50 protein-coding genes (2 of these 50 only partly in view) are annotated in these 56,015 nt (G+C 66.2%); 32 read left to right on the forward strand and 18 right to left on the reverse strand.

Going from position 1 to position 56,015, the window contains the following annotated elements; translation table 11 throughout:
* A protein-coding gene (locus QZ471_RS04495) for an NAD(P)-binding domain-containing protein (protein ID WP_295461231.1) crosses the window boundary here: on the forward strand, positions 1-834 show its 3' portion. Its footprint begins 36 nt before the window's first position; only the last 834 of its 870 coding nucleotides appear in the window; the start codon falls outside the window, past its left edge; it ends in the stop codon at positions 832-834.
* Between the two features lie 68 nt (positions 835-902).
* Here QZ471_RS04495 and QZ471_RS04500 read toward each other — a convergent pair whose 3' ends face one another.
* Together QZ471_RS04500 and hutC are read right to left on the reverse strand one after the other, a co-directional pair.
* A complete protein-coding gene (locus QZ471_RS04500; protein WP_295461232.1) occupies positions 903-1,487 on the reverse strand; it encodes a HutD family protein in 585 nt (194 codons plus the stop codon).
* A complete protein-coding gene (gene hutC / locus QZ471_RS04505) occupies positions 1,484-2,224 on the reverse strand; it encodes a histidine utilization repressor (protein WP_295461234.1) in 741 nt (246 codons plus the stop codon). The genes QZ471_RS04500 and hutC overlap by 4 nt, the downstream gene beginning before the upstream one ends.
* A gap of 94 nt (positions 2,225-2,318) precedes the next feature.
* On the opposite strand from hutC, the gene QZ471_RS04510 reads away from it, so the two are divergent.
* A complete protein-coding gene (locus QZ471_RS04510) occupies positions 2,319-3,677 on the forward strand; it encodes a formimidoylglutamate deiminase (protein WP_295461236.1) in 1,359 nt (452 codons plus the stop codon).
* 40 nt (positions 3,678-3,717) lie between these two features.
* Here QZ471_RS04510 and hutG read toward each other — a convergent pair whose 3' ends face one another.
* The 6 genes from hutG to QZ471_RS04540 all read right to left on the reverse strand — a co-directional run bounded on the left by hutG (position 3,718) and on the right by QZ471_RS04540 (position 11,783).
* Entirely contained in the window at positions 3,718-4,521 is an 804-nt protein-coding gene (gene hutG, locus QZ471_RS04515) for an N-formylglutamate deformylase (RefSeq protein ID WP_295461237.1), read from the reverse strand.
* Positions 4,514-5,719, reverse strand: coding sequence for an imidazolonepropionase (gene hutI / locus QZ471_RS04520; RefSeq protein ID WP_295461238.1), 1,206 nt, complete (start codon positions 5,717-5,719; stop codon positions 4,514-4,516). The genes hutG and hutI overlap by 8 nt, the downstream gene beginning before the upstream one ends.
* A 38-nt stretch (positions 5,720-5,757) precedes the next feature.
* Complete coding sequence (gene hutU, locus QZ471_RS04525; protein WP_295461239.1) at positions 5,758-7,440, reverse strand: urocanate hydratase; 1,683 nt, start codon at positions 7,438-7,440, stop codon at positions 5,758-5,760.
* Between the two features lie 321 nt (positions 7,441-7,761).
* A complete protein-coding gene (locus tag QZ471_RS04530) occupies positions 7,762-8,934 on the reverse strand; it encodes an MFS transporter (protein WP_295461241.1) in 1,173 nt (390 codons plus the stop codon).
* A 400-nt stretch (positions 8,935-9,334) separates the two neighbouring features.
* A complete protein-coding gene (locus QZ471_RS04535; RefSeq protein WP_295461464.1) occupies positions 9,335-10,543 on the reverse strand; it encodes a serine hydrolase in 1,209 nt (402 codons plus the stop codon).
* A 352-nt stretch (positions 10,544-10,895) separates the two neighbouring features.
* Positions 10,896-11,783: a LysR family transcriptional regulator gene (locus QZ471_RS04540; RefSeq protein WP_295461243.1), complete on the reverse strand. Its 888-nt coding sequence runs from the start codon at positions 11,781-11,783 to the stop codon at positions 10,896-10,898.
* A gap of 203 nt (positions 11,784-11,986) precedes the next feature.
* Here QZ471_RS04540 and QZ471_RS04545 point away from each other — a divergent pair, with 203 nt between their 5' ends.
* The 4 genes from QZ471_RS04545 to QZ471_RS04560 are packed head-to-tail and all read left to right on the forward strand — an operon-like array spanning position 11,987 to position 16,999.
* Positions 11,987-13,369, forward strand: a complete 1,383-nt coding sequence (locus QZ471_RS04545; RefSeq protein ID WP_295461245.1) for a glutamine synthetase family protein — start codon at positions 11,987-11,989, stop codon at positions 13,367-13,369.
* 11 nt (positions 13,370-13,380) lie between these two features.
* Entirely contained in the window at positions 13,381-14,874 is a 1,494-nt protein-coding gene (locus tag QZ471_RS04550; protein WP_295461246.1) for an aldehyde dehydrogenase, read from the forward strand.
* 55 nt (positions 14,875-14,929) lie between these two features.
* Positions 14,930-16,207: an FAD-binding oxidoreductase gene (locus tag QZ471_RS04555; RefSeq protein ID WP_295461248.1), complete on the forward strand. Its 1,278-nt coding sequence runs from the start codon at positions 14,930-14,932 to the stop codon at positions 16,205-16,207.
* A 45-nt stretch (positions 16,208-16,252) separates the two neighbouring features.
* Entirely contained in the window at positions 16,253-16,999 is a 747-nt protein-coding gene (locus QZ471_RS04560; protein ID WP_295461250.1) for a gamma-glutamyl-gamma-aminobutyrate hydrolase family protein, read from the forward strand.
* A 179-nt stretch (positions 17,000-17,178) separates the two neighbouring features.
* Here QZ471_RS04560 and QZ471_RS04565 read toward each other — a convergent pair whose 3' ends face one another.
* Positions 17,179-18,324, reverse strand: a complete 1,146-nt coding sequence (locus tag QZ471_RS04565) for an MFS transporter (RefSeq protein WP_295461466.1) — start codon at positions 18,322-18,324, stop codon at positions 17,179-17,181.
* Positions 18,325-18,497: 173 nt separating this feature from the next.
* Between QZ471_RS04565 and QZ471_RS04570 the strand changes: the two genes are divergently transcribed.
* Positions 18,498-19,127: a TetR/AcrR family transcriptional regulator gene (locus QZ471_RS04570; RefSeq protein ID WP_295461251.1), complete on the forward strand. Its 630-nt coding sequence runs from the start codon at positions 18,498-18,500 to the stop codon at positions 19,125-19,127.
* A 34-nt stretch (positions 19,128-19,161) separates the two neighbouring features.
* Here the strand turns inward: QZ471_RS04570 and QZ471_RS04575 are convergent, their stop codons facing one another.
* Entirely contained in the window at positions 19,162-19,701 is a 540-nt protein-coding gene (locus tag QZ471_RS04575) for a nuclear transport factor 2 family protein (RefSeq protein ID WP_295461253.1), read from the reverse strand.
* 205 nt (positions 19,702-19,906) lie between these two features.
* A complete protein-coding gene (locus QZ471_RS04580) occupies positions 19,907-21,613 on the reverse strand; it encodes an amidase (RefSeq protein WP_295461254.1) in 1,707 nt (568 codons plus the stop codon).
* A 219-nt stretch (positions 21,614-21,832) separates the two neighbouring features.
* Here QZ471_RS04580 and QZ471_RS04585 point away from each other — a divergent pair, with 219 nt between their 5' ends.
* Entirely contained in the window at positions 21,833-22,771 is a 939-nt protein-coding gene (locus QZ471_RS04585; protein WP_295461256.1) for a cation transporter, read from the forward strand.
* Between the two features lie 7 nt (positions 22,772-22,778).
* Here QZ471_RS04585 and QZ471_RS04590 read toward each other — a convergent pair whose 3' ends face one another.
* Positions 22,779-24,035, reverse strand: a complete 1,257-nt coding sequence (locus tag QZ471_RS04590; protein ID WP_295461258.1) for a DUF2254 domain-containing protein — start codon at positions 24,033-24,035, stop codon at positions 22,779-22,781.
* A gap of 6 nt (positions 24,036-24,041) precedes the next feature.
* A complete protein-coding gene (locus QZ471_RS04595) occupies positions 24,042-24,674 on the reverse strand; it encodes a cyclodeaminase/cyclohydrolase family protein (RefSeq protein ID WP_295461259.1) in 633 nt (210 codons plus the stop codon).
* Between the two features lie 314 nt (positions 24,675-24,988).
* On the opposite strand from QZ471_RS04595, the gene QZ471_RS04600 reads away from it, so the two are divergent.
* Positions 24,989-25,708, forward strand: a complete 720-nt coding sequence (locus QZ471_RS04600; RefSeq protein ID WP_295461260.1) for a chromate transporter — start codon at positions 24,989-24,991, stop codon at positions 25,706-25,708.
* Positions 25,705-26,229 carry a chromate transporter gene (locus tag QZ471_RS04605; RefSeq protein ID WP_295461262.1) on the forward strand — a complete coding sequence of 175 codons (525 nt, stop codon included), beginning with the start codon at positions 25,705-25,707 and terminating at the stop codon, positions 26,227-26,229. The genes QZ471_RS04600 and QZ471_RS04605 overlap by 4 nt, the downstream gene beginning before the upstream one ends.
* Here the strand turns inward: QZ471_RS04605 and QZ471_RS04610 are convergent.
* Positions 26,226-27,149, reverse strand: coding sequence for a LysR family transcriptional regulator (locus tag QZ471_RS04610; protein ID WP_295461263.1), 924 nt, complete (start codon positions 27,147-27,149; stop codon positions 26,226-26,228). The genes QZ471_RS04605 and QZ471_RS04610 overlap by 4 nt on opposite strands.
* Before the next feature lie 171 nt (positions 27,150-27,320).
* Between QZ471_RS04610 and QZ471_RS04615 the strand changes: the two genes are divergently transcribed.
* From QZ471_RS04615 to QZ471_RS04665, 11 genes are all read left to right on the forward strand, one after another.
* On the forward strand, positions 27,321-28,841 hold the full coding sequence (locus QZ471_RS04615) for an ABC transporter substrate-binding protein (RefSeq protein WP_295461265.1): 1,521 nt from the start codon (positions 27,321-27,323) through the stop codon (positions 28,839-28,841).
* 47 nt (positions 28,842-28,888) lie between these two features.
* Complete coding sequence (locus QZ471_RS04620) at positions 28,889-29,806, forward strand: ABC transporter permease (protein WP_295461266.1); 918 nt, start codon at positions 28,889-28,891, stop codon at positions 29,804-29,806.
* A gap of 8 nt (positions 29,807-29,814) precedes the next feature.
* Positions 29,815-30,717 carry an ABC transporter permease gene (locus tag QZ471_RS04625; protein WP_295461268.1) on the forward strand — a complete coding sequence of 301 codons (903 nt, stop codon included), beginning with the start codon at positions 29,815-29,817 and terminating at the stop codon, positions 30,715-30,717.
* Between the two features lie 13 nt (positions 30,718-30,730).
* The gene (locus QZ471_RS04630) at positions 30,731-31,726 is read left to right on the forward strand and encodes an ABC transporter ATP-binding protein (RefSeq protein WP_295461270.1); all 996 of its coding nucleotides are present in this window, start codon (positions 30,731-30,733) and stop codon (positions 31,724-31,726) included.
* Entirely contained in the window at positions 31,723-32,685 is a 963-nt protein-coding gene (locus QZ471_RS04635) for an oligopeptide/dipeptide ABC transporter ATP-binding protein (protein ID WP_295461272.1), read from the forward strand. The genes QZ471_RS04630 and QZ471_RS04635 overlap by 4 nt, the downstream gene beginning before the upstream one ends.
* Positions 32,686-32,738: 53 nt before the next feature.
* The gene (locus QZ471_RS04640; protein ID WP_295461274.1) at positions 32,739-34,133 is read left to right on the forward strand and encodes a M20 family metallopeptidase; all 1,395 of its coding nucleotides are present in this window, start codon (positions 32,739-32,741) and stop codon (positions 34,131-34,133) included.
* Positions 34,133-35,287 carry a M20 family metallopeptidase gene (locus QZ471_RS04645; protein WP_295461276.1) on the forward strand — a complete coding sequence of 385 codons (1,155 nt, stop codon included), beginning with the start codon at positions 34,133-34,135 and terminating at the stop codon, positions 35,285-35,287. Before QZ471_RS04640 ends, QZ471_RS04645 begins: the two co-directional genes overlap by 1 nt.
* A 195-nt stretch (positions 35,288-35,482) precedes the next feature.
* Positions 35,483-36,214, forward strand: a complete 732-nt coding sequence (locus tag QZ471_RS04650) for a GntR family transcriptional regulator (protein ID WP_295461277.1) — start codon at positions 35,483-35,485, stop codon at positions 36,212-36,214.
* Positions 36,215-36,347: 133 nt separating this feature from the next.
* Positions 36,348-37,637 (forward strand): MFS transporter, encoded by a 1,290-nt coding sequence (locus QZ471_RS04655; protein WP_295461279.1) that lies wholly within the window; start codon positions 36,348-36,350, stop codon positions 37,635-37,637.
* A 27-nt stretch (positions 37,638-37,664) separates the two neighbouring features.
* Positions 37,665-38,495, forward strand: a complete 831-nt coding sequence (locus tag QZ471_RS04660; protein WP_295461281.1) for an amidohydrolase family protein — start codon at positions 37,665-37,667, stop codon at positions 38,493-38,495.
* Positions 38,496-38,758: 263 nt separating this feature from the next.
* Positions 38,759-40,135 carry a gluconate:H+ symporter gene (locus QZ471_RS04665; protein WP_295461284.1) on the forward strand — a complete coding sequence of 459 codons (1,377 nt, stop codon included), beginning with the start codon at positions 38,759-38,761 and terminating at the stop codon, positions 40,133-40,135.
* 280 nt (positions 40,136-40,415) lie between these two features.
* On the opposite strand, the gene QZ471_RS04670 is transcribed toward QZ471_RS04665, so the two are convergent.
* Positions 40,416-40,886, reverse strand: a complete 471-nt coding sequence (locus QZ471_RS04670; RefSeq protein ID WP_295461286.1) for an Lrp/AsnC family transcriptional regulator — start codon at positions 40,884-40,886, stop codon at positions 40,416-40,418.
* A 159-nt stretch (positions 40,887-41,045) separates the two neighbouring features.
* On the opposite strand from QZ471_RS04670, the gene QZ471_RS04675 reads away from it, so the two are divergent.
* Both QZ471_RS04675 and QZ471_RS04680 read left to right on the forward strand, forming a co-directional pair.
* Positions 41,046-42,059: a 1-aminocyclopropane-1-carboxylate deaminase gene (locus QZ471_RS04675; protein WP_295461287.1), complete on the forward strand. Its 1,014-nt coding sequence runs from the start codon at positions 41,046-41,048 to the stop codon at positions 42,057-42,059.
* 34 nt (positions 42,060-42,093) lie between these two features.
* Complete coding sequence (locus tag QZ471_RS04680; RefSeq protein WP_295461289.1) at positions 42,094-42,498, forward strand: hypothetical protein; 405 nt, start codon at positions 42,094-42,096, stop codon at positions 42,496-42,498.
* 333 nt (positions 42,499-42,831) lie between these two features.
* Here QZ471_RS04680 and QZ471_RS04685 read toward each other — a convergent pair whose 3' ends face one another.
* Positions 42,832-43,035: a DUF1272 domain-containing protein gene (locus QZ471_RS04685; protein ID WP_295461290.1), complete on the reverse strand. Its 204-nt coding sequence runs from the start codon at positions 43,033-43,035 to the stop codon at positions 42,832-42,834.
* Between the two features lie 17 nt (positions 43,036-43,052).
* Positions 43,053-44,039, reverse strand: coding sequence for a DJ-1/PfpI family protein (locus tag QZ471_RS04690; RefSeq protein WP_295461291.1), 987 nt, complete (start codon positions 44,037-44,039; stop codon positions 43,053-43,055).
* Between the two features lie 130 nt (positions 44,040-44,169).
* On the opposite strand from QZ471_RS04690, the gene scpB reads away from it, so the two are divergent.
* Positions 44,170-44,913 (forward strand): SMC-Scp complex subunit ScpB, encoded by a 744-nt coding sequence (gene scpB, locus QZ471_RS04695; RefSeq protein WP_295461292.1) that lies wholly within the window; start codon positions 44,170-44,172, stop codon positions 44,911-44,913.
* 442 nt (positions 44,914-45,355) lie between these two features.
* On the opposite strand, the gene gap is transcribed toward scpB, so the two are convergent.
* A complete protein-coding gene (gap, locus tag QZ471_RS04700) occupies positions 45,356-46,360 on the reverse strand; it encodes a type I glyceraldehyde-3-phosphate dehydrogenase (protein ID WP_295461294.1) in 1,005 nt (334 codons plus the stop codon).
* A 136-nt stretch (positions 46,361-46,496) separates the two neighbouring features.
* Here gap and edd point away from each other — a divergent pair, with 136 nt between their 5' ends.
* The 8 genes from edd to ugpC all read left to right on the forward strand — a co-directional run.
* The gene (edd, locus tag QZ471_RS04705; RefSeq protein WP_295461296.1) at positions 46,497-48,326 is read left to right on the forward strand and encodes a phosphogluconate dehydratase; all 1,830 of its coding nucleotides are present in this window, start codon (positions 46,497-46,499) and stop codon (positions 48,324-48,326) included.
* Positions 48,323-49,300, forward strand: a complete 978-nt coding sequence (locus QZ471_RS04710) for a glucokinase (RefSeq protein WP_059229980.1) — start codon at positions 48,323-48,325, stop codon at positions 49,298-49,300. The genes edd and QZ471_RS04710 overlap by 4 nt, the downstream gene beginning before the upstream one ends.
* Before the next feature lie 249 nt (positions 49,301-49,549).
* Positions 49,550-50,290 carry a response regulator transcription factor gene (locus QZ471_RS04715; protein ID WP_295461299.1) on the forward strand — a complete coding sequence of 247 codons (741 nt, stop codon included), beginning with the start codon at positions 49,550-49,552 and terminating at the stop codon, positions 50,288-50,290.
* On the forward strand, positions 50,280-51,728 hold the full coding sequence (locus QZ471_RS04720; RefSeq protein WP_295461300.1) for an ATP-binding protein: 1,449 nt from the start codon (positions 50,280-50,282) through the stop codon (positions 51,726-51,728). The genes QZ471_RS04715 and QZ471_RS04720 overlap by 11 nt, the downstream gene beginning before the upstream one ends.
* 123 nt (positions 51,729-51,851) lie before the next feature.
* A complete protein-coding gene (locus QZ471_RS04725; RefSeq protein ID WP_295461302.1) occupies positions 51,852-53,114 on the forward strand; it encodes an ABC transporter substrate-binding protein in 1,263 nt (420 codons plus the stop codon).
* A gap of 133 nt (positions 53,115-53,247) precedes the next feature.
* The gene (locus QZ471_RS04730) at positions 53,248-54,165 is read left to right on the forward strand and encodes a sugar ABC transporter permease (protein ID WP_058792075.1); all 918 of its coding nucleotides are present in this window, start codon (positions 53,248-53,250) and stop codon (positions 54,163-54,165) included.
* Complete coding sequence (locus QZ471_RS04735) at positions 54,158-54,988, forward strand: carbohydrate ABC transporter permease (protein ID WP_295461304.1); 831 nt, start codon at positions 54,158-54,160, stop codon at positions 54,986-54,988. Before QZ471_RS04730 ends, QZ471_RS04735 begins: the two co-directional genes overlap by 8 nt.
* Positions 54,989-54,999: 11 nt before the next feature.
* Positions 55,000-56,015: the 5' portion of a sn-glycerol-3-phosphate ABC transporter ATP-binding protein UgpC gene (ugpC, locus tag QZ471_RS04740; protein ID WP_295461305.1), read on the forward strand. It continues 85 nt past the right edge of the window; only the first 1,016 of its 1,101 coding nucleotides appear in the window; its start codon is at positions 55,000-55,002; the stop codon falls past the right edge of the window.

Here is a 56,015-nt window from a genome sequence, read left to right on the forward strand (position 1 = left end):
CTCACCTATGCCGGGCCCTGGATCGCGGCCGGCCATACCCTGGTCCTCTGCGACCTGAAACCCTCGCCGCGTGCCCAGGGCTTCGCCGCGGAGCACGGCCTGGAGCTGGTCACGGCCATCGACACGGCCGTGGCGGACTGCGAGGTGGTCGTCTCCTGCGTGTTCGGTACGGTGTCGCTGGCCGTTGCCGAGCAGGCGCTGGCCGGGATGCGCGCGGGGGCACTGTTCATCGACATGACGACGGCGGACCCGGAGCAGATCCGCCAGGCAGCGCGCCTGGCCGCGGAGCGGGCTATCGCCTACGTCGATGTGGCCATTCTCGGCGCCATCGCCCTGACCCAGGAGAAGACCAACCTGCTGGGCGCCGGAGAGGGGATGGATCGTGCGCTGGCCCTGTTCGTTGCCGCGGGCGCGCCATTGAAACCAGTGGAGGGCGGCGCCGCGGGCGATGCCGCGGCCTTGAAGATCCTCCGCAGCGTCTTCACCAAGGGCCTCGAAGCCCTGACCATCGAGTGTTTCATGGCCGCCGAACAGCAGGGTGTCACGGCCAAGCTCCACGACGCCTTGAGCGATATCGACCAGGCCAGCCTGCGGGACTTTCTCGGCGCCCTGATCCGTACCCATGTGGTCCATGCACCGCGTCGCCTGAAGGAGGTGGAGGAGGCTGAACGCCAACTGCGCGCGGCGGACCTGCCGGTCGCCGTGCTGCCCGGGGTCAAGGCGCTCTTCGCCCGCACCTCCGGGCAACTGGCCAGCGAGCCGCTGGACACGGACACGCCGTCCCTCGACCAGGCGTTCGACTGGCTGTTCAGGGTGAATGGCGTGGCCCGCTGAGAGGGCTGCCCGGGAGGTCGGCCGCCTCGCTCGTCAGGCGGCCTGCGTACGGCGGAGTGGCTTCAGGGCTACAGTGCCAGGGCGTGCAAGCGGATCACGCCAAGCCGGGCCTTGCCTTGTATAGTCAACTCGGTAGGCGCCGGCCCTGGCTGGACGTGCAGGGCATCCAGCTGTTCGAGCCCGAGGATGGCGCCTTCATGGCAGACCTCCAGCGACCCTTCGGCGCAAAACAGCAGCAGCGCCCGCGAATCATCCAGCGCCCAGGGGCCGTCAATCGATACCCAGTCGAGTTCGGCGGCATAACGATCTGGGTGATAGATCAGGTTGAAGTCCCGGATAGGGCCAGCGAGCAGCTCGCACTCGACCTGGGCATCACCGGAGAAAACGAATGCCTGCCAGCAGCCCAGGGGCGGGGTAATCTCGCCGTCGACGTGCAGCCGCATCCCCATCCCCTCGATCACGCTGATGATCCGCGTCATGCCGGCGAAAGGGGAAAAGGCCCCGGATTGCGTCACGTCGGCCAGGGATGCGCGCCAGCCGAAGTCGGTAGCCGTGGCGGTGGTATCCCGAGCGATTTCGAGGGTGCTGCCCAGGCCGTTGCGCCAGGGCATGCGCCGGTGCCCGGTTGCGGGGAGGCGAGTGAGCTTGCTCATGAACCGAAATGCCCCTCCAGCCGATAGCGACTGCCGGGATACAACAGCCTGGCGCTGGTGACGGCGCGGCGGCCCGACCAGGTGCGCCGCCGAATCATCAGGCATGGCTCCGTGGCAGGAATGCGCAGCAACTGCTGCTCTTCGGTGGAGGCGAGCACGGCTTCGACCACATGTTCGCCTTCGGTCAGGGGCGCGAGGCGATTCAAGTAGACATAGGGCGTTTCGCTGCTGAAGTCCTGGTCGAGATACTCGGGCGCGACCGCCGGGTTGACGTAGCGATCCTCTATCTGCACCGGCACGTCGTTCTCGTAGTGCACGATCACCGAGTGGAACACCGGCTGACCCTCGCGAACGCCTAGCGCCACCGAGCGTTCTCCATTGGCCGTTTCGCTTTGCATCCGAATCACTTCGAGCCGATGTCGGTGGCCACGGGAGGCGATCTCGTCGGCGATGTTGTGCACCTCGAAGAGGGCGGCCTGACCCTTGGGCTCGGCGACGAAGGTGCCGACGCCCTGCATCCGTACCAGCAAGCCATCGCTGGTGAGCTCGCGCAGTGCGCGGTGCACGGTCATGCGGCTGAAGCCCAGCTGGGCGACCAATTCCGCTTCGGAGGGGATCTTCTGGTGGGGCGGCCAGGCGCCCGAATGGATCTGCCGCAGGATGAGTTGCTTGACCTGCTCGTAGAAGGGTGCGGGCGCGGCCTTGGCCGGTTGCGCAAGGTTCGGCGATGACGGCATGAAAGACCCCTTGGAAAGACAGCCAGCAGTTTACCGTGGCGGTTTATGTCTGTATATGTATATACATGTCAGAAAGGGCTGGATGAATTCGATTATGCCGACTTTTTTTGCGGAAAGGGCCCTTCTACCGGAAGGGTGGTCAGCGAATGTGCGCCTGGAGGTCGATGCGCAGGGATATCTGCAAGGCGTCGCGGTCGACAGCACGGCAGAGGGCGCCGAGCGTCTGCAGGGCCCGCTGCTGCCAGGCATGCCGAATTTGCATTCCCATGCCTTTCAACGGGCCATGGCCGGCTTGGCGGAGGTGGCGGGCGCTACCCAGGACAGCTTCTGGACCTGGCGCGACCTGATGTATCGCCTGGTGGGGCGGCTCGCGCCGGAGCAGCTGGAAGTGGTGGCTCGCCAGCTGTATATCGAGATGCTCAAGGCCGGTTACACCGCCGTGGCCGAATTCCACTACGTGCACCACGACCCCGAGGGCGTTCCCTACGCCGATCCGGCCGAGCTGGGCAGGCGCCTTGCCCAGGCTGCGGGCCGTGCGGGCATCGGTCTGACCCTGCTGCCGGTGCTCTACAGTTACAGCGGCTTCGGGGCCCAGGCGCCGACCGCGGGGCAGCGGCGCTTCCTGCATACCACGGACAGCTATCTCGAACTCCTGCCGCGCCTGGCGGCGGTGCTCGCCGAGGGGCAGCGCCTGGGCCTGTGCTTTCACTCGTTGCGTGCGGTCAGCGGCGCACAGCTCGCCGAGGTACTGGCGGCCACCGAACCGGACTGGCCGGTGCATATCCATATCGCCGAGCAGCAGAAGGAAGTGGCCGACTGCCTGGCCTGGAGCGGGCGCCGGCCCATCGAGTGGCTGTACGAGCAGGTCGCCGTGGATGAGCGCTGGTGTCTGGTCCACGCCACCCACGCACTGCCCCATGAGGTCGCCCTGATGGCACAAAGCCGGGCCATTGCCGGCCTTTGCCCGACCACCGAGGCCAACCTGGGCGATGGGCTCTTTCCGGCGACGGATTTCCTCGCCGCCGGTGGGCGCTTCGGCATCGGCTCGGACAGCCATGTGAGTGTCAGCCCGGTCGAGGAACTGCGGTGGCTGGAGTACGGCCAGCGCCTGCGCGATCAGCAGCGCAATCGCCTGGTCTGCGCCCGCCAGCCCAATGTTGGCCAGCACCTGTTCGTCCAGGCGTTGCAAGGTGGCGCCATGGCACTGGGCCAGGAGATCGGCCAACTCGCGGTCGGCCGGCGCGCCGACTGGGTGGTGCTGGATGGTACCGACCCCTATCTGGCCAGCGCGCCGGCGGACGCGCTGCTCAACCGCTGGCTGTTCGCCGGGGGCGACCGCCAGGTGCGTGACGTGATGGTCGGGGGACGTTGGGTGGTGCGGGACGGGCGGCACCCCGACGAAGCCGCCAGTGCCAAGGATTTCGCCCAGGTGCTGCGCACCCTGTTCGTTTGAAGAGGGAGAGCGTCCCCGCTCGCGGCGGGGACGGCGCCGGTCAGCGACCGTAGCGCTCGCGACCCCAGGCCAGCGCCGCTTCGAGCAGTTGGCGGAGCAGGGCCTGGGTGGGGGTGGCGAGGTCGTCCCGGTAGCCGAAGGGCGGCGTTTCTTCCATGTAGGTGCACTGCGCCAGTTCCAGTTGCACGGCATGGATGTGCTGGTCGGGGACGCCGTAGTGGCGGGTGATGAAGCCGCCCTTGAAGCGGCCGTTGAAGACGTGGGTCAGGCGTTGCTGGCCACTGGCGACCGCCTGCAGGCGGCTGGTCAGTTCTGGCGCGCAACTGGCCCCTTCGAAGGTACCGAAGTTGAGATCCGGCAGTTGGCCGTCGAACAACCGCGGTATGCGCGAGCAAATGGAGTGAGCGTCCCACAGCAGCGCATAGCCGAAGGTCTCGCGCAGGCGTTGCAGCTCCGTCACCAGGGTCTGGTGGTAGGGCCGCCAGATCTCTTCCAGCGCCTGCTGCCGCGCCTTGGTATCCGGCGCCTGGCCGTCGCGGAACAGCGGGCTGCCGTCGAAGAGCACGTCCGGGAAGAGACCGGTGGTGGCGGTGCGGTAGAGCGGGACATCGTCGTCGGGCCGATTCAGATCTATGACGTAGCGCGAGTAGAGCGCTTCGAGGCGACTGGCGCCCAATTCCTCGGCCATGGCGTAGAGCCGGGGGATGTGCCAGTCGGTGTCGGTGAGAGCCTGGCCGGCGGGTACCAGGCCCTGCTCGACGGCGGCGGTGAGACGGGTACCGGGATGCGGCATGCTGATCAGCAGCGGTACCTGGCCGCGGGTGAAGGTGAAGGTGTCAGACACGGGCGAGCTCCTTGCCGTGGCGGATGATGCGGGTGTCGAGTTGGCCGCCGAGCCAGTAGGCCAGCTCGGCGGGACGGGTGATGTCCCAGGCGATGAAATCGGCATACTTGCCCGCTTCCAGGCTGCCGTAGCGTTCCGCGAGGCCGAGCGCCCGGGCGGCGTTAAGGGTGACGCCGGCCAGGGCTTCCTCCGGGGTGAGGCCGAACAGGGTGCAGCCCAGGTTGAGCATCAGCCGCAGAGACAGCACCGGCGAGGTGCCCGGATTGGCGTCGCTGGCCAGGGCGATGGGCACGCCGTGGCTGCGCAACGCCGCCACCGGCGGCAATTGCGTCTCGCGCAGGGTGAGGAAGGCGCCGGGCAGCAGGACCGCCACGGTGCCGGCAGCGGCCATGGCTACCACGTCTTCCTCGACCAGGTACTCCAGGTGATCGGCCGACAGGGCGCCATAGCGAGCCGCGAGCGCCGCGCCGTGCTGCACCGACAGTTGTTCGGCGTGCAGCTTGACCGGCAGGCCGAGCCGGGTGGCGGTCTGGAAGACGCGCTCGACCTGCGTTGGGGAAAAGGCCAGGTGTTCGCAGAAGGCATCCACCGCATCCACCAGACCTTCGGCAGCCAGTTGCGGCAGCCAGTCGTCGCAGATGGCAGTGATGTAGTCATCGGCGCGGCCGGCGAATTCCGGGGGCAGGGCGTGGGCGGCGAGGCAGGTGGTGCGGACCGTGACCGGCAATACCTCGCCCAGTCGGCGCGCCACCCGCAGCACCTTGCGTTCGCTGGCCAGGTCCAGGCCATAGCCGGATTTCACTTCCAGCACGGTGACGCCTTCGGCCAGTAGGGGGCGGGCGCGGCGCAGGGCGCTGACCAGCAAGTCGTCCTCGCTGGCGGCGCGGGTGGCGCGGACGCTGCTGGCGATGCCGCCGCCGGCCGCGGCGATCTCGGCATAGCTGACACCCTGCAGGCGCTGCTCGAATTCGCCACTGCGATCGCCACCGAAGACCAGATGGGTATGGCAATCGATCAGGCCGGGGGTGACCCAGGCGCCCGCCAGGTCATGGCGTTCGCTGATCGCTATCGAGGGCAGCTCGGCCAGCGGACCCACCCAGTGCAAACGCTCGCCATCGACCAGCAAGGCCGCGTTTTCCAGGGCGCCATAGACGCCGTCGACCAGGGTGGCGGCATGGCAGTTGTACCAGAGCTTCATGGGGTGTCCTCGCGCAGGGATAGGCACCGCGTCATCCATTACGGCTGGCGAGCCGTGATCATCGGCAACTGCAAGCCCTGCTCCCGTGCACATTCGATGGCGATCTCGTAGCCCGCGTCGGCATGGCGCATCACCCCGGTGGCCGGGTCGTTGGTCAGCACCCGGGCGATGCGTTCGGCGGCTTCATCGGAGCCGTCGCAGACGATGACCATGCCCGAGTGTTGCGAGAAGCCCATGCCCACGCCACCACCATGGTGCAGGGACACCCAGGTGGCGCCGCTGGCGGTGTTCAGCAGGGCGTTGAGCAACGGCCAGTCGGAAACGGCGTCGGAGCCATCACGCATGGCCTCGGTCTCGCGATTGGGGCTGGCCACCGAGCCCGAATCCAGGTGGTCGCGGCCGATGACGATGGGGGCCTTGAGTTCGCCGCGACGCACCATCTCGTTGAAGGCCAGGCCGAGCTTGGCGCGCTGGCCGAGGCCGACCCAGCAGATGCGCGCCGGCAGCCCTTGGAAGGCGATGCGCTCGCGGGCCATGTCCAGCCAGTTGTGCAGGTGGGCGTCGTCGGGGATGAGTTCCTTGACCTTGGCATCGGTGCGATAGATATCCTCCGCCTCACCGGACAGCGCCGCCCAGCGGAACGGCCCTATGCCGCGACAGAACAGCGGGCGGATATAGGCCGGGACGAAACCGGGGAAGGCGAAGGCGTCGCTCACGCCTTCTTCCTTGGCCATCTGGCGGATGTTGTTGCCGTAGTCGAAGGTGGGCACGCCCTGGCGCTGGAAGTCGAGCATGGCGCGCACGTGCTGGGCCATGGAGGCCTTGGCCGCCTTGACCACCGCCGCCGGCTCGGTGAGGGCCCGCGCGCGATATTCTTCCCAGCTCCAGCCGATCGGCAGATAGCCATTGAGCGGATCGTGGGCGCTGGTCTGGTCGGTGACCATATCCGGGCGGACGCCGCGCCGTACCAGCTCGGGGAGGATTTCTGCGGCGTTGCCCTGCAGGGCGATGGAGATGGCGCGGCCTTCGCGGGTGTAGCGGTCTAGGCGGGCGAGGGCATCGTCCAGATCCTTGGCCTGCTCGTCGACATAGCGAGTCTTGAGGCGGAAATCGATACGGCTCTGCTGGCACTCGATGTTCAGCGAGGAGGCGCCGGCCAGGGTCGCGGCCAGGGGCTGGGCCCCGCCCATGCCGCCGAGGCCAGCGGTGAGTACCCAGCGACCCTTGAGATTGCCCGCGTAGTGCTGGCGTCCGGCCTCGACGAAGGTTTCGTAGGTGCCCTGGACGATGCCCTGGCTGCCGATGTAGATCCAGCTGCCCGCGGTCATCTGGCCGTACATGGCCAGGCCCTTGGCGTCGAGCTCGTTGAAGTGCTCCCAGCTCGCCCAGTGCGGGACCAGGTTGGAGTTGGCGATCAGCACCCGCGGTGCATTGCTGTGGGTCTTGAAGACGCCCACCGGCTTACCGGACTGCACCAGCAGCGTCTCGTCATCCCCCAGCGTCTTGAGGCTGGCGACGATGGCGTCGTAGCACTCCCAGTTACGCGCCGCCCGGCCGATGCCGCCATAGACGACCAGTTCCTCGGGATTCTCCGCCACCTCGGGGTCGAGGTTGTTCATCAGCATGCGCAGCGGCGCTTCGGTCAGCCAGCTGCGGGCGTTGAGCTGGGTGCCACGAGGGGCACGGATAGTCACGGAGCGGTGGCGGGTGGCGTCGGTCATGGCGGGGCCTGCAAACGGGTAGATGAATGATTGATCATGTATATACAAGTATAGGTAAAAAAGCTACCCAGGCGATGGGCAAGAGCAGGACGGTTCTCCCAGGGTTCCGCAGAAGGCTGGCGAGTTCAGGTACGCGCCTGGGTTGCCAGAGGACGCACTTTTCGACGGAGAGGGCTTCTTCTAGGCTGACCAGGGTGTGGGAAAGGCATCATTGGCGGCTGCAGTGGCTCGCCACCGGCACGCCTGCGCGCCCGACTGGGCCAGACGGCGAGGGCGCCTGTAAGCGGCCCCCCTGGTCGTCCGGCCCATTCAGATCGGTGTTCAGGCCGGATGATCCAGGGGCTTGCCAAGCCGCTGGCGACGGTCGAGTGCCAGCGTGCCCAGCAACAGGACGCAGCCGATCAGGATGGCACCCGAGGACAGCGTGAAGAGGCTATGCCGGTCGTTACCTTCGATGAATAGGCTCAGCAAGGTCGGCGCCGCGGCGGCCGACGCGACCTGCACCACGCCGATCAGCTTGGTCAGGCGGCCGGTCGGGTCGTTCGTCACCACCGAAGACATGTAGTAGGACAGCGCCAGGTTCCAGCCGAAGTTCATCAGGAACACCGCGATCATCAGGTCCGTGGCCGTGTGGATGCGGGTGGCCAGCAGGTAGATGGCGCCGAGCACGCTCATCGAACCGACGAGGATCATCCGGGCGCGACCCAGGCGCCGGCCGGCCACGCTGGGCAGGGCTGCACCGGGCAGACCGCCGAGCAGTCCCAGGCTGATCGCCCAGCCGATATCCACCGGCGCCACGCCGGCATCGCTGGCGATGCCCTCGACGAAGCCCCACAACGAGTAGATCGACAGTTGCAGGAACAGCATGCCGAGCAGCGAGCAAACGCCGATCAGGGGCAGCCCGGACGACAGGGGCTCGCTGGCGGCGTCTTGCTCCTCTTCGCTCTGCTTGAGCGGCAGACAGAAGCACGCCAGGCAGACGAACACGAACCACACGACCAGGTAATAGATCGCCCCCGAGAACCCCTGCCAGGCGGCGATCACCGGCAGCGTCACCGCACTGGTCGAGAACAGCGCGTTCTGCGCGAACATCAGGATGCCGAAGGAACGATCTTGTCCACGCATGCGGCCCAGCCAGTAGATGGCGTAGGAATACAGCACGCCCGCCGAGATGCCGGCGAGGCCACGCAGCACCAGCAGTGTGTCGAGCTGGGTGACCTCGGCCGTCGCGGCGTTGGCGAACAACAGTAACAGGGCCGTGCTGAGGGCGATGGCCCGGGGGCCGAGAAAGCGGATCATCGGCAGGTACAGCAGCGTACCGACGACGGAGCCGCACATTTCGGCGGACATGGTCCAGCTCTGCTGCGCCAGGGTCAGGCTCAGTCGCTCGGTCAGCAACCCGATGAAGATCGGTTGCACGCCGATGACGAGGATCGAGGCCGAGGCAATGAAGATGCAGGCGGCACGTATGAGGATTTGCTTGGTGATGGTCATGGTTGGTTACCCGCCGGCGCGGCCACGGGGTGGCCTACTGCTCCAGTGAAATGTCATGAATGGCGATGAGGGGTGTCGATCAGGCGTGTGGGTGGCCGTGCAGGGCGAGCTGATCGGCGGTCTGGATCACCCTGCGCGTTACGGCTGACCGCCGCCCATCGCCCTTAGGGTCTCGACGTGGGGTTTCTTGCGCTCGAACGGATACCCCGCCGGTTGACAGGACGGCGGAAAGTCGAATGCAAGCAATACGCGGGAAACGTGCGTTGACGTGAACAAAGGAAGCTCCTGTTTGATTTTTTTGTTACAGGGCAGAGAGCGATAGCCAAGGGGCTACCGCAGGCCTGACATCGCAGGCAGCGGCGCCGGCGAACCAGCGCGCTTGGATCTTGTAGTGGTCGAATCAGCCGCGAAGATGGGCGGTGATGGCCCTGAGCATGCGCACGGTGTCGATATCCAACTCGGTGACGGCATCGGGCAGCGACGACTGCTTGACGATCACCACGTCGGAGGCTTGATCGACGAACAGGTATTGGCCATGGATGCCGCTGGCCATGATGGCTGGGCTGTGGTCGTTGAAGACGTACCACTGGCTGCGATAGGAGGCGCCTGGCGTCCACTCGGCGAAGTCCTTGCGAGCGCCATAGATGGCCGGGTCCGAGCCGGCTGCGATCGCTTCGATCACGGGCTGTTCGATGACCTGGCGACCTTCGACCCGACCGTCGTTGGCGAGCATCAGGCCGAAACGACCCATGTCGCGCAGCGTGGCGTTGAAGCCGGCGCCGGCGACGCTACGGCCCCAGGGGTCGGCCATGAAGTAGCCATCGCGCTCGCAGCCCAGTTGCTGCCATACCGCTTGCAACTGCTCGGCGCAGGCCACGCCGCTGGCGCGCTCCATGACCCAGGCCAGCACCTCGGTGGTGGCCGTCACGTAGTGGAACAGCCCGCCGTGTGCGCAGCGTTTGCGTAGCGAAGGCAGGTACTGATAGAGCGATTCGTACTGGGCGTATTCGGCGGGTGTCGGCTTGAAGCCGCAGGCGTAGCCGTACTGGGAGCTTTCCGAGGTGGGATCGTCGTAGACCTCGCTGTAGTGAACGCCGACGGCCATGTCGAACAGCTGGCGCACGGTGGCGTCGCCGAAGGCGCTACCGACCAATTCCGGTACGTAATGCTGGGTCTGCGCCTGGGGATCGAGCACGCCCTGGTGGACCAGACGTTCACCGAGCAGGCCGATCAGCGACTTGGTGACCGAGAACATGATGTGGCGGTCGCTGGTGGCCTGACCGTTGAAGTAGCGCTCATAGGCCACGCGTCCCTTGTGCAGCACCAGGAAGCCATCGGTCTTGCTGGCGCGCAGGTGGTCGAGCACCTTGACGGTGCGTCCGCACAGGCTCTCGAAACTCAACTCCTCGAGCGCCACCGGGGCCGGTGCCAGCACCGAGCTGGGTTGCGACCCGGCGGCGACTTCGATGGTGGGGCGCAGCCGTGCCAGGTTGCGGAAGCCCCAGCGGTTGAAGGGGGGCGACATCCAGTTGCCCCAGGTCACCCGCTGGGGCGGCGCTGCGGGAAAGCCCTGCATCAGTACGGGAGCTTGTTCTGGTTGGTCGTACATCTCGCTGACTTCCTGTGACCGGGAAACCAGGGAGCGGTCGAGAATAGAGTTCATCTGGCTCTTCCTGAAGAGATAGCCCTGCACCGAGCAGGTACAGGAAATAATTATCTCTGTTAAAATTTTTAGTCAATAAAATATTTTATCGATGAATTTTTAGCCATCTTTCTCGCCAGGCGGAGGGCCTGGTAGGACGGGCTGACCGGTCAGGCCGGGTCGGCGCTTTGGAAGGGCGGTTGGCACTGGCGAGCATCCAGACGTCGAGGGTCGCCAGCGCAAAGGTCAGCTAGGGGTTGTCGGCTGCGTCATCTGGCCAGGTGTCGCGACCTTCGCCGATGAAGATGGGCGCGCCGACTCAGGCCTCACGGACCGCCGCTATCCGCGCCCGGAGCGACTCCGCCAACTGGTCGAACAGGGTCTGTACCGAGCGCAGCGACAGGTTGTCCGGCCGCGTCAGCAGCCAGATGTCGGTGTCGCAGCCAGCGAGCGCGGCGCTCAGGCGTTCGACGCCGGCCAGACTGCTGATCATGAAGTCGGGGAGGGCCGCTATGCCGAGCCCCGACCCCACCAGCTCGCCTACGGCGGACATGCTGCTGCAGCGATAGCGGGGCCTCAGGCTGGGATAGGCCTGTCTGAGCCAGGTGACCGAGACGTGATCGGCCAGGGAGTCGTCTGGAGCGATCCAGGGCAACTCGGTGGCTAGTTGGCCGTAGCCAGTGCGATAGCGCTCGTGGCCGCAGACGAAGTAGGAACTGCGCCCGAGGCGCCGCCCGACCAGGTGTTCGGGCGGGGCATTCGAGAGGCGGATGGCGATGTCCGCATCCCGTCGGCTCAGGCTGGCGAAGGTGTTGGAGGTGGCGACTTCCAGGGCGACCGCGGGATAACGCGGCATGAGTTCGGCGAGGCCCGGCAGGAGTAGGCTGCGCAGCACGGCGTCGGTGCAGGTCAGGCGGACCGTGCCGCTGATGACGTTTTCGCCCTGGGTGAGGGCGATGCGCGCCGCTTCCAGGGCCTGCTCGGCACGTTCGGCCTGTTCGGCGAGGGCCTTGGCACTCTGGGTCGGGGTGTACCCGCGCCGATTCTTGTCGAACAGCGCGACCTGCAGATTGGCTTCGAGCTTGCGAATGGCACGGAACACCGTGGAGACGTCGACCTGCAACTGCTCGGCGGCTCTGGCCAAGGTCCTGCCGCGCACCAGGGCGAGGATCAGCTTGAGATCGGCATGACCGATTTGATATTGCATTCGTGCATTCTTCCTTTGCCGATTCGCCGATATGGGTTGCGCTCATGCCAACTTATACTGGTCGGGCCCCTCCAGGGCAATCAGGTGGAAAGGCGGACCTCGCCAGACGGGGTCGACGCCCACAGGAACCACCACCCACAGCAACGCTGCCCGAACCGCACCAGCCGGTACAACGAAGTGGGCCAGCGTCAAGGATGCCCCTCATGAATTCGATATCCCCCCGTGTCGTCCAGCTCACCGAGGCCAACGGCTTTCTCAAGGAGCACCCCGAGATCCAGTACGTCGATCTGTTGATCACCGACATGAACGGCGTCATCCGGGGCAAGCGCGTCGAGCGGGCCAGTCTGTCCAAGGTCTACGAGCGCGGCATCAACCTGCCGGCCTCGCTGTTCGCTCTGGACATCAACGGCTCCACGGTGGAAAGCACCGGCCTGGGCCTGCACATCGGCGATGCCGACCGCACCTGCTTTCCCATCCCCGGCACCCTGAGCTACGAGCCTTGGCAGAAGCGGCCGACCGCGCAGTTGCTGATGACCATGCACGAGCAGGACGGCTCGCCGTTCTTCGCCGATCCGCGCGAGGTGCTGCGCCGGGTGGTGAAGAAGTTCGACGACCTGGGCCTGACCATCTGTGCCGCCTTCGAACTGGAGTTCTATCTGATCGACCAGGAGAACGTGAACGGCCGACCCCAGCCGCCACGCTCGCCCATCTCCGGTAAGCGACCGGTCTCCACCCAGGTCTATCTGATCGATGACCTGGACGAATACGTCGACTGCCTGCAGGACATGCTCGAAGGTGCCAAGGAGCAGGGGATACCGGCGGATGCCATCGTCAAGGAGTCCGCGCCGGCGCAATTCGAGGTCAACCTGCATCACGTCGAGGACGCCATCAAGGCCTGTGACTATGCGGTGCTGCTCAAGCGACTGATCAAGAACATCGCCTACGACCATGAGATGGATTCCACCTTCATGGCCAAGCCCTATCCCGGCCAAGCCGGCAACGGCCTGCACGTGCACATCTCGCTGCTGGACAAGCAGACCGGGCAGAACATCTTCGCTACCGACGATCCCGAGCACCATGCGCCGCTGCGTCATGCCATCGCCGGCATCCTGGAAACCCTGCCGGCGTCGATGGCCTTCCTCTGTCCGAACGTCAACTCCTACCGCCGCTTCGGCGCCCAGTTCTATGTGCCCAATGCGCCGAGCTGGGGCCTGGACAACCGCACCGTGGCGGTGCGGGTACCGACCGGCAGCAGCGAGGCGATCCGCATCGAGCACCGCGTCGCCGGGGCCGACGCCAATCCCTATCTGATGATGGCCTCGATCCTCGCCGGCATTCACCACGGCATGACCCAGCGCCTGGAACCCTGCGCGCCGGTCAGCGGCAACTCCTACGAGCAGCTCGAACAGAGTCTGCCGAACAACCTGCGCGATGCCCTGCGTGAGCTGGACGACAGCGCGGTGATGAACCAGTACATCAGCCCCGAGTACATCGACATCTTCGTCGCCTGCAAGGAAGCCGAGCTGGAGGAGTTCGAAACCACCATCTCCGACCTCGAATACAACTGGTATCTGCATACCGTCTAAGGAGCGTGATCATGACCAGGCTTACGCGACAGGACTGGGAGCAGCGTGCCCAGACGTTGACCCTCGAATCCCGTGCCTTCATCGACGGCCGCTACCAGGCCGCCCTGGGCGGTGCCACCTTCGCCGACTTGAGCCCGGTGGATGGTCGCCACCTGGCCCAGGTGGCCAGTTGCATGGCCGAGGATGCCGAGCTCGCAGTGCAGGCTGCGCGGGCGAGTTTCGCGCGAGGCGACTGGGCCCATCGGGCGCCGGCGCAACGCAAGCGGGTACTCATCGCCTTCGCCGACCTGCTAATGGCCCATGCCGAGGAACTGGCCCTGCTGGAAACCCTGGACATGGGCAAACCGATCAGCGATTCGCTGGGTATCGACGTACCGGGGGCGGCCAATGCCATCCGCTGGAGCGCGGAGGCCATCGACAAGGTCTACGACGAGGTGGCGCCGACCCCGCGCGACCAGCTCGGTCTGGTGACCCGCGAGCCGGTTGGGGTGGTCGCGGCCATCGTGCCCTGGAATTTTCCGCTGATGATGGCCTGCTGGAAGCTCGGTCCGGCGCTGGCCACCGGCAACTCGGTGATCCTCAAGCCGTCCGAGAAGTCGCCGCTGACCGCCATCCGTATCGCCGGCCTGGCGCTGGAAGCGGGCATTCCGGCGGGCGTGTTCAACGTGCTGCCCGGCTACGGCCATACCGTCGGCCAGGCGCTGGCGCTGCACCCGGACGTGGATACCCTGGTCTTCACTGGCTCCACCCGCATCGCCAAGCAGCTGTTGGTCTATGCCGGCGAGTCGAACATGAAGCGCGTCTGGCTGGAGGCGGGTGGCAAGAGTCCCAACATCGTCTTCGCCGATGCCCCGGACCTGGCGGCAGCCGCCGAGGCGGCCGCGGCGGCCATCGCCTTCAACCAGGGCGAGGTCTGTGTGGCCGGTTCGCGCCTGCTGGTCGAGCGCTCGATCAAGGAGCGTTTTCTGGCACTGGTGGTGGAGGCGCTGCGGGGCTGGGCGCCCGGCCATGCCTTGGATCCCGACACCCGCGTCGGCGCGTTGGTGGACGAGGGTCATCTGCGCACCGTGCTGGGCTTCATCGAAGCCGGCCATGCCGAGGGCGCGCGGCTGGTGAGCGGGGGCGTGCAGGCGCTGGCCGAGACCGGCGGCAGCTACGTCACCCCGACGATTTTCGAGGGAGTGGACAACGCCATGCGCATCGCCCGGGAAGAGATCTTCGGCCCGGTACTGGCGGTGATCGAGTTCGACGGTGAAGAGGAGGCCGTGCGCATCGCCAACGACACCCCCTATGGCCTGGCGGCCGCCGTCTGGACGCGCGATCTCTCCCGTGCCCATCGCGTGGCGCGGGCCCTGCGGGCCGGCAGCGTCTGGGTCAACCAGTACGATGGTGGCGACATGACCGCGCCTTTCGGCGGCTTCAAGCAGTCTGGCAATGGACGCGACAAGTCGCTCCACGCCTTCGACAAATACACCGAACTCAAGGCGACCTGGATCAAGCTCTGAGCAGGCGCGGCGGCACCGGCGCACAGGCGGGTGCCGCAAGCAGAGGATTTTCACCATGCAACAATATGTCAGCAGCTACTACGCGGCTTCGCGCAATCTCCACACCGAATACCCGGTGCTGCAGGGCAGCGTCGAGACCGACGTCTGCGTCATCGGCGCCGGCTATACCGGCCTGTCCACCGCGCTGTTCCTGCTGGAGCACGGCTTCAGCGTGACGGTGCTGGAAGCGGCGCGGGTCGGCTTCGGCGCCTCGGGGCGCAACGGCGGCCAGATCGTCAACAGCTACAGCCGCGACATCGACGTCATCGAGCGGCAACTGCCGGCCAAGCAGGCGCAGTTGCTGGGCGAGATGGCCTTCGAGGGCGGTCGCATCATCCGCGACCGCATCGCCCGCTATAACATCCAGTGCGACCTCAAGGATGGCGGTGTCTTCGCGGCCTTCACCAGCAAGCAGATGGGCCATCTGGAGGCCCAGCAACGGCTCTGGGAGCGCTACGGCCATACCCAGCTGCAATTGCTCGACGAGCACGGCATCCGTGAGGTGGTGGGTACCGAGCGGTACATCGGTGGCCTGCTGGACAGGAGCGGCGGGCACTTCCACTCGCTCAACCTGGCCCTGGGCGAGGCGGCGGCGGTCGCCTCCCTCGGCGGCAAGATCCACGAGCAGAGCGCGGCGATCCGGATCGAGCGCGGGGCGCATCCCGTGGTGCATACGGCCAATGGCCAGGTGAAGGCGCGCTTCGTCGTGGTCGCCGGCAACGCCTACCTGGGTGGCCTGGTGCCGGAACTGGCGGCCAAGTCCATGCCCTGCGGCAGCCAGGTGCTCGCTACCGAGCCGCTGTCGGAGGAGCTGGCACGCAGCCTGTTGCCCCAGGACTACTGCGTGGAGGACTGCAACTACCTGCTCGACTACTTCCGCCTCAGCGCCGATCGGCGGCTGATCTACGGTGGTGGCGTGGTCTATGGCGCCCGGGATCCGGCGGACATCGAAGCCATCATCCGGCCGAAGATGCTGCAGACCTTCCCGCAGCTCAAGGACGTGAAGATCGATTTCTCCTGGACCGGCAACTTCCTGTTGACCCTGTCGCGCCTGCCGCAGGTCGGTCGCCTGGGCGACAACATCTACTATTCCCAGGGCTGTAGCGGCCACGGCATCACCTACACCCATCTGGCGGGCAAGGTGCTGGCCGAAGCCCTGCGTGGCCAGGCCGAGCGCTTCGATGCCTTCGCCAGCCTGCCGCACTACCCCTTCCCGGGCGGGCAGTTGCTGCGCGTGCCCCTCACCGCGCTCGGCGCGACCTACTACCAGCTGCGTGATCGCCTGGGTATCTGACCGCGTCCGCCTGCCGCGGGCGGGCCGACCTTCTGGAGAAAGACCATGTCCCGTATGCCCCTGATCGGCGTGACGGCGTGCCGCCAACTGCTCGGCAAATACGATTCCCATACCGTCGGCGACAAGTACGTCGAAGCGGCCGGCCATGCCGGGCTGCCGGTGATGCTGCCGGCGCGCAGCGTGCCGAGCGATCCGCTGGCGTTGCTGGAGCACCTGGACGGCCTGCTGTTCACCGGCTCGCCGTCCAATGTCGAGCCCCGGCACTACCAGGGGCCGGCGAGTCTCGCCGGTACCCAGCACGATGTCTCCCGGGATGCCTACACCCTGCCGCTGCTGCGCCTGGCCATCGACCGGGGCGTGCCGGTGTTCTGCATCTGCCGCGGCTTCCAGGAGCTGAACGTGGCCCTGGGCGGCAGCCTGCACCAGCGCGTGCAGGAGCTGCCCGGGCATGACGATCACCGCGAGCCCCAGAGCGAGCTGTTGGCCGAGCAGTACGCGCCCACGCATCCGGTCGCGGTGCCGCCGGGCGGCGTATTCGAGCGTCTTGGCTTGCCGGCGAGCTTCCAGGTGAATTCCCTGCACAGCCAGGGCATAGCTCGCCTGGCCAGCGGGTTGCGCATCGAGGCCGTGGCGCCGGATGGCCTGGTGGAGGGCGTCTCGCTCCCAGATGCGCCCGGTTTCGTCGTCGGTGTGCAATGGCATCCCGAGTGGAATTTCCGTGAGAACCCCGAATCCCTGGCGCTGTTGAGCGCCTTCCGGGATGCCTGCCAGCGTTACGCCGCGGCGCGCTAGGCACCGCGCGGCACGCTCGATAACTATTCCAACAAAAGGGCAGAGACCCAGGACCGAACAGCGCAAGGGTACGCCGGCCGGCGGCTCGGACACCGCCGGGCTGCAAGCCCTGGCCGATCCGTCCGCCAAGGGCCTGGCCGCCGGCTCCCGCGGGGCTGAATGGGGCGAGCTGGGTAAGGTCAGTGACCCATAATCGCTGAAGCTCTTGCCCGGGTGCCGGCGGGAAAGCCGTGGCGCCGGGCGCAGCTGGCGATGGCCAGAGCGCTCAGGGATAAGGCCACCACCGCCCAGCTCAGCGCCTGGGGGCCGATGCCGTCCAGCAGCAGGCCGCCGAGGATGCCGCCCCCAGCGATGGCGCTGTTCCAGGTCACCACGTTCATCGCCAGGGCCGCATCGGCGCCGCTACCCGCGGTATCCGCCAGGGCGGTCTGCAGCAGGGTGGCCGCGCCGCCGAACGTCAGCCCCCAGCCGAAGACGCCCAGGTACTGCAGCAGCGCCGAGTCACGGTTGAGTCCCAGCAGCAGCGCGATCGCGACGAAGCCGGCAAGACTCACCAGCACGGCCCGCCGCAGGCTGTGGTCGACGATCCGCCCGGTGATCCAGATTCCCAGTAACGAGGCCGCCCCGAAGGTCAGCAGTACCCGGTCGACCTGATCGCCCAGCCCGGCCTGGGCGACGAAGGGGGCGATGTAGGTGTAGAGCAGGTTGTGGGCCAGCATCCAGGTAAAGACCACGCCGAGGATGGCGCGAATGCCGGGTGTGGCGAACACCTGGCGCAGCGGCAGGCGCTGGCCCTCGGCCTGCCCTGGATAGTCGGGCACCTTGGCCAGGACCCAGACGATCAGGCCCAGGGTGAGGGCGGACATGCAGGCGAAGGCCAGCCGCCAGCCCAGCAGCCCACCCAGCCAGGTCCCCAGGGGCACGCCCAGTGACAGGGCGACCGGCGTACCGAGCATGGCGATGGCCATCGCCCGCCCTTGCAGGCGCGGCACTACCAGGCGCCGGGCATAGCCGGCCAGCAGACTCCAGGCGAGGCCTGCCGCGGCTCCGGCGGCGAAGCGGGCGACCAGGGTCAGCGGATAGCTGGAGGAGAGCGCGGTGAGGGTGTTGAACAGCAGAAAGCCCAGGATCGTCGCCAACAGCACCCGGCGTCGCCGCCAGCGCGCCGTCGCCAGGGTAAGGGGGATGGCAGCAGTCAGCGAGCCGGCGGCATAGGCCGTCACCGTCTGCCCGGCGAGGGAATTGGAGACCTGGAGCCCCTGGGCGATCTCGGGGAGCAGGCCGGCGGGCAGGGTCTCGGTCATGATGCAGATGAAACCGGTCATCGCCAGCGCCAGCAGCGCGGCTATTGGCAGGCGTTCAGGATTGGGGGTCGCGGTCACGGCTAGGCTCCTTAGATATGTATCGATCGGTATATATCTAAGCAGCAGGTCTCCCGGCTGGTCAATTAATTCTGTATCGACTAGTATAAAAATCGTGTCTGACGAGGAGTACGGCTGTGGCTCAGATGGGGCGTCCGCGGTCCTTCGACCGCACCCAGGCAATCGATGACGCGATGCTGCTGTTCTGGCGCTATGGCTATGAGGCGACCTCCCTGAGTCGGCTCAAGGCGGCGATCGGCGGCGGCATCACCGCGCCCAGCTTCTATGCGGCCTTCGGTTCGAAGGAGGCGCTGTTCAAGGAAGTGGTCGCCCGTTACATGGAGACCCATGGCCGGGTGAACGATCCGCTGTTCGACGAGACCCTGGCCCCGCGGGAGGCGATCGCCTCGGCCCTCGGGCGTTCCGCGCGGATGCAGTGCGATGAGCGCCTGCCCAAGGGCTGCCTGGTGGCGCTCGGCACCCTGGGCTCCTATGCGGATGAAGACTCCAGCATTCCGCTCCCCCTGCGCGAGGCCCGTGCTCGGATCCGCGCCGGCCTGCTGGCCTGCGTCAGGCGCGGTATCGACCGCGGCGATCTCGCGGCAGGCACCGATGCGCCTGTCCTGGCGACGCTGTTCGAAGGCTTGCTGCTGGGCATTTCACCCATGGCAAGAGATGGCGTGGCGTTGCCTGTGATCGAGGGCGCCATCGGCCTGGCGATGACGCTCTGGGATAGTCAGCGGCCGCCTGCGCAAGGTATCGCCTGAGCCGGATTTCTGCGCCTTGGCGCAGGGCGGGGCGTCAAGGCGCCTGTCGCTCTCCCCTGAGCGCGGCAGGCGAGGGGTCTGCCAGGGCTATGCGGTCGATGACGTCCTGATAGGGGACGAGGTCGAGAAAGGCCTCGACCTGGGTCGCACGTTCCCCGTCCATCTTGAAGATCCAGACGTATTCGTTGCGATAGGGCGCGCCATCGCCCGCGGTGGCCGTGCCCTTCCAGCGCACCACGACCTGGTCTCCCCGCGCCCAGATGCCCTGGACCCGGGGCACGATGGGCGTGGCCAGGCGCTGCGCGAAGGGGCGCACGGCGCGCTCCAGGAAGTCTTCGCGGCCATGGTAGATGCCCGCTGCCGGACCACTGCCCTGAATGGTCCAGACCACCCTGGGCGAGAGCAGGTCGTCGAACAGACTGCCGCGACCCGCGCTCCAATTGGCGAAAGCCCGTTCGACCAGGCGTTGGTTGCGTTCAGCGGTGGATTCGGCGGCTGCGGCGCCGCTCCAGGGAGCACTCAGGAATGCGAGCGACAGCAGCGCGCTCCCGGTCAGACGTTTGGCTGGATTCATGGCAGTACGCTCGTGCAGGACGGAATGAGGTGGACGGCGGCGCCGGCAAAGGGTACCCGCCTGGAACCCACCTTAGGCCGCTGGCGGCGTCCGCATAACCGACCCGCAGCTGGACACTCCGGTTAGCGCGCCTTGACGCCAGAGGTCACCATCCGATTCCGGCCGCTGGGTGAAGCCCGGCGGCCGGCGTCCAAGCGGTCTTCCCTCAACCCACCAGCGGCGGCGTCCGCGGCGGTATCTGGCGCTTGGAACCGGTCGCCTCGTAGGCGGCGGCCAGGCGGAGCAGGTTGGCGTCGTCATAGGCGCGACCGGCGAAGGTCAGCCCCACTGGCATGCCGATGTCGGCCATCACGCCCATGGGCACGGTCACGGTCGGCACGCCCAGGTGGCGGATGGCGAGGTTGCCATTGGCGACCCAGACGCCGTTGCTCCAGGCGATGTCGGCCGAGGCGGGGTTGATGTCGGCATCGGCGGGGGCCACGTCGGCCACGGTGGGGAAGAGCACGGCGTCCAGGCCCAGGGCCTGCAGCCAGTCTTCCAGGTCGAGCTTGCGCGTGAGCTCCAGGCCGCGCAGGCCGTCGGGGAGGGTGGTGATCTGCTCCAGGGTCTTGAGTCCCCGCTCGGCCATGCGCACGTATTCGGCCATGCCGGCGGCCAGGTCGCCTTCCCGATTGGGCAGGGTGCCGGGCTCGTGGGGGAAGATCAGCTCGCCTTCGACGTCGACCAGGCGGTTGAGCTTGGGATCGTTGTTGTCACGCAGGAAGGTGTCGAAGCCCCAGGCGGACAGGTCCCAGAGTTCGTCGTGGAGAAACTCCTTGGAGACGATGCCGCGGTTGAACACCGTGGGCGCGCCGGGGCGGTCGCCTTCGCAATTGGAAACCAGCGGAAAGTCCACCTCGATCACCGTGGCTCCTGCGGCTTCCAGGGCCGCGCGGGCCTGTTCCCAGAGGGCGATCACCGAGTCGCGGGTCTGGATGCGCTGGCCGGTGGGGCCGCCGATGCCGGGATTCTCGCTGGTGCCGGCGTCCGGGTCCTGGTTGATGAACATGCGCGGCACGCCCAGGCGCTTGCCGGCCAGGGCATTGGGACCGGTGGCGAGGGCCGGGTAGGACGCCGGGCGTACCGCCGAGGCCAGCGGCAGCGGCACCCAGGGCTGCAGGCGCCAGAGGTCGCCGGAGGTATCGGGATCGTCCGCTACCACCACATCCAGCACTTCCAGCAGATCGGCCATGGTGCGGGCATAGGGCACCACCACGTCCATGGTCGGCGTCAGTGGCCAGTTGCCGCGCACCGAGATGATTCCGCGCGAGGGGGTGTAGGCGCACAGCCCGTTGTTGGACGCCGGGCCGCGGCCGCTGGACCAGGTTTCCTCGGCCAGGCCGAAGGCGGCGAAGCTGGCCGCGGTGGCGGTGCCGGCGCCGTTGGAGGAGCCGGAGGCGAAGGGCGCGGTCAGGTAACCCGCGTTGTAGGGGCTTTCCGCACGGCCATAGACGCCGCGCTGCATGCCGCCGTTGGCCATGGGCGGCATGTTGGTCTTGCCCAGGCAGATGGCGCCGGCGGCGCGCAGGCGCTCGATGGTGAAGGCGTCGCGCTGGGCGACCAAGTTCCTGAAGGCCGGGCTGCCGGAGGCGGCGGTAAGGCCCTTGACCAGGTAGCTGTCCTTGGCGGTGTAGGGGATGCCGTCCAGCGGTCCCAGGGTCTCGCCACGGGCGCGCCGACGATCGGACTCGGCGGCTTCGGCCAGGGCCTCGGGATTGCGCACCACCACGGCATTGAGCGCGGTGGCGCTGGTGGGCGGATCGTAGGCATCGATCCGGGCCAGGTAGGCCTCGACCAGCGCTACCGCAGTGGTCTGGCCGGTTTCGAGTGCGCGACGCAACTCGGCGATGGAGCGTTCGGTAACTTCGATCATGATGGGGGCGCCATTGAGGATTTCGCTAGGCGAGGGAGGCTGCTGCCAGCTGTCTCGGAAGAAAAAAAGCACCGGCGCAGTGTACACCCGAAGCCGGCCGGCTTTTGATTGCGCCCACGCATTGAGGTCTTGCCGGGCCGCTCATGTGGGGCGACCGGGCGGGCTCTATCATGGCCCCGATTGCCGGTGCCTGGCCGCTGTCTGCCCTTGGAGTTTATGATGTCGAAACGCCTGTATAACGAGCGAACGATCCTGCGCGGTTCCATCGGCGCCACGGTCCTGGTCGCCGTGGTGGGCGTCGTCTTCGGCGTGCATTTCGGCTCCTATGCCATCGTCTTCGATGGTTTCTATTCGCTGATCGATGCGCTCATGAGTGGCCTGGCCCTGCTGGTCGCCACGCTCATTCACCGGCACGGCCAGGAGCTGGAAAAGGACCGCAAACTCGCCGAGCGCTTCAACATGGGCTTCTGGCACCTGGAGCCGATGGTGCTGGCCTTGAACGGCAGCGTACTGTGCATAGTCGCCTGTTATGCGCTGGTCAATTCGCTCATCAGCCTGCTGAGCGGCGGCAAGGAGCTGGAATTCGGCGCGGCCTTGCTCTATGCCCTAGTGGCGGCGCTGGTCTGCTATGGGGTGGCCGCCATGGAGCTGCGCCTGAACCGGCGCATCCAGTCCGATTTCCTCAGGCTGGACATCAAGAGCTGGATCATGTCGGGGAGCATCTCCGCGGCTCTGGTGCTGGCATTTCTGGTCGGCGCCCTGGCGCAGGGCACTGCCTATGCCTGGATCACCCCCTACATCGACCCGCTGGCGCTGTCGATCATCTGCGTGCTGATCATTCCCGTACCGCTCAAGACCGTCTGGCAGGCGTTCGCGGAAATCCTCATGGTGACCCCGCCGCAGCTCAAGCAGCAGGTCGACGCGGTGGCCCGCGGGATGGTCGCGCGCTTCGGTTTTCTCGACTATCGCGCCTATGTGGCCAAGGTCGGACGGGCGCGGCAGATCGAGCTCTACTTCATCGTACCCCTGGGCTGGCCAGCCAAGACCCTGGACGAATGGGACGCCATCCGCGACCAGATCGGCGAGGCCATCGGCGGCGAGGGGCCGGATCGCTGGCTGACCATCGCCTTCACCACCGATCCGGCCTGGTCGCGCTAGCGCTGCGCTACTGGCGGGCCGTACAGAGGCGTTCGACGTCCGCGGCGAGTTGCTGGAGGATGGCGCGATCTTCGGCCTGGCCGAGGGTGGCCTCGGCGCGGGCCAGTGCCAGCCGGGAGTGGCGCTGGCACTCGCGCTTGATCCGCGCATCGCCTTGCACCGCCAGGCGCGCCAGGGCCTTTTGCAGGCGCATGCCCACTTCCACCAGGGGCGCGGCGTCGCGGCCCACCGGTAGGAAGAAGTCGTCGAACAGATCGTCCAGCGATAACGCCGGCACCTCGATCCGCGGATAGCGCGGCTCGATCGCTTCCCGCGGCCCGGTGAGCGTCGTCAGCAGCCGTTGCGCACGACCGAGGATGGCGATGGCGGTGCCCGAGTCGCTGCGCGAGGGCACCAACGCCCCGGTGGCGATCTCGCCCAGCACCGTGAGGCCGAAACGCGGATCCTGGTCGTGCAGGCGGCGCACGTCCAGGGTGAAGGCGGCGCGCAGGCGCTCGTCCTTGTCCGGCGGCAGACCCTCGACCCAGAGCAGCGGCTGCGCCGGATCGAGAAAGGCGCCGGGCAAGGCGGCCAGGCGCAGGCGACCCTGGTCGCCGCAGAGATCCGCCAACAGCGGCATGTCCACCCGCTGCAGATAGCCGGTGCGGTCGGCCATCACCGGGCGACCGCTGGCGGGCTCATCGACGGGCGCCGCCACCCCGCCCAGGTAGGGCTGGGCCAGCCAGCATTGCAGGCTGTGCCGGGCGGCATCCTCGATACTGTCGCTGGTGGCATCGAGCTGGCCGAGACGCGAGAGGTGGTCGATCCAGCGCAACAGGGTGAAGACGATCAGCAGGATCACCACCAGGGTGACGGCGAAGAGCACCACCCGGCCGTTGTCGCCGTAGAGGCCGGTGCTCAGGGCGATGATGCCGACCAGGCTGAACAGGAAGGAGCCGAGAAAGGTGGCCAGGGCGTTCTGGGTGGTGCTGTCTTCCAGCAGCAGCGGATAGGCCCGCGGCGTCACGCTGCTGGCAGCGGCGTTGTAGGCCGTCACCATGGTGCTGAGGGAGAAGGTGGTCACCGCCAGCATGCTGCTGGCGATGATGGTGAGGATCTTGTCCACGGCGTCGGCGCCGACCTTGGCCGGCAGGGTCGCCGGGATGTGGTCGCGTAGGAGCAGGGCGAGGAGGGCGGTCGCCACCCCGGCGACCGAGAACAGGGTGGCGCGGAACCACAGGCGTCGCTGCAGTCCGCGCAGGACCCAGCCCAGACGGGCCAGCACCGGGCGTCAGCCCATCGCCGGCGGCACGGGCGTGGCGCTCAGCTGGGCGAGGCGCTGGTCGGCTTGCTGCTGGAGCTTGTCGCGCATCTGCCGGGCGGCTTCGCGGGCATCGCCGGATTTCAGGCCGTTGCGATCGGCATCCACGGTGGTGAGTACCGCGCCCAAGGCGCCATGCACCAGGCGGCCGCCGGCCAGGGTGTCGCTGCGCAGAGGCTCGACGGTGAGCGGGGAGGCCGTGACGGCCAGGTCCAGGGCTTCCAGACAGAGCTGGGCTGTGGCGATGGGGATCTGCACGGCATTGGCCGCGGCCAGATTGAGCGCCTGCTGGCGGCGTTCGCCCTCGGCGCTGGCACCGCTGGCCTGGCGATCGGCTTCCAGGTAGTTGGCGAAGGCCTGCACATCGGCATCGGCACAGGTGCTAAGGGCTTCCTGCAGACGCTCGCCGACGGTGATCAGGTCGGCGTGGCGGGTCACCGGTTGGCGCTGCTGGCTGAGCTTGAGGCCCTTGAGGATCAGGGCGACACCCAGGCAAGCCGCCACCGTGGCCGCCGCGCCGCTGCCCGGGGTCGGCAGGGTGGAGCCGGTGCCGTCGCGGAACTGGGCGAGGGTCTGCTGCCAGAGAGTAGAGGTTTCGTTCATGCCAACCGCCTGCAAGCTAAAGGGAAGGGGATTCGGTCACGACCGACCGCTGTTTGGATCGTACGAAACGGCCGAGGTTCGCACGCTAAGTGCACTAAGCGACAGGGTTTACCGAGGCTTTACTTCGATTCTTGTCGTACCTCTGCGAAGGTTTCGGTTAAGTTACAGGGAGTCCTGCGTGGAGCCCGCCGTCCTTGCCTAGGTCGCTCACGACACCCGGCTGATCTTCTGCTGTCTGGCCGCCATCCTGGCCATCGTGGTGCTGGACACTGTTCGGTTAGGGCAGCGGCCTGCCGCGGGAGCGGGTTGGCGGGGTGCTGCGCAAGAGCCTGGCGCCCATCGCCGTGCTGCTGCTCACCATCGGTGCCGGCGGCGGCCTCAAGCAGACGCTGAGGGTCTGGTCGGTGCTGCAACGCTGGCGTCCGCCACCGGTCTCGCGGGTACGTTATTGTTGTCGCTCTGACTCTGACCGAGGACCGCCGATGGACGCCGCACCCGCCACTATCCGTCCCCGCCGTCGTGATCTCTTCCTGGGCTTCTTCGGCCTGGGCATCACGGCCTTCGGCGGGGTGTTGCCGCTGGCGCGACGCTACCTGGTAGAGAAGCGCCGCTGGCTGTCGGCGGAGGAGTTCACCGAGCTGCTCGGCCTCTGCCAGTTCCTGCCCGGCGGCAACATCATCAACCTCTCGGTGGCGGTGGGCATGAGATTCGCCGGTTGGCGGGGCGCCCTGGCCGCCGCGGCCGGCCTGCTGATCGGCCCGACGCTGGTGGTGGTAGGACTGGGCGTGCTGTACGACCGCTTTCATGATCATCCGGTGGTGGGCCGCGCCTTCGCCGGTCTCGCGGCCGCCGCGGCCGGCCTGCTGGTGGCCATGGCGATCAAGCTCCTGAAGCCGTTGCGGGGGCGCTGGCTGGCCCTGGGCGTCGCCGCGCTGGCCTTCGTCGCTCTGGCACTGCTCAAGCTGCCGCTGCTCTGGACCATGCTGGTGCTCACCCCGCTCAGCGTGCTGCTCAGCTATCGGCAGGGCCTATGAGCGCGACCCTGTTGGCCCTGGCGCTGATCTTCACCCAGCTGTCGCTGCTGGCCTTCGGCGGTGGTAATTCGGTACTGCCAGAGATGCAGCGCCAGGTGGTGACGGTGCACGGCTGGATGAGCGCCGCCGACTTCGCCGCGCTGTTCGCCCTGGCCCAGGCGGCGCCCGGTCCCAATTTGATGATAGTGCCGCTGATCGGCTGGCACGTGGCCGGCTGGCCCGGCCTGCTGGTCACCTCCCTGGCCAAGTTCGTGCCGTCCTCGCTGCTGACCCTCGGCGTCTTGCACCTCTGGCAGCGCTTCGCCGACCGCCCCTGGCGGCGCCATCTGCAGGCCGGCCTGGTGCCTGTCACCGTGGGCCTGGTGGCGGCCAGCGCCTGGCTGGTGGGCAGCGGCGTGGCTACGGCGCCGCTGTGGGTGCTGGTGCTGATCGCCGCGACGCTGGGCTCGCTGTTTACCCGCTGGCATCCGCTGTGGCTGCTGGCGGGGGGTGCCCTGGTCGGGGTGCTGTTCGGGCCCTAGTCCGGTTTGGCGGAGGGCGGCGCCAGCGCCACTACCAGCGCATCGCGAAAGGCTTCCACCGCCGGCGGCAATTCGCGGCCGGCCATGCTCTGCAACTCGATGCGCCGCGCCGCCATGCCTTCGTCCAATAGCGGCAAAGCCACCAGTTGGCCTTGGTGCAGGCGACTGCGCAGGCTGAGTTCGCTGGACAGGGTGACGCCGCCGCCCAGCGCCGCGAAACGATAGAGCGCCTGCATATTGTTGCTGGTCAGCACCGGCTCGAAGGACAGCCCCTGGACGCCGCAACAGATATCGAACAGCTGGCGCACCGTGGTATCCGGCATGGAGACCGCCAGGGGATGGCCCTGGAGATCGGCCAGGCGCAGGCCGCTTCGGCTGGCCAGAGGATGGGCAGGATGCATCACCGCCGCGATGGCGCCACTGAGGATGGCCTCGACGCGGATGTCCGGCTCGGGCCTGAGGCTGAAGGTCAGACCCAGGTCGGCCTCGCCCTCCTGCACGCGGCGGGTCGCCACGGCAGGGGAGCAGACCTCCAGGGAAAAGTGGATGCCGGCATAGCCCTGGCGAAAGGCGGCGATTACCTCCGGCAGGAAGTCCAGGGAAAAGCCTTCGGTGGTCGCCAGGCGCACCTGGCCACGATGCAGGTCGGCCAGGCCGCTCAGCTCGGCGGCCAGTTGCTCGCTGGCCAATTGCGCCTTGCGCGCATGCACGGCCAGGCGTTCGCCAGCGGCGCTGGGCACCACGCCGCGGGCCCGGCGCTCCAGCAGTGGCGTCTCCAGTTCGCGTTCCAGCTTGGCGATCTGGCGACTCACGGCACTGGCCGCGACGTTGAGCCGTTGGGAGGCTTCGCTGATGGAGCCGCAGCGCACCACTTCGAGGAAATAGCGCAGGGCGGTGGACTGAATCCCGTGCAGATGCATGGCGTCTCCTTTGCCGAAAAGGCATGGCTTGCATCTAAATATTCTGCTTGTGGCATGGGATGGCAAGACCTAGAGTCGGGTCAACAGACCAATAACAGGTAGCAACAGACCTTCCTTTCCCGCGCTTCGCGGACCTGCCTTTGACCGACCACCGCCCCGGAGACAGACGGCATGGGACTCAAAGGTTTCGCTTGTGGCATCGCGTTTTCCCTCTTCCTGGCCCAGGGCCAGGCCTTCGCCGGCAAGGCCAACGACACCCTCGTCTACGCCTCGGATACCGAACCCGAGAACGTCAGCCCCTATCACAACGATGCCCGTGAAGGCGTCATCCTCGCCCACCTGGCCTGGGACACCCTGATCTACCGCGATCCCCAGACCGGCGAATACCAGCCGATGCTCGCCACCCACTGGCAGCAGGTCGATCCGCTGACCCTCGACTTCGATTTGCGCCAGGGCGTCACCTTCCACAATGGCGATCCCTTCAGCGCCGACGACGTGGTCTTCACCTTCAACTACGTGGCCTCTCCCGAGGGCAAGGTGGTCACCCAGCAGAATGTCAACTGGATCAAGAGCGCCGAGAAACTGGGCGACTTCAAGGTGCGCCTGCACCTCAAGCAGCCCTTTCCAGCCGCGCTTGAATACCTTGCCAATCCCTTGCCGATCTATCCCGCCAAGTACTTCCAGCAGGTGGGCCTGGCCGGCTTCGCGCAGAAGCCGGTGGGCACCGGCCCTTACCGCATCGTCGCCGTCACCAGCGGCCAGGGCGTCAAGTTGGAGCGCAACCCGAACTACTTCAAGGACAGCCCCCAGGGACAGCCGCGCATCGGCCATATCGAGTTCCGCGTCATCCCCGATGCCGAGACGCGCCTGGCCGAGCTCATGACCGGCGGCGTCGACTGGGTTTGGCGCGTGGCGCCGGACCAGGCCGAACAGCTCAAGGCGGCGCCCAACCTGACCGTGGAAAGCGGCGCCAGCATGCGCATCGGCTTCCTTAGCATGGACGCCCAGGGCGCGTCCTCGTCGGACTCGCCCTTCGCCAAGGCCGAGGTGCGCCAGGCGGTCAACTACGCCATCAACCGCAAGGCCATCGCCAGCCAGCTCATGGGCGGCGGCAGCCAGCCGCTGCAGGTGGCCTGCTATCCGGCGCAATTCGGCTGCGATGCCAAGGCGGTGCCGGGCTATGCCTACGACCCGGCCAATGCCAAGGCGCTGCTCAAGGCCGCCGGCTATCCCAATGGCTTCAGCACCGAGATCTTCGCCTATCGCGATCGCGACGTGGTCGAGGCGCTGATCGGGGACCTGCGTGCGGTGGGCATCGACGCCAAGCTGCGCTACCTGAAGTACGCCGCCCTGCGTGACCAGCAACGCGCCGGCAAGGTGCCCATGGCCTTCCTCGCCTGGGGTTCCTTCTCCATCGCCGATGCCTCGGCGGCCACTGGCGTCTACTTCAAGGGCAATGCCGACGACGTGGCCAAGGACCCGCAGGTGATCGACTGGCTCAAGGTGGCCGATACCGCCATGGACCCCGAGGTGCGCAAGGAGAACTACCGCAAGGCGCTGCAGCGGATCGCCGAGCAGGCCTACTGGGCACCGGTGTTCAACTATTCCGTCAACTACGCCTTCACCTCGGACCTGGCCTTCCAGCCCTATCCGGACGAGCTGCCCCGGTTCGCCCTGGCGCACTGGAACTGACCCGTCCCGGCGCCCCACACGGGGCGCCTTCAGTCGAGGAGCCGAACATGTCCGCATATCTCTTGCGCCGTCTGGGGATCGCCCTGGCCGTGGCCTTCACCGTTTCCCTGATCAGCTTCTTCCTGTTGCATCTGTCCGGCGACCTGGCCACCGCCATCGCCGGACCGGAGGCCACCGCCGAACAGATCGAGGTGGTGCGCCATCAGCACGGCCTGGACAAACCCCTGGCGACGCAATACGTCGAGTGGGTGGGGCAGTTGCTGCGCCTGGACCTGGGGCAGTCGTTCTTCTTCCAGGAATCGGTGCGCGACCTCATCGCCACCCGGCTGCCCATCACCCTGACCCTGGGCGCCATCGCCCTGGCGGTGGCCCTGCTCATCGCCATCCCCCTGGGGGTGCTGGCCGCGGTCAAGCGTGACACCTGGATCGACCGCCTGGCGCTGACCCTGGCGACCTTCGGCCAGGCCATGCCCAGCTTCTGGTTCGCCCTGGTGCTGATCGTCATCTTCGCCGTGACCCTGAAGTGGCTACCGGTATCGGGCAACACCAGCTGGCAGCACTTCATCCTGCCGGCGGTCGCCCTGGGCTACTACGCCACCCCCTCGCTGATGCGCCTGACCCGCGCCGGGATGCTCGATGTGCTGGGTGCCGACTACATCCGTACCGCCCGGGCCAAGGGCCTTGGCTCGGCACGGGTGCTGTTCAAGCACGCCCTGCGCAATGCGCTCATCCCGGTGGTGGCCCTGGCCGCGGTGGAGTTCGGCTTCATGCTGGGCGGCTCGGTGGTGATCGAGGCGGTGTTCTCCCTGCAGGGCATCGGCCAGCTGGCCTGGGACGCCATCGCCCGCAACGACTTCCCGGTGGTCCAGGCCATCGTCCTCTTGATCGCGTTGATCTACATCGTGCTGACGCTGCTGGCCGATCTGCTCAACGCCTTGCTCGATCCGCGCATCCGCGTGCGCTAGGAGGCTCCATGACCGTCGCCAATCCCTTCGTGCTGGACGACTATCTCCCACCACGCCCGACCTTCGCGCGCCAGCTGCGCCGTTGGTTCGGCCACCGTGGCTTCGCCCTCGGCGTGGTGCTGCTCGCGCTCATCGTCCTGGCCGCCCTGGCTGCGCCCTGGCTGGCGCCTCACGATCCCTACGCCCAGGACGTGATGCAGCGGATGAAGCCGCCGGTGTGGATGGCCAAGGGTACCTGGGCCCATCCGCTGGGCACCGACAAGCTCGGTCGCGACTACCTGTCCCGCCTGCTCTACGGCGCGCGCATCTCGCTGTTCATCGGCCTGGCCGCGGCGCTCATCTCCGGCGCCATCGGCACCCTGCTCGGCGTGCTCGCCGGCTACTACGGCGGCAAGGTCGACGCCCTGGTGAGCTACCTGGTGACCACCCGCCTGGCCCTGCCGGTGGTGATGGTGGCCCTGGCCGCCGCCTCCCTGGTGGGCGGTTCGCTGCAGGTGGTGGTGATCCTGCTCGGCTGCCTGCTGTGGGATCGCTTCGCCGTGGTGGTGCGCGCCGCCGTGCAGCAGATCCGCGATGCCGAATACGTCGCCTCGGCCCAGGCACTGGGCTGCTCCACCTGGCGGGTCGTCGTCGGCGAGATCCTGCCCAACGTGCTGGGCGCGCTGATCGTGGTGATCACCCTGGAGATGGCCCACGCCATCCTGCTGGAAGCGACCCTGTCCTTCCTCGGTGTGGGCGTGCAGCCGCCGCTGCCGTCCTGGGGGCTGATGATCGCCGAAGGCAAGCCCTACATGTTCTTTTCGCCCTGGGTGATCGCCATTCCCGGCATCGCCCTGATGTTGCTGGTGCTGGCCATCAACCTGGTCGGCGACGGCATCCGCGACCTGGCCGCGCCCGACGGCCGCAACTGACTGGAGGTCTGACATGGCACTGCTCGACGTAAGAGACCTGCGCATCGACATCCCTCTGGGCGATGACACCCTGCACGCCGTGCGCGGCCTGGACCTGCAGGTGGAGCGGGGCGAGATGCTCTGCCTGGTGGGCGAATCCGGTTGCGGCAAGTCGCTCACCTCCCTGGCACTGATGGACCTCCTGCCGTCCAAGGCGCGGCGTCAGGCGGCGCGGCTGAGCCTGGGCGAGCACGATCTACTGGCCGTGGGCGAGAAGGGCATGCGCGACCTGCGTGGCAATCGCCTGGCGATGATCTTCCAGGAGCCCATGACCGCCCTCAATCCGGCCTACAGCATCGGCGACCAGCTCGCCGAGGTGCTGCGCCGCCACCGCAAGCTGGACCGCAAGACCGCCTGGGCGCGGGCCGAGGCCATGCTGGAAAAGGTCGGCATCAGCAATGCCGGCGAGCGCCTGCGGCAGTACCCCCACCAGCTCAGCGGCGGCCTGCGCCAGCGGGTGGTCATCGCCATGGCGCTGCTCTGCGAGCCGGACCTGATCATCGCCGACGAACCCACCACCGCGCTGGACGTAACCATCCAGGCGCAGATCCTGCACCTGCTGCGCGATTTGCAGCGCGAATTCGGCACGGCCATCGTCTTCATCACCCACGACCTGGGCCTGGTGGCGCGCATCGCCGACCGGGTGGCGGTGATGTACGCCGGCCAGATCGTCGAGCAGGCACCCGCTGCTGAGCTTTTCGCCGAACCCCGGCATCCCTACACCCGCGGCTTGCTGGCGAGCATCCCGGTCCCCGGCCGGACCCGGCCCGGGCAGCCGCTGGGCGCCATCCCCGGCCTGGTACCGAGCCTGGTGGGCAAGCAGCATGGCTGCGCCTTCCGCAATCGCTGCCCCCAGGCGGTGGCGACTTGCGCCGACAGCGTGCCTTTGGTGGAGGAGGGCGCGCATCTGGCGCGCTGCCATTTCGCCGTGCGCAGCGAACCCCTGCGCCGGGTCGGAGGTGTGCGATGAGCCGCGAGATCGCCCTCGAGCTGTGCGACATCCGCCGGGAATTCACCCTGGGCCGCGGTCTGTTCCGCCCGCCGGCCACCTTGAAGGCGGTGGACGGCATCTCCCTGCGCCTCTACCGCGGCGAGACTCTTGGCCTGGTGGGCGAGTCGGGTTGCGGCAAGAGCACCCTGGCCAAGCTGCTGCTGGGCCTGCTGACGCCCACCAGCGGTGACATCCTCGTCGGCGGCGAGCACCTGCGCGGGGTGGACCGCAAGCGCATGGCCCGGCATATCCAGCCGATCTTCCAGGACCCTTACTCGTCGCTCAATCCACGCAAGACGGTGCGCCAGATCGTGGCGCTGCCGCTCCAGGTGCATGGCCTGGGCACGCCCGCCGAGCAGCAACGGCGGGTCGCGGAGATGCTCGACGTGGTCGGTCTGCCGCGCCGCGCCGCCGACAGTCATCCCGGCCAGCTCAGCGGCGGTCAGCGCCAGCGGGTGGCCATCGCCCGCGCCCTGGTGATGCGTCCGGACGTGCTGATCTGCGACGAGCCCACCTCGGCGCTGGACGTCTCGGTGCAGGCGCAGATCCTCAACCTGCTGCTGGAGCTCAAGCGCGAATTCGGCCTGACCTATCTGCTCATCAGCCACAACCTGGCGGTGGTGGAGCACCTGGCCGATCGGGTGGCGGTGATGTACCTGGGCAAGATCGTCGAGGAGCGCGAGCGGGCGGCGCTGTTCGCCCAGCCGGCGCATCCCTATACCCGGGCGCTGCTGGATGCGGTGCTCACCCCCGATCCGGCGCTGGGGCTCCCGGCGCTGGGCCTCGGCGGCAGCTTTCCCAATCCCATCAATCCGCCCAGCGGCTGCGCCTTCCATCCGCGCTGCCCGCGCTGCTTCGGCCCCTGCGCCGAGCGCTACCCGGAACGCGAAACCATCCCCGGCGGCAGCAAGAGATGCCACCTGCCGGAACCCGCCTGATCCGGCATCGGGCGGTGGCGCCCGATGCTCCCCGAATCCCACCGGAGTCTGCCATGACCAGCCGTACCCATGCCCTCGACCTCGCCGCCGCCCACTTCGACAGCGGCGCCTTCCGCGCGCGGCTCGCCGCCGCCGTCGCCCAGCCCACCGAAAGCCAGGAGCCCGAGCGCCAGGCCGAGTTGGGACGCTACCTGGACGACTTCATCGCGCCCTATGTCGCCAGCCTTGGATTCACCAGCCGGCGGCTGGACAACCCGGTGCCCGGCAAGGGGCCGCTGCTGATTGCCGAGCGCCTCGAAGACCCGGCCTTGCCGACCCTGCTCAGCTACGGTCACGGCGACGTGGTGCGCGGCGACGGCGGGCGCTGGCGCTCTGGCCTGGCGCCCTGGACCCTGGTGGAGGAGGGCGAGCGCTGGTACGGCCGCGGGACCGCCGACAACAAGGGCCAGCACCTGATTAACCTGGCGGCGCTGGAGCAGGTCATCGCTGCCCGCGGTGGGCGCCTGGGCTACAACGTCAAGCTGTTGCTGGAGATGGGCGAAGAGATCGGCTCGGTGGGGCTTCGCACCTTCTGCCAGGAACAGCGCCAGGCGCTGGCCGCCGACCTCTTCATCGCCTCCGACGGCCCCCGCGTATCGGCGCAGCGCCCCACGCTGTTCCTGGGCGCCCGTGGTACCTTCAATTTCGACCTGCACCTGGACCTGCGCGAGGGCGGCCATCACTCCGGCAACTGGGGCGGCCTGCTGGCCAACCCCGGCATCATCCTCGCCCATGCCCTGGCCAGCCTGGTGGACGCTCGCGGACAGATTCGCGTGCCGGGGCTCAAGCCCGCCGAACTGCCCGCACCGGTACGCCGCGCCCTGGCCGACATCGAGGTCGGCGGCGCGCCGGGTGATCCGCAAATCGATCCGGGCTGGGGCGAACCCGGGCTGACGCCGGCCGAGCGCGTCTATGGCTGGAACACCTTCGAGTTGCTGGCCTTCACCACCGGCAACCCCGAGGCGCCGGTCAACGCCATTCCTCCCAGCGCCCGCGCCCACTGCCAGATCCGCTTCGTCGCCGGTTGCGATTGCACCACCTTCATCCCGCTGATAGAGGCACATCTCGCCGAGCAAGGCTTTGCCGCCGTACGCGTCACCCGCGCCAAGGACGAGATCCTCCACGCCTCGCGGCTGGACCCGGAGAATCCCTGGGTGGACTGGGCCATGACCTCCCTGACTCGCACCCTGGGCGAGAAGCCCGCGCTGCTGCCCAATTTCGGCGGCGGCTTGCCCAACGACATCTTTGCCGACATCCTCGACCTGCCCACCCTCTGGGTACCCCATTCCTATCCCGCCTGCTCCCAGCACGCGCCCAACGAGCACCTCCTGGCCCCGGTCGCCCGCCAGGGGCTGCAGCTCATGGCCGGGCTGTTCTGGGACCTCGGCGATCGCTGGAGCCGCAACTGATGTCCCTCGCCAAGACCGCCGCCCTGGACTGGCTCGCCAGCCAGCACGAACCCATGACCCGCCTCCTGCAACGCCTGGTCGATACCGATTCCAACAGCTACGACAAGGCCGGCGTCGACGCCGTCGGCGCGGTGCTCACCGCGGCCCTGGCCGAGGATGGCATCGAGATCGCCCGCACGCCGGTGGCCGACTTCGGCGATGTCCTCGCCGCCCAGGTCGGCCCGGCGGAAGGCACCGGCGTGCTGCTGCTCGGCCACCGCGATACCGTCTTCCCGCCGGGTACCGTGGCCGCTCGCGGCTTCACCCGCGACGAGAAAATGGCCTTCGGCCCCGGCGTCGCCGACATGAAGGGTGGCCTGGTGGCGAGCTGCTTCGCCCTACGTGCCCTCAAGCGCGCCGGGCAGTTGCCCTTTCCGGTACGAGTGCTCTACACCGGCGACGAGGAAATCGGCTCCGGCAGCGCCCGACCGCATCTGGAGGCGGCGGCTCGCGAGGCGAGGGCGGTACTCAACTGCGAGCCCGGTCGGGTCAGCGGCAACGTGGTCAAGGCGCGCAAGGGCGGCGCCAGCCTGACCATCACGGTAAGCGGCCGCGCCGCCCACGCCGGGGTCAACCACGCCGAAGGCGCCAGCGCCATCCAGGCCCTGGCGCTCAAGATCGTCAAGCTGCACGCCCTGACCGACTACGAGCGCGGCATCACCACCAACGTCGGCCTGATCGAGGGGGGTACCTCCAGCAACACCATCGCCCCCAGCGCCACCGCGCGGCTGGACGTGCGCTTCGTCGCCCTGGCCGACTGGCCCGAGCTGCAGGCGCGCATCGCGGCCATCATCGCCGAGCAAGAGCTACCGGGGACCCACGCCAGTGTCCTGCCCACCAGCCTCTTCCTGCCGATGGAAGAGCACCTGAGCCGCGACCTGCTGGCGCTCTACCAGCATGAAGCGCGCGAACTGGGTTTCTCCGTGGAAGGCGAATTCACCGGCGGCTGCGCCGATTCCGGTTTCACCGCCAGCCTGGGCGTGCCCACCCTCTGCGGCCTGGGCCCGGTGGGCGGCAAGGTGCATACCGACGCCGAATTCCTGGTGCTGGATACCCTGGTCCCGCGCACCCAGGCGTTGGTCGCCACCATCCTGGCCCTGGCCGTAAAGGCCTAATCCTCTTCCGAAATAAGTGAGGCTCCTAGCCGGCGAGGGTCACAATTGCCGGCGAAGACCCGCCTGTCTATGAGAGGGCTGTAGGCAGCCAGTCGTCGGCAGGACGAAAGACCCTTCCTTGACAGCCAAGTTATCTGGGCAAATACTCGCGGCAAGATTCATATAGATGACTAGATAACAAGGTGAATAAAGTCGATGAATTCTTTATCCAGTGATGCCCGGCTACCGCTGTACCAGCGTCTGCGTGACCAGTTGGCTGAGCAGATCGCCAATAATCGCTGGCGTCCGGGGGAGGCGATCCCTACTGAAGCGGCGCTGTCTGCGGAATATCAGCTGTCCACCGGCACGGTGCGCAAAGCGATTGATGCATTGGTCAGTGAGGGCATTCTGGAACGTCAGCAGGGGCGAGGGACGTTTATTCGACGGCCTCAGTTTCAATCCTCCCTGTTCCGTTTCTTCCGATTTCAGACTGTTTCCGGTGAGCGTCAGGTCCCGGAGAGTCGCATCCTCTCGATCGAACCCGTTGCAGCACCTTCGGCCGTAGCACAAGCGCTAGGGTTGCCCGCCTATGCGCCGGTCATTCGTATTGTCCGTGTGCGATTGCTCGATGTTAAACCGGTGCTCGCCGAAGAAATCTGGTTGCCCCGCCAGCGGTTTCAGGCGCTGCTGGAGATCGACCTCAGTCGCGCAGGGCCGCTGCTGTATCCGATTTACGAAGAAGTGTGCGGACAGGTTGTTGCATCGGCCGAAGAAACGCTGACCGCCGAATCGGTGAATGACGTGCATGCCCGACTGCTCCAGGTAGCGGTCAACAGTCCGGTGATCGTGATTGAGCGTTTGGCCCGCGATTACGCGGGTAGCCCGCTGGAATGGCGTCGCTCGCGCGGCCACGCGGAGCTTTTCCGCTACCGCGTGGATATTCGCTAACGCCCGTCTGCGTAGCGAAGCGTTTCGCGGCGGTTGGATCGCCGCCCGATTGCTGTTCGTTTGCCAAAGTCGACCCTGTCACGGTGGGGTTGGCAGTCGGCTGCCTTGCGTGACACCTATAAGGATAAGAATCATGTTCAGCTGGTATCGCCAAATCACTCCTCGGGAGCGCAAAACATTTTGGGCCTGCTTCGGCGGATGGTCGCTCGACGCCTTGGAAGTACAGATGTTCGGTCTGGCGATTCCGGCGCTGATCGCCGCTTTCGCCTTGACCAAAGGCGATGCCGGATTGATCAGCGGCGTTACCCTCGTCACCTCGGCACTCGGTGGCTGGGTAGGTGGGACGTTGTCTGACCGCTATGGCCGGGTGCGCACCTTGCAGCTGATGATTCTGTGGTTCTCGTTCTTCACCTTTCTCTCGGCATTCGTCACGGGCTTCCATCAGCTGTTGGTGGTCAAGGCGCTGCAGGGTTTTGGGCTTGGCGGGGAGTGGGCGGCCGGCGCGGTGCTGATGGCCGAGACGATCAATCCGCATTATCGCGGCAAGGTCATGGGCACCGTACAAAGTGCCTGGGCGGTAGGTTGGGGCCTGGCGGTCGGGGTATTCACGCTGATCTACACCTCTGTGCCGCAGGACATGGCCTGGCGGGTGATGTTCCTTGTCGGGTTGCTGCCGTCGTTCCTGATCATCTGGGTGCGTCGTAACGTTGAGGAGCCGGACAGCTTCCGGCGCCTGCAAAAAGACAACGCCATCCCGCAGACTTTCTTCCAGTCACTCGCGGGCATCTTTCGCCCGGAACTGATTCGCGTGACCCTGTTTGGCGGGCTGCTGGGACTGGGCGCGCACGGTGGCTATCACGCGGTAATGACCTGGTTACCGACCTTCCTCAAGACCGAGCGCAATCTGTCCGTGTTGAACTCGGGCGGTTATCTGGCGGTGATCATCTTCGCCTTCTGGTGTGGTTGTGTGGCCAGCGGCTATTTGATCGATCGCATTGGCCGTCGGAAAAACATTGTGCTGTTTGCCTTGTGCTGCGTGGTCACGGTGCAGTGCTACGTATTCTTGCCGCTGACCAATACGCAGATGCTGTTCCTGGGGTTCCCGTTGGGGTTCTTCGCCGCCGGTATTCCGGCCAGTCTGGGAGCGTTCTTCAACGAACTTTACCCTGCCGATGTACGCGGCGCCGGCGTTGGCTTTTGCTACAACTTTGGCCGGGTGCTGTCCGCTGTATTTCCATTTCTGGTCGGGCACATGAGTGATTCCATGTCACTGGGTTCGGCGATAGGTATCGATGCAGGAATCGCCTACGGCGTGGGGGTACTTGCCGCACTGTGCCTGCCTGAAACCCGGGGCAGGGACCTTGAAGCCAATGCCACCTCCGTTCCAGCCACTATCAACGGCAATCAACGCGCTCGGGCGTGACGATCCAACCTTCAGTAGATAAAACCCATGTCAGCTCCCCGCCCCAAGTCGATCACCGGCATTGACTCCCATGCCCATGTGTTCCGCCGTGATCTGCAACTGATCGGTGCACGGCGCTACAGTCCCGAGTACGACGCCATGCTTGACCAGTACCTTGAGCATTTGCAAACGCATGGTCTGAGTCACGGTGTCTTGGTGCAACCAAGTTTCCTTGGCACCGACAATAGCTACCTGTTGGCGGCGTTAAAGCAAGCCCCTCAGCAGTTGCGCGGTGTGGTAGTGCTGGAGCCAAGCATCAGTCGTTCTAACTTGAATGACATGGCGCAACTGGGCGTGGTCGGCGTGCGCCTGAACCTAATCGGCAAGGCGTTACCCGATTTTCGTGACAGTGCCTGGCAAGGGTTTTTCAGCGATATCGCCGATCTTGACTGGCATGTCGAGTTGCACCGGGAAGTCAAGGATCTGCCGGGCTTGATCCAGCAATTGACGCCGTTCGGCGTGAAGTTGGTGATCGATCACTTTGGGCGGCCGGACGCGAAGGCGGGTCTCGATCAGCCCGGGTTTGGCGAGTTGCTTGAGGCCGGATCGAAAGGTTCGATCTGGATCAAGATATCGGGAATCTATCGTTTGGGAGGCACGCCACAACAGAACATTGATTTCGCGCGAAGGGCATTACCGCTGCTGGAAAAAAGCTTTGGCCTGCATCAATTGGTATGGGGCAGCGACTGGCCGCATACGCAGCATGAGCAAAACATCGATTTCGCCACCGTCGTCGAACAATTGCGAGCTTTGGAGCTTTCGGCGCAAGCCAGAGCTTCGCTGCTGGCGCAAGCGCCTCGCAGGTTATTTGGTTTTTAGGTTCTATACGAAAAGTCGCCGAGCGAAGGTCAGGCGAGGCCTAGGCGGCCCCGCGAAAAAGGCTGAGGAAGCGGAGTTTACGAGCGGTAAATGAGCATTGCGACCGGGCTGGCGATCCAGGCCTTTTTCAACGAAGCATCACCGAGCGCAGGCATTTTTCGTACAGAACCTAGAAGGACGAACGCTGCAACTTAGCCGTTACAGCTGCCCTTCAGCTCACCCACTTACAAGAGTTTAGGCACCAGCCCAACCGAGAACCTTTCATGACTCCCTTAGATATAGATCTGTTACTGACTGCATTGATCAGCGTCCTGGTGCTGGTAGTGCTGATCGTCTCGCGCCTCAAAATGCACCCACTGCTGGCTTTGCTGGTAGTTTCCGTCGGCGTAGGCTTTGCAACCGGTATGGAGCCAGATCGCATCGTCTCCCACTTGGTCACTGGCGCCGGCAAGACCCTGGGGGCGGTGGGGGTGGTCATCGCGCTGGGGGCGATGCTCGGCAAAATACTTGCGGACGCCGGCGTCACCGAGCAGATTGCTGCGGTCATCCTCAAGCGCACGTCGGATCGGATGATTCCGTGGGCGATGATGATGGTCGCGTTCGTGATTGGCATTCCGATGTTTTTCGAGGTCGGCCTGGTGATCATGCTGCCGCTGATCTTCAGCGTGGCGCGCAAGCTGGAAAGTCAGGCGCGCTTCAAGGGTTCAGCCTATATCTATGTGGGCGTTCCGGTGATTGCCGCCCTGGCCGCCATGCATGGTATGGTCCCGCCGCACCCTGGCCCTTTGACGGCCATCGCCGCGCTGAAAACCTCGGTCGGGCCGACCATGCTCTATGGGTTCCTGGCGGCTATCCCGGCCATGATTCTAGGCGGCCCACTGTATGGCGCCTTCATTTCCCCGCGCATGAGCACTCGGCCCGATCAGGTGTTGCTGGATCAGTTCACTCTGGCTGAAAAAGCCGACGATAAACCAAGCCCCAGCGTCTACCTTGGCGTGCTGGCAGCCTTGCTGCCGGCGATCCTGATGCTGATCCATGCCGGCGCCGAGATGGTATTGGCCAAGGACAATGCGCTACTGAAAATGGCCGCTTTCCTCGGCAATCCGCTGATAGCGATGCTGTTGGGCGTGCTGTTCGCCGGGGCGAGTCTGGTACTCGCGCGCGGCGGCGATGCGGAGCTATTGCGCGAATCGCTGGGCAAGAGCCTCAAGCCAATCGCCTCGATCATCATGATCATCGCCGGCGGCGGTGCATTTCAGGAACTGCTGACCAGTGCCAAGGTGGGCGATGCCATTGTGCACCTGACTCAGCAGTCGGCGTTCCCTCCGCTGGTCCTCGGTTGGTTGATCGCCATGTTGCTCTCGGTCTCTACCGGTTCTGCCACGGTAGGTATCGTGGGGGCTGCCGGCTTGCTGGCGCCACTTGCCGGTGCTGATCCCAGCCTCAACCTGCCGCTGCTGGCCTTGTCCATTGGTTGTGGCTCGCTGTTCTTCAACTACGCCAACCATGCAGGCTTCTGGATGGTGAAGGAATCCTTCGGCATGACGATGGGCGAAGCCACCAAGACCATTTCGGTGGTGCAATCGATCGTCGCCGTAGTCGGTTTGATCGTGGTGTTGCTGCTGAACGTGGTCGTGTAATGACCTGAGGCGGCGTCAAACCAGGACGCCGCCATCTGTGAAATCCCTTAATTTATCGTCGATCAGGCGCGGCAGTTACAGCGGATCGGATTCGCGCAGTGCCTCACCGCCCGCTTTTGACCTACTGCCGCCCCACGCGAAGATCCGCAATGGGGCGATTGCTGTCATCGGCTGATTCCGGTTCAGGGATTTCCAAAATTACGCGACAACGTCGGAAACCGACACCTCTCCTCAACGGGCGCCGCGCGGCACCCGTCCCTTCCTAGCGCCACCCGCCGAATCAGATGGGCAACAACCCATCGGTCTTGACTTCGTTCAGCACGAAAAAGGTGCGCACCTGGCGCACGCCGGGCAGGGCGATCAGTCGCTCGCTGTGCAGGCGATTGAAGGCCGCGATGTCCTTGACCCTGAGCTTGATGAAGTAATCCACGTCGCCGGCTACCAGGTAGCACTCCAGCACCGGGGGCAGGGCGCGGGCGGCCGCTTCGAAGACCTGGAAGGAATCCGGAGTGGATCTGTCCAGCACCACGCCTACCAGCACCGCGGTTTCTCGTTGCACGGCCTTGGGGTCCACCTGGGCCCTGACGCCGGTGATGACGCCGCTGTCGAACAGCTTGCGGGTGTGGTTCCAGCAGGCGCTCGGACTCAGGGATACCTGGCGCGCCAGCTCGGCATTGCTCAGGCGGCCGTCCTGCTGCAGCGCCCTCAGGATCTTGCGTTCGACCGGGGTGAGCTCCTGGGTTTCGCTCATCGAAAGATTCTCCTCAATAGGTGAATATTTCCCGAATGTTCGGGTGCTATAGCCGCTCCTGTGAAAAGGAAAGCAGCTTTCGTACCGGCCATTCGAAAGCACCTTCTCCACGACTTTGCCTAGCATGGAAGGCGTTCTTTCATCACTGGAGTCGCCGCCATGTCCCTGGATCTCGAAAAGCGCTTTCCCCGCGTCAAGCTCGGTTATTTCCCGTCCCCCCTGCACAAGCTCGAGCGTATGTCGAAGGACCTCGGCATCGAACTCTGGGCCAAGCGTGACGACGTCTCGTCCGGTCTCGCCTATGGCGGCAACAAGGTGCGCAAACTGGAATGGCTGGCCGCCGATGCCCTGGCGCAGGGCTGCGATACCCTGGTCTCCATCGGCAACATCCAGTCCAACCACACGCGCCAGGTCGCGGCGGTCGCCGCGGTACTGGGCCTCAAGTGCCGCCTGGTCCAGGAGGAGTGGACCAAGTGGGAAGACCCGGTGTACGACAAGGTCGGCAACATCCTGCTGTCCCGCCTGATGGGTGCCCAGACGTTGCTCGAAGGCGAAGGCTATTCCACCGCCGTGAAGGCCACCTGGGAGCGGGCCCTGGAAGAGGTACGGCGCGAAGGCGGCAAGCCCTACGCCATTTCCGCCGGCGCCTCGGACCATCCGCTGGGTGGCCTGGGCTACGCTCATTTCGCCGATGAGCTGGCGGCCCAGGAGCGTGACCAGGGTATCTTCTTCGACACCGTGGTCACCGCCACCTGCACCGGCTCCACCCAGGGCGGCATGGTGGTGGGCTTTCGCGCCCAGGAGCGCGAGCGCCGGCTGATCGGCATGGACACCGCCGCCGATGCCGAGATGACCCGCGCCGCCGTCACCAAGATCGCCCGCAACACCGCCGAAATGATCGGCCTGAAGCGGGAAATTCGTGACGAGGATGTCATCATCGAGCCGCGCTTCTGCGGCCCGGACTACGGCTTGCCGGACGGTCCCACCGTCGAGGCCATCCGCTACACGGCGCAGATGGAAGGCATGCTCACCGACCCGGTCTACGAAGGAAAATCCATGGCCGGCCTGATCGCCATGGCCCGCAGTGGCGAGATCGCCAAGGGCAGTCGCGTGCTCTACGTTCACCTCGGGGGCGCCCCGGCCCTCAACGCCTACCACAACGCCTTCGCCTAAGCCCAGCTCACGTCCGGTCACAAGGAGGTTCAGCATGACGCTCCACGAATGGACAAGTCTGGCCGACTCCCGACCGGCCGTGGCGCTGGTCATCCTGCACGGCGGCCTCGACGCCGCCGTGACGGCTGACCTGCACGCCGGCCTGCCCAGCTGCAGTGAACTGCCGGTGCTACAGCTGGAGGACGTCACCGCACTGCACGAGGACTGGACGGACCGTGGCCCGCACAGCCGGGCCACGAGCCTGCTGAGCCGGCTGGGCAGTGACTGCCTGCTGCTGGTGGTCGAGCCGGATGGCACCCAGGAGCTGGAATGGCTCGGCTCGGTCGCCGGTCAGCGACTGCTGCACTTCACCGCGGGCTGGGGAACGCCTCCGCGCGATCTCATCGCCCGTCTGCAGCAACTCAGGCGCGAGCGGCTGCTGGCCGTGCTGCCGCTCTAGCGGCTTGGCATATGGGGTCCAGCGCCGGCCATCGCGGAACGCCATGGCCATGATCAACCTCAGTGCAGCCCCGTCGCGTGGAAAACGGCGCAGCCTTTGCCGTGGATGACCTCGTTGCGCGGCGTGCGCCCTCACCCCAACCCTCTCCCAGCGGGAGAGGGGGCTATCCGAGCGGGCGTCCATTTCCATCAGCCACGGCAAGATCAGATCAACCGTCGCACCTCCACCTGTAGGAGCGGCCCATGGCCGCGATCCCCCCGTCAATTCGGGCAGCGATACCAGTGAAAGCGCGCAACCCCGGCCGCGATACCTTACCAACCCGCGCCACCGGCGCTACTCCCCGCTGATCCCCGCTTCCTTGGCCCGCCGCCGCGGCCGGCGTACCAGTTCGCCCTGGCAATTCGGGCAGCGCCCCTGCAAGGGGCCCGCCACGCAGTCCGCGCAGAAGGTGCACTCATAGGAACAGATCAGCGCCTGCTCGCTATCGGCCGGCAGGGGTGCGGTGCAGTGTTCGCAGGTGGTGCGCATCTCCAGCATGGTGCTCTCTCCTTGGCTCAGGCGCCGAAGCGCGCCGCGTAATCCTGGGGGCTGACCGCCAGGTGTTTGTGGAAGGTGCGTCGCAGATTTTCCGGATGGCCGAAGCCGCACAGGCGCGAGACTGTGGCGATGGAGGCCTGGCCGTCCTGCAGCAGTACCCGAGCGGTTTCCAAACGCACCTGCTCGACATAACGCCCTGGCCCCATGCCCACCTCGCGGCTGAACAGCCGCGACAGGGTCCGCGGCGCCATGTGGGCTCGTTCGGCCAGGCGCTCCAGGCCCAGGTCTTCGCCCAGGTGGCCGGGAATCCAGTCGAGCAGGGCGGCCAGTCGCGGCGTACGGCCCGGGTCCGGCGCGAGGCAGGCGCTGAATTGCGCCTGGCCACCGGGGCGGCGCAGGAACATCACCAGGCGCCGCGCCACCGCCAGGGCCAGGGGCCGGCCAAGGTCGGCCTCCACCAGGGCCAACGCCAGATCGATGCCCGCCGTGACACCCGCTGAGGTAAAGACGTGGGGATCACCATCGCGCCCCAGAGGATCATAGGTATGCAGCCGGTCACCCTGTACCTCGATGGCGGGGAAGGCGTCCAGCTCCTCGACATAGGCCCAATGCGTGGTGGCGCGGCGGCCATCGAGCAGGCCGGCGCTGGCCAGCAGCAGGGCGCCGGAACACACCGAGCCCAGGCGGCGTATCCGGGGTTCGAGATCCCTCAGCCAGGCCTTCAGGCCGGCGTCTTCGCGCAAGGCGTTGATGCCCATTCCGCCCGGAATCAGCAGGGTATCCAGCTGCGTCAGGTCCAGTTCGTACCAACTCTGTTCCGCCTGGATGCCGATGCCGGCGGAGGTGCGCACCAATCCCTCGGCAGCGCCCAGCAGCTTCAGCTCATAGTAGGCGGGCAGTCCCTGGCGCTCGCGCTCCAGGTTGGCGGAGGCGAACACCTGCAGCGGGCCGGTGACGTCCAGGCTCATGACGTCGGGATAGAGCAGGGCGGCGATCAGCGGCATGGTGGCTCTCCAGGGTAGTGCGTCGAGCATGCCCTCCTGGGCCGACTGGCGACAAGGCCAAAGACCCCACGAATCCGGCCAGTTCGCGCCGATTTGGCGCCATCGGCGCCTGGCCTTATCATCGCCGCCCATGAACTACACCGATCCCAAGCAACTGGCTCCCCTGCTGGAAGCCATCCTGCTCGCCGCCGGCCGCCCGCTCACCCTGGAGCGTCTAGCCGAACTCTTCGACGAGTACGAGCGCCCCGAGCCTGCCCACCTGCGCGCCGGTCTCGCCGTGCTCGGCGGGTCCTGCCGCAAACGCGGCTTCGAACTCAAGGAGGTGGCCTCCGGCTACCGCCTGCAGGTCCGCGAAAAGTACGCCCCCTGGGTCGGGCGACTCTGGGAAGAGCGCCCGCCGCGCTATTCCCGCGCCATGCTGGAGACCCTGGCGCTGATCGCCTATCGCCAGCCCATCACCCGCGGCGAGATCGAGGAGGTGCGCGGCGTGGCGGTCAACAGCCAGATCGTCAAGACGCTGCTGGAGCGCGACTGGATCCGCGTGGTCGGCTATCGCGACGTCCCCGGCCGCCCGGCCATGTTCGCCACCACCAAGACCTTCCTCGACTACTTCGACCTGCGCAGCCTCGACCAACTGCCGCCCCTGGCCGAGGTCCGCCAGCTGGAACCCGAGCCGGCCTCGGTGCTGGAGGACCCGGAGCTGAGCCTGGCCGCCCTGGAAGTGGGAAGTGCGGAGGAAGAGGAGGGCACCCTGGTGATCCCCGAACGCACCAGCTTCCGCACCCTGCTCACCGAGCTGGACGCCATGGAGACCGGCCTCAAGACCGATTTCGATGACTTGCGGCAGGCGGTGGACGAGGAAAACGAGGGCTGAGTTGAGTCCTGTTGGGTTTCGCTGCGCTCAGCCCTACCTACAGATCCTTAGCGGCCACGACGGCCCCCGACTCCGGGACACGACCCCTCGCTCGGATAGCCCCCTCTCCCTTGGGGAGAGGGCTGGGGTGAGGGCACGGTTCACGGTGAATGCCAAGTGGAAAAGGCTGCGCCGTTTTCCACGCTACGGCTTTCTACGTTTCTGAGGCGTATCGCGGCCATGCCCGTGCGCCGTAGCGACCGCTCTGACTTGGACTATCGCGGCCATGGGCCGCTCCTACAAGAGACTGAGATCCTGTAGGAGCGGCCCATGGCCGCGATCAGCGTTCCAAGCCGACACAGGAGCGGTCGCGATAACCTTCCGCTGCTACCCCGCTACATCCATCCCGCCCCAAAACGAAAAAAGCGCCCGAAGGCGCTTTTTCAGCTGAGTCCTACAGACCTCAGGCCGGTGCGTTGACCAGCGCCTTGCAGGTATCGAGCATGCGGTTGGAGAAGCCCCACTCGTTGTCGTACCAGGCCATGATCTTCACCAACTTGCCGCTCACCTTGGTGTGGTTGGCATCGAAGATCGACGACAGGCGGTTGTGGTTGAAGTCGATGGAGACCAGTGGCTTGTCGTTGTAGCCCAGCACCGGCGAGGCTTCGGCCGCCGCCTTCATGAAGGCGTTGATGGTCTTGGCGTCGGTTTCCTTGGCGGTCAGGATGGTCAAATCGACCAGCGACACGTTGATGGTCGGTACGCGCACCGCCATGCCGCTAAACTTGCCTTGCAGCTCCGGCAGTACCAGGCCTACGGCCTCGGCGGCACCGGTCTTGGTCGGGATCATCGACTGGGTGGCCGAGCGCGCGCGGAAGGGGTCGGAATGGTAGACGTCCGACAGGTTCTGGTCGTTGGTGTAGGCATGGATGGTGGTCATCAGACCGTTCTCGATGCCCAGCTCGCGCTGCAGCACCTGGGCGACCGGCGCCAGGCAGTTGGTGGTGCAGGAGGCGTTGGAAATGATCTGGTGCGACTGGCGCAGGATGTTGTCGTTGACGCCATAGACGATGGTGGCGTCCACGTCCTTGCCGGGCGCGGAGATGATGACCTTGGAGGCACCGGCTTCCAGGTGGGCGGCGGCCTTGTCGCGGTTGGTGAAGAGACCGGTGCACTCGAACACCACGTCGATCTTCATCTCCTTCCAGGGCAGCTCGGCCGGATTGCGGATGGCCGTCACGGCGATGCGATCCCCGTTGACCACCAGCTTGTCGCCCTCGACGGACACCTCGGCAGGGAAGCGGTCATGAACGCTGTCATACTGTAGGAGATGCGCATTGATGGCGGCGTCGCCCAGGTCGTTGATCGCGACGACCTCCAGGTCCTGGCGATAGCCTTCGGTATACAGCGCCCGCAGCACGTTGCGGCCGATGCGTCCAAAACCATTGATGGCAATACGAATACTCATTGAGAGAAACCTCGCGATAGCTGGGTTTTGTTGTAAAAAACATTACACATGACGCGTGCTAAGCGGAATAATAGCGCCAATTTGGCTGTGAATGTTTTAAATAACAACAAATTTAGCCCGGTGGAGAATCAAAACCATGCATCCTCGCGTCCTCGAAGTCACACAGCGGTTGGTGGAACGCAGTCGTCCGACCCGTGAGCGTTACCTCGCCATGATCCGGGCCGCCGCCAGCGACGGTCCGCAACGCGGCAAACTGCAATGCGCCAACTTCGCCCATGGCGTCGCCGGATGCGGCTCGTCGACGGACAAGCAGCGCCTCCGTTTGATGGACCAAGCGAACGTCGCCATCGTTTCCAGCTACAACGACATGCTGTCGGCTCACCAGCCCTACGAACACTATCCGGAGATCATCAAGCAGGCCCTGCGCGAGATCGGCTCCGTCGGTCAGTTCGCCGGTGGCGTGCCGGCCATGTGCGATGGCGTCACCCAGGGCGAGGCCGGCATGGAGCTGAGCCTGGCGAGTCGCGAAGTCATCGCCATGTCCACCGCGGTAGCGCTGTCGCACAACATGTTCGACGCCGCCCTGCTGCTGGGCATCTGCGACAAGATCATTCCCGGCCTGATGATCGGCGCCCTGCGTTTCGGTCATCTGCCGATGGTCTTCGTCCCCGGCGGCCCCATGCCCTCGGGCATCTCCAACAAGGAGAAGGCGCGTGTGCGCCAGGCCTTCGCCGAGGGCAAGGCGACCCGCGAAGAGCTGCTGGAATCGGAGATGAAGTCCTACCACAGCCCCGGCACCTGCACCTTCTATGGCACCGCCAATACCAACCAGGTGGTGATGGAGATCATGGGTCTGCACCTGCCGGGCTCCTCCTTCGTCAATCCCTACACCCCGCTGCGCGACGAACTCACCCGCGAAGCCGCACGCCAGGTGACCCGCATCACCCGTCAGGGCGGCAACTTCATGCCGCTGGGCGAGATCGTCGACGAGAAGGCCATCGTCAACTCGGTGGTGGCCCTGAGCGCCACCGGCGGCTCGACCAACCACACCCTGCATATCCCGGCCATCGCCCAGGCCGCCGGCATCCAGTTGACCTGGGACGACATGGCCGAGATCTCGGCGGTGACCCCGACGCTGGCCCAGGTCTATCCCAACGGCAAGGCCGACGTGAACCACTTCCACGCCGCGGGCGGCGTCAACTTCATGGTCCGCACCCTGCTCGAAGCTGGGCTGCTCCACGAAGACGTCAACACCATCATGGGCCACGGCCTGTCGCACTATCTGCAGGAACCCTTCCTGGTCGACGGCAAGCTGGAATGGCGTACCGGCAGCGCCGAGAGCCTGGACGAAGACATCCTGCGCCCGGCCAGCCGGCCGTTCAACGAGGAAGGCGGTCTGCGCGTGATGCAGGGCAACCTCGGCCGTGGCGTGATGAAGGTGTCCGCCGTGGCGCCCAAGCACCAGCTGGTGGAAGCTCCGGCGCGGGTCTTCCACGACCAGAGCGAGCTGGCCGAGGCCTTCAAGGCCGGCGAGCTGGAGCGTGATTTCGTCGCGGTGGTGCGCTTCCAGGGGCCCAAGGCCCTGGGCATGCCCGAACTGCACAAGCTCACGCCCTACCTCGGCGTGTTGCAGGATCGCGGCTTCAAGGTGGCGCTGGTCACCGACGGCCGCATGTCCGGTGCCTCGGGCAAGGTCCCGGCGGCCATTCACGTCTGCCCGGAAGCCGTCGATGGCGGCCCGCTGGCCAAGGTCTGTGACGGCGATCTCATCCGCGTCGACGGCCGTACCGGCGAATTGAAGATTCTGGTCCCGGCGGACGAATGGACGGCGCGCCAGGCGGTCGAAGCGCCCCAGGGCACCGGGGTGGGTTGTGGTCGTGAGTTGTTCGCCTTCATGCGCGGCGCCATGAGCACGGCCGAATCGGGTGCCAGTGCATTCACTTCCAGCCTGGAGGCGCTGAAATGAGTTTGGCTTTGGTCGGAGACATCGGAGGCACCAACGCGCGGTTCGCGCTCTGGCGCGAAGGTCGGTTGGAGGCCATCGAGGTCTTCGCCTGTGCGGATTACGCCTGCCCGGAAGACGCGGTACGCAAGTACCTGGCGCAGACCGGCGTGGCGCTGGACGACATTACCGCCGTCTGCCTCGCCTGCGCCGGTCCGGTGGGCGAGGGCGACTTCCGTTTCACCAACAATCACTGGGTGATCAAGCGCGAGCAGTTCTGCCGCGAGCTGGGCCTGACCCATCTGCTGCTGATCAACGACTTCACCTCCATGGCCTGGGCCATCGCCCGCCTGGACCCGGCGGACTGCGTCCAGGTGCGCGACGGCATCGCCTTGCCGACCCGCCCGCGCCTGGTGATCGGGCCGGGCACAGGCCTGGGCCTCGCCAGCCTGGTACCGAGTGGCAAGGATCGCTGGATCGTGCTGCCCAGCGAGGGCGGTCACGTCGACCTGCCGATCAACACCCAGCGTGAATTCGATATCTGGAAGATCCTCAAGCGCCAGTTCGGCAACCACGTCTCCGCCGAGCGTGTGGTGTCCGGCAGTGGCCTGGTCAACCTCTATCACGCCAGCTGCGAGCTGGACGGCCGTACCGCCGCCCTGCACAGCGCGGCGGACATCTGCGAGCTGGCGCTCAAGGGCGATCCCTACGCCGATGCGGTGCTGGAGCAGTTCTTCATCTGGCTGGCGCGGGTCGCCGGTAATGCCGCCCTGACCCTGGGCGCCCTGGGTGGCGTCTACATCGCCGGCGGCATCCTGCCGCGCTTCGTCGAGCGTTTTCAGAGCGGGGCCTTCGCCCATGCCTTCGCCGACAAGGGCAAGACCAGCAGCGCCTACCTGAAGGACATCCCGGCCTGGCTCGTCACCGCCGAGTATCCGGGGCTGTTCGGTGCCGGCGTTGCCCTGGATCAGACCATCGCCGAAGCGCGGCAGGTCTAAGAGCCTGTTCAAAGTCTGCTGCGCGTCGGCCAAACTGCGTTAAAAATGGCTTCGGAATGCTCATTTACCACTCGTAAACTCCGCTTCCTCAGCCATTTTTGCCTTGTTTGGCTCTAGCTCGCGAGCCTTTGAATAGGCTCTGATCCACCCCCGGGGTCGGGCGACTACTCAAGGTCGCCTGGCCCCGGTATGCTGCCGGCACTACCGGTAGCTGGCCCCTGGGCCAGAACAACAAGAGCGAACATCGCCATGTCCACCCTGGGCAAATCCCTCCTGGTCGTCGACGACGACAGGGAAATCCGTGAGCTTCTCGACGCCTATCTCACCCGTGCCGGCTATCGGGTGCGCGCCGTCGGCGATGGCCGCGAACTGCGCCGCGCCCTGGGCGACTTCGTCCCCGACCTGCTGATCCTCGACGTCATGCTGCCCGGTGAAGACGGCTTCGCCCTCTGCCGCTGGATGCGTGAGCAGTCGAGCTGTCGCCAGGTGCCCATCATCATGCTCACCGCCAGTTCCGACGAAGCCGACCGGGTCATCGGGCTGGAGCTGGGCGCCGACGACTACCTGGGCAAACCCTTCAGCCCCCGCGAACTGCTGGCCCGCATCAAGGCGCTGCTGCGCCGGGCCGGCTTCGGCGAAACGCGTCCGGCCGCCACCGGCCTGCTGACCTTCGACGACTGGCGGCTGGATCCGGTCAGTCACCGCCTGTTCCACCGCGACGGCGAGGAGGTCATTCTCTCCGGCGCCGACTTCACCCTGCTCAAGCTGTTCCTCGACCATCCCCAGCAGATCCTCGACCGCGACACCATCGCCAACGCCACCCGCGGCCGCGAGGTGCTGCCCCTGGAGCGCATCGTCGACATGGCGGTGAGTCGCCTGCGCCAGCGCCTGAGGGACACCGGCAAGTCGCCGCGGCTGATCCGCACCGTGCGCGGCTCCGGTTACCTGCTCGCCGCCGAGGTCAACGGACTGGTCGCCGATGCGGTGTAGCGGTCCGCTGGCGCGGCTGGTGCCGCGTTCTCTGCTCGCCCGGATGCTGCTGCTGACCCTGCTGGCAGTCCTGCTGGCCCAGGGTGCCTCGGCGCTGTTCTGGTCCGCGTCCCTGCGCAGCGACCGCAACCAGGGGCTGCAGAGCGCAGCGCGCAGCCTGGGCTATTCCATCGCCGCCAGCGTGCGCTATTTCAGCCTGCTGCCCCCGGCATATCGACCACTGGTACTGGAGCAGCTGCGCAACATGGGCGGCACGCGCTTCTTCGTCTCGCTCAACGAGAAGCCGCTAACCATGCAGGCGCTGCCGGCGACCCCGGGACGGCGCGCGGTGCTCCAGGAGGTCGAGACCGTGCTGCGCGAACGCCTGGGCGCCACCATGCCCATGTATGTGGAGTTCATCGGTCCGCAGCAGCTGCGCCTGTTCAATGGCGCCGTGGCACTCGACGAACTGCCGCGCTCCTGGGCGCACTATGCGCTGAGTCTGGAGCCATTGGAGCCGCCGGTGCTGGTGACCCAGATCCGTATCGGCGAAGGGGAGTGGGTGTACCTGGCGACCCTGATGCCGGCGCCTTACTACAGCCTGGACGAATCCTGGCTGCCGCTGCAGCAGCTGCTGTTCATGGTCTTCAGTAGTGCCTTCCTGCTGCTGTTCATCGGCCTGCTGATCCGCTGGCAGAGTCGCCCGCTCAAGCGGCTGTCGCGCGCCGCGCGGGAGCTGTCGCTGGAAGTCCATACGCCGCCGGTACGGGAGGAGGGCGCCCAGGAGATCCGTGAGGTCACCCGTGCCTTCAACGCCATGCGGGAACGCATAGCCCGCTACCTGGACGAGCGCGCCCAGCTGTTCAGCGCCATCTCCCACGACCTGCGCACCCCCATCACCCGGCTGCGCCTGCGCGCCGAACTGGTGGACGACGAGGTGATGCAGGCCAAGCTGGTGCGCGATCTCGACGAGCTGGACCTACTGGTCAAGGGCGCCCTGCAATGCGTCAAGGATACCGACATCCATGAGAATCTGGAGCCGGTCGATTTGCAGGCGCTGCTCGAGCAACTGGTGGAACCCTTCACCCAGGAGCACCCGCCACGGGTGATCCTCACCGGCGAGGTCCGCGGCAGCCTGCTGGGCAAGCCGCTGGCGCTCAAGCGATGCATCGGCAACCTGCTGGACAACGCCCTCAAGTATGGCTATCGCGCCCACCTGCAGGTGGACGACGACGGCCATACCTTCGTCCTCCACGTCGACGACGAAGGTCCGGGGGTGCCCGAGCAGGAACTGGAGCAAGTCTTCCAGCCCCATGTCCGCCTGGCCACCGACCGCCAGGGCTACGGCCTGGGCCTGGGCATCGCCCGCAACCTGGCCCACGCCCATGGTGGCGAGGTAGAGCTGCGCAATCGCCGCGAGGGCGGTCTGAGGGTCACCCTGACCCTGCCGCGCAGCTGAATACTGGGGTGACGCTATGTCACCAGCCCGTGACAAATCTCTTTCCCTTCGTTACCCACGGCTGCATTCGTCTGACTAGACTCGGCCCAGCTCCAATAAAAAAACAACAAGGAACGACCCCCCATGAATGCGTTGAATCGTCTCGCTCTCACCGTTTCCCTTTCCTGCGCCGCCATCGCCGCCCCCCTGACCGCCCACGCCGGTGAGGTCGAGGTGCTGCATTGGTGGACCTCCGGTGGCGAAGCTCGCGCCGTCGATGTCTTGAAGCAGTTGATGCAGAAGCAGGGCGATACCTGGAAGGACTTCGCAGTGGCCGGTGGTGCCGGTGAAGCCGCCATGACCGTACTCAAGACCCGCGCCGTCTCCGGCAATCCGCCGTCCGCCGCCCAGCTCAAGGGGCCGGACATCCAGGAATGGGCCAGCATGGGCTTCCTGGCCAACATCAGCGACATCGCCAAGCAGGGCAACTGGGACGGCATCCTGCCCAAGCGCGTGGCCCAGACCATGCAGCACGACGGCGAATACGTGGCCGTACCGGCCGGCATCCACCGCATCAACTGGCTCTGGATCAACCCCGCCGTCTTCAAGAAGGCCGGCGCCAAGGTCCCCACCACCCTGGACGAATTCTTCGAGGCCGCCGACAAGCTCAAGGCCGCCGGCGTCGTGCCCCTGGCCCATGGCGGCCAGAACTGGCAGGACGGCACCATCTTCGAATCCCTGGTCATGGCCATCATGGGGCCGGAAGGCTACGACAAGGTCTTCGTGCAGACCGATGCCGACACCATCCGTAGCGACAAGATGGTCGAGGTGTTCAAGACCTTCAAGCGCATCAAGGGCTATGTCGATCCCAACGCCGCCGGCCGTGACTGGAACCTGGCCACCGCCATGGTCATCGAGGGCAAGGCGGGCATGCAGATCATGGGCGACTGGGCCAAGGCCGAATTCGCCGCCGCCGGCAAGAAACCAGGCGTCGACTATGAATGCGTAGTGATGCCGGGCACCCAGGGCGACTTCATCTACAACATCGACTCCCTGGCCATGTTCAAGATCAAGAACAAGGACAACCAGAAAGCCCAGGACGACCTGGTTCGCACCGTCATCGACAAGCCCTTCCAGGAGGTGTTCAACCTCAACAAGGGCTCCATTCCGGTGCGCAACGACATCGACCTGAGCAAGTTCGACAGCTGCGCCCAACAGTCCGCCAAGGACTTCCAGGCCGCCAACGCCGACGGCAAGGCCGAGCCGAGCATGGCCCACAGCATGGCCAACACCAGCTACGTGCAGGGCGCCATCTTCGATGTGGTGACCAACTTCTTCAACGACGCCAATGCCGATCCGAAGAAGGCCACCGAGCAACTGGTCGCCGCCATCCAGGCTGCGAAGTAAGGGCCAATCGCGGCCATGGCGGTCCGCCGATGCGGCCGCTCCTACAGATGCCCGATCTACCTGTAGGAGCGGCCCATGGCCGCGATAACCCAGCTATCCGAAGCTCATATAATACCACCCCTGGGAGCGCCCCATGGCTCTTACCGAAACCCTTCCCGTCGCGACCGTCAGTCGACGTCCGGACCGGCTGCAGCGCCTGCTGCCCAAGCTGGTGCTGGCGCCCACAGCCATCGCCATGGTCGTCTGCCTCTATGGCTACATGCTGTGGACGGCGGTGATTTCCTTCACCAATTCGCGCTTCCTGCCCAGCTACAACTTCGCCGGCTTCGCCCAGTACGCACGGCTCATGGAAAACGATCGCTGGCTGGTGGCCTGCAAGAACCTGGCGATCTTCGGCGGCCTGTTCATCCTGCTGAGCCTGGCCATCGGTGTCTTCTTCGCCATCCTGCTGGACCAGCGCATCCGTCGTGAAGGCTTCATCCGCACCATCTACCTCTATCCCATGGCGCTGTCGATGATCGTCACCGGCACCGCCTGGAAGTGGCTGCTCAATCCCGGCATGGGGCTGGACAAGCTGCTGCGCGACTGGGGCTGGGAAGGCTTTCGCTTCGACTGGCTGGTGGACCCCGACCGGGTCATCTACTGCCTGCTGATCGCCGCCCTCTGGCAGGCCTCGGGCTTCGTCATGGCCATGTTCCTCGCCGGGCTGCGCGGGGTGGACTCCTCCATCCTCAGAGCTGCCCAGGTCGACGGGGCAGGGCTGCCAACCATCTACCTGCGCATCGTCCTGCCCAGCCTGCGGCCGGTGTTCTTCAGCGCGGTGATGATCCTCGCCCACATCGCCATCAAGAGCTTCGACCTGGTGATGGCCATGACTGCCGGCGGCCCCGGCTACGCCTCGGACCTGCCGGCGGTGTTCATGTACCAGCACACCTTCACCCGTGGCCAGATGGGCCTGGGTTCGGCCAGTGCGGTGCTGATGCTCGGCGCGGTGCTGGCGGTGCTGGTGCCCTACCTCTACTCGGAATTGCGGAGCAAGCGAAATGGCTAAGGCTCTGAACGTCAATCGCGTGGCCATCCACGCCACCCTGATCATCGCCTGCGCGGTCTATCTGGTGCCGCTGCTGGTGATGCTGCTGACCAGCTTCAAGACCCCGGACGATGTCCGCACCGGCAACCTGCTCAGCCTGCCCCTGGACTGGACGGTGATCGGCTGGATCAAGGCCTGGGACGTGGTGCACAGCTACTTCTGGAACTCCTTCATGATCACCGTGCCCGCGGTGCTCATCTCCACCTTCATCGGCGCGCTCAACGGCTACGCCCTGTCGAAGTGGCAGTTCCGCGGTTCGAATCTGCTGTTCAGCCTGCTGCTGTTCGGCTGCTTCATTCCCTTTCAGGTGATCCTGCTGCCGATGTCCTTCACCCTCGGCCAACTGGGCCTGGCCAACACCACCGCCGGCCTGGTGCTGGTGCACGTGATCTACGGCCTGGCCTTCACCACGCTGTTCTTCCGCAACTACTACGTCGGCATTCCCGACGCCCTGATCAAGGCAGCGCGACTTGATGGGGCGGGCTTCTTCACCATCTTCTTCAAGATCCTGCTGCCGCTGTCCACGCCCATCGTCATGGTCAGCCTGATCTGGCAATTCACCCAGGTATGGAACGACTTCCTGTTCGGCGTGGTGTTCGCCAGCGGCTCATCGCAGCCCATCACCGTCGCCCTCAACAACCTGGTCAACACCAGCACCGGCGCCAAGGAATACAACGTCGACATGGCCGCCGCCATGATCGCCGCGCTGCCGACCCTGCTGGTCTACATCTTCGCGGGTAAGTATTTCGTCCGGGGCCTGACCTCGGGCGTGGTCAAAGGATAAGGAAGGCCACCATGGCAGCTCTCGAACTCAAAAGCGTACGCAAGACCTATGGCAACGCCGCCCAGGAAGCCCTCAAGGGCATCGACATCCGCATCGATGCCGGCCAGTTCCTCATCCTGGTCGGACCCTCCGGCTGCGGCAAATCCACCCTGATGAATGCCATCGCCGGCCTGGAGGACATCAGCAGCGGCGCCATCTGCCTGGATGGGGAGGATGTCACCCAGGTCGAGCCCAAGGACAGGGACATCGCCATGGTGTTCCAGTCCTACGCCCTCTACCCGACCATGACCGTGCGCGAGAACATCGCCTTCGGCCTGAAGATCCGCAAGACGCCCAAGGAGCAGATCGACGCCGAGGTGGCGCGAGTCGCCAAGCTGCTGCAGATCGAGCACCTGCTTGAGCGCAAGCCGGCGCAGCTCTCCGGTGGCCAGCAGCAGCGGGTGGCCATGGGCCGCGCCCTGGCCCGGCGGCCCAAGCTCTATCTGTTCGACGAGCCGCTGTCCAACCTCGACGCCAAGTTGCGGGTGGAGATGCGCACCGAGATCAAGCTGATGCACCAGCGGCTGCAGACCACCACCGTCTACGTCACCCATGACCAGATCGAGGCCATGACCCTGGGCGATCGCGTCGCGGTGATGAAGGACGGCGAGGTGCAGCAATTCGGCACCCCCGAGGAGATCTACAACGACCCGGCCAATCTCTTCGTCGCCAGCTTCATCGGCTCGCCGCCGATGAACTTCGTGCCGGTGCGCCTGGAAGCGCGCGAGGGCAGGGTGGTCGCCCGCGTCACCGGCGATACCGGCGACAGCCAGGTGGATTTGCCCGAGCTGGATCCGTCGCTCGCGGGGCGAGAGGCTATCCTTGGGGTGCGTCCGGAGCAGATCCAGTCGGCGCATCCGGCGGACAGCGCGGTGCCAGGCATCCTGACGCGGATCCAGGTGGTCGAGCCGACCGGTCCCGATACCCTGCTGTACGCCGAGTGGAACGGTACGAAGGTCTGCTGCCGGGTCGCCCCGGGCGAAGCGCC

The organism is uncultured Pseudomonas sp. (assembly GCF_913774235.1).
Lineage (GTDB): Bacteria > Pseudomonadota > Gammaproteobacteria > Pseudomonadales > Pseudomonadaceae > Chryseomonas.

Excerpts from the sequence above, each read along its gene's own strand:
- QZ471_RS04690 (WP_295461291.1), bottom strand. The coding sequence starts at position 44,039 with ATGCCGCTGATCGCCGCCCTGCTCTATCCCGACGTCATGAGCCTGGAC.
- QZ471_RS04535 (WP_295461464.1), bottom strand. The coding sequence starts at position 10,543 with ATGTACGACCAACCAGAACAAGCTCCCGTACTGATGCAGGGCTTTCCC.
- QZ471_RS04575 (WP_295461253.1), bottom strand. The coding sequence starts at position 19,701 with ATGAATCCAGCCAAACGTCTGACCGGGAGCGCGCTGCTGTCGCTCGCA.
- QZ471_RS04645 (WP_295461276.1), top strand. The coding sequence starts at position 34,133 with ATGTCCCTCGCCAAGACCGCCGCCCTGGACTGGCTCGCCAGCCAGCAC.
- QZ471_RS04685 (WP_295461290.1), bottom strand. The coding sequence starts at position 43,035 with ATGCTGGAGATGCGCACCACCTGCGAACACTGCACCGCACCCCTGCCG.
- QZ471_RS04725 (WP_295461302.1), top strand. The coding sequence starts at position 51,852 with ATGAATGCGTTGAATCGTCTCGCTCTCACCGTTTCCCTTTCCTGCGCC.
- QZ471_RS04640 (WP_295461274.1), top strand. The coding sequence starts at position 32,739 with ATGACCAGCCGTACCCATGCCCTCGACCTCGCCGCCGCCCACTTCGAC.
- QZ471_RS04710 (WP_059229980.1), top strand. The coding sequence starts at position 48,323 with ATGAGTTTGGCTTTGGTCGGAGACATCGGAGGCACCAACGCGCGGTTC.
- scpB (WP_295461292.1), top strand. The coding sequence starts at position 44,170 with ATGAACTACACCGATCCCAAGCAACTGGCTCCCCTGCTGGAAGCCATC.
- QZ471_RS04545 (WP_295461245.1), top strand. The coding sequence starts at position 11,987 with ATGAATTCGATATCCCCCCGTGTCGTCCAGCTCACCGAGGCCAACGGC.
- QZ471_RS04500 (WP_295461232.1), bottom strand. The coding sequence starts at position 1,487 with ATGAGCAAGCTCACTCGCCTCCCCGCAACCGGGCACCGGCGCATGCCC.
- QZ471_RS04630 (WP_295461270.1), top strand. The coding sequence starts at position 30,731 with ATGGCACTGCTCGACGTAAGAGACCTGCGCATCGACATCCCTCTGGGC.
- QZ471_RS04585 (WP_295461256.1), top strand. The coding sequence starts at position 21,833 with ATGTCGAAACGCCTGTATAACGAGCGAACGATCCTGCGCGGTTCCATC.
- gap (WP_295461294.1), bottom strand. The coding sequence starts at position 46,360 with ATGAGTATTCGTATTGCCATCAATGGTTTTGGACGCATCGGCCGCAAC.
- QZ471_RS04565 (WP_295461466.1), bottom strand. The coding sequence starts at position 18,324 with ATGACCGGTTTCATCTGCATCATGACCGAGACCCTGCCCGCCGGCCTG.
- QZ471_RS04615 (WP_295461265.1), top strand. The coding sequence starts at position 27,321 with ATGGGACTCAAAGGTTTCGCTTGTGGCATCGCGTTTTCCCTCTTCCTG.
- QZ471_RS04650 (WP_295461277.1), top strand. The coding sequence starts at position 35,483 with ATGAATTCTTTATCCAGTGATGCCCGGCTACCGCTGTACCAGCGTCTG.
- QZ471_RS04510 (WP_295461236.1), top strand. The coding sequence starts at position 2,319 with ATGCCGACTTTTTTTGCGGAAAGGGCCCTTCTACCGGAAGGGTGGTCA.
- QZ471_RS04580 (WP_295461254.1), bottom strand. The coding sequence starts at position 21,613 with ATGATCGAAGTTACCGAACGCTCCATCGCCGAGTTGCGTCGCGCACTC.
- hutU (WP_295461239.1), bottom strand. The coding sequence starts at position 7,440 with ATGACCGACGCCACCCGCCACCGCTCCGTGACTATCCGTGCCCCTCGT.
- QZ471_RS04530 (WP_295461241.1), bottom strand. The coding sequence starts at position 8,934 with ATGACCATCACCAAGCAAATCCTCATACGTGCCGCCTGCATCTTCATT.
- QZ471_RS04655 (WP_295461279.1), top strand. The coding sequence starts at position 36,348 with ATGTTCAGCTGGTATCGCCAAATCACTCCTCGGGAGCGCAAAACATTT.
- QZ471_RS04720 (WP_295461300.1), top strand. The coding sequence starts at position 50,280 with ATGCGGTGTAGCGGTCCGCTGGCGCGGCTGGTGCCGCGTTCTCTGCTC.
- QZ471_RS04635 (WP_295461272.1), top strand. The coding sequence starts at position 31,723 with ATGAGCCGCGAGATCGCCCTCGAGCTGTGCGACATCCGCCGGGAATTC.
- QZ471_RS04595 (WP_295461259.1), bottom strand. The coding sequence starts at position 24,674 with ATGAACGAAACCTCTACTCTCTGGCAGCAGACCCTCGCCCAGTTCCGC.
- hutI (WP_295461238.1), bottom strand. The coding sequence starts at position 5,719 with ATGAAGCTCTGGTACAACTGCCATGCCGCCACCCTGGTCGACGGCGTC.
- QZ471_RS04665 (WP_295461284.1), top strand. The coding sequence starts at position 38,759 with ATGACTCCCTTAGATATAGATCTGTTACTGACTGCATTGATCAGCGTC.
- QZ471_RS04715 (WP_295461299.1), top strand. The coding sequence starts at position 49,550 with ATGTCCACCCTGGGCAAATCCCTCCTGGTCGTCGACGACGACAGGGAA.
- QZ471_RS04560 (WP_295461250.1), top strand. The coding sequence starts at position 16,253 with ATGTCCCGTATGCCCCTGATCGGCGTGACGGCGTGCCGCCAACTGCTC.
- edd (WP_295461296.1), top strand. The coding sequence starts at position 46,497 with ATGCATCCTCGCGTCCTCGAAGTCACACAGCGGTTGGTGGAACGCAGT.
- QZ471_RS04730 (WP_058792075.1), top strand. The coding sequence starts at position 53,248 with ATGGCTCTTACCGAAACCCTTCCCGTCGCGACCGTCAGTCGACGTCCG.
- QZ471_RS04625 (WP_295461268.1), top strand. The coding sequence starts at position 29,815 with ATGACCGTCGCCAATCCCTTCGTGCTGGACGACTATCTCCCACCACGC.
- QZ471_RS04555 (WP_295461248.1), top strand. The coding sequence starts at position 14,930 with ATGCAACAATATGTCAGCAGCTACTACGCGGCTTCGCGCAATCTCCAC.
- QZ471_RS04735 (WP_295461304.1), top strand. The coding sequence starts at position 54,158 with ATGGCTAAGGCTCTGAACGTCAATCGCGTGGCCATCCACGCCACCCTG.
- QZ471_RS04680 (WP_295461289.1), top strand. The coding sequence starts at position 42,094 with ATGACGCTCCACGAATGGACAAGTCTGGCCGACTCCCGACCGGCCGTG.
- QZ471_RS04675 (WP_295461287.1), top strand. The coding sequence starts at position 41,046 with ATGTCCCTGGATCTCGAAAAGCGCTTTCCCCGCGTCAAGCTCGGTTAT.
- QZ471_RS04620 (WP_295461266.1), top strand. The coding sequence starts at position 28,889 with ATGTCCGCATATCTCTTGCGCCGTCTGGGGATCGCCCTGGCCGTGGCC.
- QZ471_RS04605 (WP_295461262.1), top strand. The coding sequence starts at position 25,705 with ATGAGCGCGACCCTGTTGGCCCTGGCGCTGATCTTCACCCAGCTGTCG.
- QZ471_RS04670 (WP_295461286.1), bottom strand. The coding sequence starts at position 40,886 with ATGAGCGAAACCCAGGAGCTCACCCCGGTCGAACGCAAGATCCTGAGG.
- hutC (WP_295461234.1), bottom strand. The coding sequence starts at position 2,224 with ATGCCGTCATCGCCGAACCTTGCGCAACCGGCCAAGGCCGCGCCCGCA.
- QZ471_RS04610 (WP_295461263.1), bottom strand. The coding sequence starts at position 27,149 with ATGCATCTGCACGGGATTCAGTCCACCGCCCTGCGCTATTTCCTCGAA.
- QZ471_RS04660 (WP_295461281.1), top strand. The coding sequence starts at position 37,665 with ATGTCAGCTCCCCGCCCCAAGTCGATCACCGGCATTGACTCCCATGCC.
- QZ471_RS04550 (WP_295461246.1), top strand. The coding sequence starts at position 13,381 with ATGACCAGGCTTACGCGACAGGACTGGGAGCAGCGTGCCCAGACGTTG.
- QZ471_RS04540 (WP_295461243.1), bottom strand. The coding sequence starts at position 11,783 with ATGCAATATCAAATCGGTCATGCCGATCTCAAGCTGATCCTCGCCCTG.